Consider the following 56126-nt stretch of genomic DNA (forward strand, 5'->3'; position numbering starts at 1 on the left):
ACACGCTGGAGGTCGACGAGGCTTTCTGGGACGCCTCGATGGCGATCAATCTCAAGTCCTACTTCTTCGCCGCTCAGGCGGTGATCCCGGGGATGCAGGCCGCCGGCGGCGGGTCGATCGTCAACATGTCCTCGATCAGCTACATGATGGCGGACTGCGGCTATGCCCCCTACATCACAGCGAATGCCGGCATCACCGGTTTGACGCGGACGCTCGCGCGCGAATTCGGCCCCGACAACATCCGCGCCAACGCGGTGATGCCGGGCATGGTGGTGACCGACCGGCAACTCGAGAAGTGGTTGACGCCGGAAGGCATGGAGGCACACATCGACCGGCAGTGCCTCAAGCGGACACTTGCGCCCGACGACATGGTCGGGGGCGTTCTTTTTCTCGCATCCAGCGCGTCTGCAGCCATGACGGCGCAGGCGCTGGTGCTCGACGGTGGGGTGGTGACGACAGGATGAGCAGATTGGACTGGATCGCAGTTGACTGGGGCACCTCGTCGCTCCGGGCCTGGGGGATCGGTACGGACGGCTCCGTGCTCTGGGCCGAAAGCTCGCCGACCGGCATGGGCGGCCTCGCACCGGAGCAGTTCGAGCCGACCTTCCTGGCGCTGGTCGCCCCGCATGTCGGCCCCTCGGAGCGGATCGAGGCGATCGCCTGCGGCATGGTCGGCGCGCGGCAGGGCTGGGCCGAGGCAGGCTACCGAGCGGTGCCCTGCACCCCGCTCTCTCCCGATCTGACCGCCGCCCCGACGAGCGACCCGCGCCTGAGCTTCCGGATCATCGGCGGGCTCAGCCAGGCCGATCCGGCCGATGTGATGCGCGGCGAGGAAACCCAGATTGCCGGCTTCCAGGCGCTCAACCCGAAGTTCGACGGCGTGATCTGCCTGCCCGGCACCCATAGCAAGTGGGTCCATGTCAGCGCGGGCGAGGTCGTGAGCTTCCAGACCTTCATGACCGGCGAACTCTTTGCCGCGCTCGCCGGCCACACTGTGCTGCGTCATTCGGTCGGCGGCGAGGACTGGGACGACGACGCCTTTGCCGAGGCCGTGGACGACGCGGTCTCGCGCCCCGAGAAGCTGGCCGCGCGCCTGTTCGGCCTGCGCGCCGAAGGGCTGCTCAATGGCCTGCCCGCGGCCGCCGCGCGGGCGCGGCTCTCGGGCCTGCTGATCGGAGCGGAACTCGCCGCCGCCCGCCCCTACTGGCTGGGCCAGAACATCGCCATCGTCGGCGCCACCGGGATCTCCGGACGCTACGGCGCGGCGCTGTCCGGCCTCGGGGTCACGGCGACGCTGGCCGATGGCGACGCGATGGTCCTGAAGGGCCTGATCGCCGCCCGGTCGAACACCACGGAGATACCCACATGAGCCGCCCCATCATCGCCATCCTGCGTGGCATCTCGCCCTCCGAGGCCGCTCCCGCCGCGCTGTCGCTGCTCGACGCGGGCATCGACAGGATCGAGGTTCCACTCAACTCGCCCGACCCGCTGGAGAGCATCCGCGAAATGGCCGTCGCGGTGGGTGACCGGGCGCTGATCGGCGCGGGCACCGTGCTCACCGTCGCGCAGGTCGAGCAGGTCGCCGAGGCCGGCGGCAAGCTCGTGGTCTCGCCAAACTGTGTGCCCGAGGTGATCCGGGCCACCAAGGCGCTTGGCATGGAATCCTGGCCGGGCATCTTCACCCCGACCGAGGCCTTCGCCGCACTCGAGGCAGGCGCCGACGGACTCAAGCTCTTTCCCGGCAACATGGCCGGACCGGACGGTCTCAAGGCCTTGCGCGCCGTATTGCCGCCGAAGACGGAGGTCTACGCCGTTGGCGGGGCCGGACCGGAGAACTTCCAGACCTGGCTGAGCGCAGGAGCCGACGGGTTCGGCATCGGCTCGGCGCTCTACACCCCGGGCATGGACGCCGGAGACATCTTCGCCCGCGCCACCCGGATCGTGCAGGCCTACGACGCCGCAACCTCATGACACGGATCTTCGACCCCACCCCCTGCCGGCTCGGCGAGGGGCCGCTCTGGCATCCGGCGCTCGGTCAGCTCTTCTGGTTCGACATCCTCGACCGCAAGCTGCTGACGCGCCGGGACGGCGACACCCGGGTTTGGCAATTCGACGACCACGTCTCGGCCGCCGGCTGGCTCGACGAGACGGCGCTTCTGGTGGCCTCCTCGAGCGCCCTGTTCCGGTTCGAGCTCGAGACCGGCGCGCGGGAAGACATCTGCCCGCTCGAAGCCGACAATCCCGATACCCGCTCCAACGATGGCCGGGCCGATCCCTGGGGCGGCTTCTGGATCGGCACGATGGGCTTCAACGCCGAAGACGGCGCCGGGGCGATCTATCGCTACTTCCGCGGCGAATTGCGCAGGATCCTGCCCGGCATCACCATCCCCAACGCGATCTGCTTCGACCCCGATGGCGGGCACGCCTGCTATTGCGACACCCGCGAGCACGTCATCCGACGGCTGCGTCTGAACGAGGCCGACGGCTGGCCGGAGGGCGAGTCCGAGGTCTTCATCGACATGCGGGAGCATGACTGGGGGCCGGATGGCGCCGTGATCGACGCCGACGGCAGGTTCTGGAATGCGCAATGGGGCGCCGCGCGGGTCGCCGTCTACGACCGCGACGGCCGCCTGACCGAAACCGTCCCGCTCGGCGCGCACCAGACCTCCTGCCCCGCCTTTGGCGGCGACGACCTTTCTACCCTCTTCGTGACCTCCGCCCGCGATGGTCTTCCCGAAAGCGCCATCGTCGCGCGGCCCGAAAACGGCATGACCTTCGCCGTCGAAGCTGTCGGCAAGGGCCAGCCCGAACACAAGGTGATCCTGTGAAACCTGCACTCGGCGTCTGCTACTACCCCGAACACTGGCCGGAGGAGATCTGGGCCGAGGACGCGGCCCGCATGGTCGAGGCCGGCCTCACTTGGGTCCGGATCGGCGAATTCGCCTGGTCGCGGCTGGAAGCGCAGCCGGGGCAGTTTACCTTCGACTGGCTCGACCGCGCGATAGAGACGCTCGGCACCGCCGGGCTCAAGGTCGTTCTCGGCACACCCACGGCCACGCCGCCGCGCTGGATGGTCGAGAAGCATCCCGACATGCTCGCCGTCGACGCCGAGGGCCGGCCGCGCAAGTTCGGCTCGCGCCGTCACTATTGCTTCAGCCACCTCGGGTACCGCGAGGAATCCGTCCGCATCGCCCGGATCCTCGGCGAACGCTACGGCCGCAATCCGCATGTGCAGGCCTGGCAGATCGACAACGAATACGCCTGCCACGACACGACCGTCAGCTATTCCGCCGCTGCCATCGCCGGCTTCCGCAACTGGCTGGCGCAGAAATACCAGTCGCCGGATGCGCTGAACCGCGCCTGGGGCAACGTCTTCTGGTCGATGGAATACGCCGATTTCTCGGAGATCGATCCGCCGGCGCTGACCGTGACCGAGCCGAACCCCTCGCATGTGATGGATTGGCGCCGCTATTCGAGCGACCAGGTCGTCGCCTACAACCGGGTCCAGGCGCAGGCGCTGCGTCCGCTGACCGACGCTCCCCTTATCCACAACTACATGGGCCGCGTGCTGGAGTTCGACCATTTCGATACCGGCGCCGATCTCGACATCGCGAGCTGGGACAGCTACCCGATCGGCTTCCTGTCCGACCGGCTCGAGGACACCGCCGAACACAAGCGCCGCTTCCTGCGTCAGGGCGACCCGGACATGCAGGCGTTCCATCACGACCTCTACCGCGCCGTGGGGCGCGGCCGCTGGTGGGTGATGGAGCAGCAGCCCGGCCCCGTGAACTGGGCCCCGCACAACCCCGCCCCGCTGCCCGGCATGGCGCGGCTCTGGGCCTGGGAAGCCATTGCCCACGGCGCGGAAGCGGTCTGCTACTTCCGCTGGCGGCAGGCCCCCTTCGCACAGGAACAGATGCACGCCGGCTTGCTGCGCCCGGACAGCGCCCCCGCTCCGGCGCTTGCAGAGGCCGCTCAGGTCGCCCGCGAGATCGAGGAAATGCCAGACGTCACCCCGGCGCAGGCCCGCGTGGCAATCCTGTTCGACTACCCCTCGTCCTGGGCGTGGGAGACCCAACCGCAAGGCGCCGACTTCGACTATTTCCGCCTTGTCACGGAGGTCTATCGCGGGCTGCGCCGGCTGGGCGTCAACGTCGACATCCTGCCACTCGCCGGCGCCGACCTCTCGGCCTACAAGCTCGTGCTCGGCCCCGGCCTCTTCACCCTTCCCGACGCGCTGCGCGCGGCGCTCGCGACCCACAGCGGGCTTGCCATCCTCGGCCCGCGCACCGGCACCCGCACGCCGAACTTCGCCATCCCTGTGCCGCTGCCTCCGGCGCTCCCGGGCCTCGACACCACGATCGCACTCACCGAGAGCCTGCCCAACGGCGCGGAGGAACCGCTGGAAGCCGGGGGATGCATCGGTCGCTGGCTCGAACGGCTCGAAGGCAGCGCCGAGGTCGTGGAGCGGACAACGGCTGGCCAGCCGGTGCTGGTCCGCTCCGGTGGCCTGCATTACCTCGCCGGCTGGCCGGACCCGGAGGCGATGGTTCGTATCCTGCGCAGCGCCTGCGCCGAGGCCGGCGTCGCCACGACCGACCTGCCGGACGGCCTGCGCATCCGCGACACTGCCACCCATCGCTTCTACATCAACTACGCGCCCGAACCGCTGAACCACGATGGCGTGACCGTGCCCGCGGCAGGCGTCACCTGGACGCCGTTCCGATGACCCGCGCGCCCTTCGGCAGCACCCGGTCCGGCACCCCCGTCGAACGGATCACGCTGAACAACGGCGCGATGCGGGCCAGCGTGCTGACCTACGGCGCGACGCTCCAGAGCCTCTACCTTGACGGGCTTGACCGGTCGCTGACCCTCGGCAGCCCCGACCTCGCCGGCTACGCCTCCGGCGCCTTCGGCTATTTCGGAACCATCGTCGGTCCCGTCGCCAACCGGATCGGCGGCGCAACGACCCGGTTCCGGGGGCGCCGCCTCGACTTCGAACCCAACGATGCCGGCGTGAACCACCTGCACGGCGGCAGCACCGGGCTCGGCGGCAAGGTGTGGCAGGTCGAGGCCGCCACGGACACCCGGCTCCTGCTCAGCTGCACGGCGGCCGATGGCGAAGGCGGCCTGCCCGGCAACCGGCGCTTCGAGGCCGAGTTCACCCTGGGCGACGGCCTGGACCTTACCCTGGCTCTCCGGGCGACGAGCGACGCGGCGACGCTCGCGAACCTCTGCAACCACAGCTACTGGAACCTCTCGGGAAACCCGACCTTCGACGGCCACACGCTCCAGGTCGCCGCCCGCGCCTACCTGCCCACCGACGCCACGGCCCTCCCCACCGGCGAGGTCCGCCCTGTCGACGGAACGCCACTCGATTTCCGCGCGGCCCGTGTCCTCAGCCCTGCAGACGTGTTCGATACCAACCTCTGCCTCGCCGAGGCGCGCCGCACGCTCGCGCCCGCCGCAACCCTGACCGCGCCGGACGGCCTCGCCATGACGCTGGAGACGACCGAGCCCGGCCTCCAGCTCTACGACGCCCGCCACATGCCCGTCTCCGGCGCGGAGGGGCTCGACGGCCGCCCTTGCGGCCCGCGATGCGGTATCGCCCTCGAGGCGCAGGGATGGCCCGACGCGCCCAACAAACCCGGCTTCCCAAGCATCGAGCTCGAGGCGGGCGAAACCTCCGAACAGGTGACGCGCTTCCACTTCTCGCGCCCCTGATCTTCCTGGCTCAAATACCCTCGCCGAAGGCACGCGCGCAGCAGCGCGCGGAACGAAACGGGGCGCCCGGTCTCCCGCGCGCCCCGTCCGAATTTCCACCTGTCAGGCAGGGATCACTCGGCCATGCCGATCGAGAAGAACAGCGTCTCGCCGGAATGGTCGTCGATGCCGTCGTTGTCGGTCGAGACGAAAATCTCGCCGGTCGCGTCGATGGCCAGGCCCTCAACCTTGTCCTGGACGTAGCCGTTGAGCTGCAGCAGGTCAGGGATCAGGTCGCGCACCTCCTCCTTGCTCACCACCGGCAGTTCGCCGCCGAGCGCAGCCGGCACCATCTCGGCAGCCGGCACGCGGTAGACCTTCTTGGTCACCGCCGCATCGCCGATCAGGTTGTCGCGCTCGACGACGTAGACCCAATCGCCATGGGCGACGATCTCGGACAGACCGACCCAGCCGGAGTCCGGCGCGGCCTTCGGGTAGTGCACGGCGCCCCATTCCCCGGTCTCGAGGTTGTAGGCCACGAGCTTCGCGTGATGCATCGGATCACCGCCCCACTCACGCTGAACCGCCATCCAGAGCGTGTCGCCGATCTTGGTGACACCCTCGAAGCCGAAACGGGTCTCGCCGACCAGAAGCTCTGCCGGCAGGCCGATCTCTTCCTCGATCGCGCCTTCGGCGTCCACGCGGTAGAGCGCATGCGGGATCACGTGGTCGGTGCGGCCCTCGGAGGCGAGCCAGAAGCCGCCGTCGCCGTCGAGCGCGATGCCTTCCAGGTCGAGCTTCTGGGCCGGCTGCCCCTCGCGGGTCACGCGGATCGCCTCGACGATCTTTGCCGGATGGCCGGTCGCGTCGATCTTGAAGATCGTCGGCTGCATCCCGTAGAAACTGTCGTTCACGGCGTAGATCATGCCGGGAACCTCGGCGTCCGCGACCATGCCCGAGATCGCGCCCCAGCCGACCGGCGCACCGTTCTCCATGGTGATGCCCCCGGAAGTCAGCATCGGGTAGGCGGCGTCGCCCTCGGCCATCTCGAAGATCATCACATGGGCACGCACGCCGCCGTCCGGGCCAAGGTCGGTCTCGTTGGCGGAGACCAGCAGGTTGCGCTCGGGGATCGCCACGTAGCCCTCGGGCCCGATGCCGGAGGGAAGCAGCTGCTTCAGCACCGGGGCGGACGGGTCGGTCGCGTCGTAGACGCCGACCACCGAGGCACGCTCGGCGCCGATGAAGATGTAGGGCGTGCCGCCGAAGGTCGCGACCTCGACCGACTCGGGCTCGACGCCCTTGTTGCCCGAACGGCCCTCGGGATAGTGGCCGATCTCCGCCACGGCATACTCGAACGACGCGCCGTCCTCGTAGACGACCGAGCCGTCCTTGCTGAAGATCGTCCAGCCACGCGAGCCGCCGTCCATGTCGCCTTCGTTGGCGGTGACGAAATAGTCGTCGTCCAGCCACTTCACGGCATCGGGTTCGCGCAGGCGGCCCATCTGCTCGCCGTCGAAGGTCAGCGCGCCTTCCTCGTCGACATCGATGTTCTCGAGGTCGACCCCACCAGCGGAGAAGTTCGCCAGCAGCGTGCCGTCACGGGCAACCACGGCGATGTGGTTGTTCTCCTGCAGCGTCACCACCGTCTCGCCCAGACCGTTCACGTCGACGAATTCCGGCTCCGGATCTTCCGGGGCGACCTCGGCCAGGCCGGTCAGCTCGACCGTCTTCAGCGTATCGCAGACCGCGGTGTTGTCGGCGGCATCGATCATCGCGAGGAACCCCGCGGGCATCTGGCCCACGCGGCCGTCGCCGGCTTCCTCGTCGCGCTCGTTCTCGATGGCCACGACGACATAGGAGCCGTCCTTGGCCGCGGCCACCGAATCCGGCTGACCGCCCAGATCGCAGGTGCCGACGATCTCCTTGCCCGCAATGTCGATCACCGCGAGGTGGCCCGAGGGGTCGGTGTAGCTCTCGGAGGTGTTGACGCCGACATAGGCGCGGTCGCCGATGATCGCGACCGAGGTTGGCTCACCGTCCAGCGCGATGTTGCCCAGCGGCTTCGGCGCCGCGGCATCGGTGATGTCGATCAGACCGATCACGCCAAGCGGGCTGTCCGTGTAGACCAGCGTCATGCCATCCGGCGTCGCCGCGATGATCTCGGCAGAGGTCTCGCGCGCGGCGTCTTCACCCTCGGCCATGTTCAGCGGCGTTGCGAAGGAGGCGATGCGATTGAAGGTCATCTCCGCATGCGCCGAGCCGGCGACAAGAGCCAGCACCGAGCTGACGGTCAGTAGTCTGTTCATAGGGAACCCCCGTTGGATTTCACGGGGGGATCTGTGGCCACGAACGACGACGCTCAGGTAACGGCTATGTTTCAGTTTGATGAAAGCTGAGGCCTACGGGGCGGTTGGCTATCGATTGTAGGCCTCGATCTCGATGGCGAGCCGCGTCTGCTTGTCCGCCAGCTCCTTCATGATGTCCTTGCGCAGCGCCGGATCATGCTCGCCGTTCAGTCTTTCCCGAAGCGCGGCGATCTCGATGTTGAGCAGAACCGGAACGGGCCTCGCGTCGGACTCGGCCAGCAGCTTGTCGATCACGCTGGGCGCGGGGCCTTCGAGATCCGGGATCGGCTCGCCGGAACCGGAGAGGTCGTCGAACTCGCCCCGCGCCTCCATGCGGCTCAGAAAAAGGTCGATCGTGAGATTGAGTGGATGTGCCATTGAACAGCCTCGCAAGCCGCCGAAATAAGCATTTCCCCAGAAGATTCAATCGCCACGCCCTGCGACGAACCGACCTGCCCCCACCTGGTCACTGCCGAAATGGAGTCGCCTCAGAATGGGCGGACGACATTGCCCGAGTAGAAGAACACCCCGAGCCCCACGAGGAACAGCACGTCTCCGGCCACGGCATGCAGCAGGAACGCCATCGGGAAGGACCGACGCATCTCGTAGGCCCAGGCAAATGCCAACCCGCCCACGAAGGTCATGAAGAGCACCACCCAGGACCAGTACATGAGGTGCGCCAGCGAGAAGATCGCTGCATTGAGCAGCAGCGCCGCCCACCGCTGCCGGGGCAGGATCGACTGGTAGCGGCGGAAGTAGAGCGCCCGGAAGAGCAACTCCTGCGGAAGTGCGGAGAGCAGCGGATAGAGCAGCAGGATCATGATCATCAGCTCCGGCTGCCGCCGCACCAGCGCGAACAGCGCCTCCGGCCGCACCAGCCAGAGCAGCGCGGCTCCGAAAAGCATGACCAGAAGGCCGATCAGCCAGATCCATGCCCAGTCGATCCTGTCGCGCCCTGCGAACAGGTCGCGCCAGCGGAACGCCGCTGTGCGGTGCAGCAGGACCAGCCCGACGGCGGTCATTCCGAACAGCACCGAAAACATCTGGCGCGGCGGCACAAGGATCGCCATGACGAGCGGCGCGAGCACGAAAAGGGCAAGGAACTCGGCGCGGAGCCGTCCCGCACCGCGTTTGCTGCTCGATCCCGCCTCGATCATCGCCTGCTCACCATGCGCGGACCCTGTGCCGAAGCGCAGAGCCACGCAATGGCGGATCGCCTCGGAAGTCATCACTTTCCCTCGCGACGGCCTGTGTACGCCCAATCCGTTTCCACCTCCGGTCATCCCGCCCCTTGCGCCCCCCCGCCCGCTGTCTATAACGCAGGCAATTTGCGCCGACCCTGCTGCCCGGAGACTCACTCATGCCCAAACGCACCGATATCTCGTCCATCATGATCATCGGCGCGGGGCCAATCGTGATCGGCCAGGCCTGCGAGTTCGATTACTCCGGCGCCCAGGCCTGCAAGGCGCTTCGCGAGGAAGGCTACCGGGTCATCCTGGTCAACTCCAACCCGGCGACAATCATGACCGACCCCGGCATGGCCGACGCGACCTACATCGAGCCGATCACTCCCGAGATCGTCGCCAAGATCATCGAGAAGGAGCGCCCCGACGCGCTGCTGCCCACGATGGGCGGGCAGACCGGGCTCAACACCTCGCTGGCGCTGGCCGATATGGGCGTGCTCGAGAAATTCGGGGTGGAGCTGATCGGCGCCAACCGCACCGCCATCGAGATGGCCGAGGACCGCAAGCTTTTCCGCGAGGCGATGGACCGGATCGGTCTTGAAAACCCGCGTGCCACCATCGTCTCCTCGCCCAAGGGCGAAAACGGCAAGTACGACATCAAGGCCGGCCTTGCGCTGGCCATGGAAGCCATCGAGACGGTCGGCCTGCCGGCGATCATCCGCCCCGCCTTCACCCTCGGCGGCACCGGCGGCGGCATCGCCTACAACCGGGACGATTACGAGTATTACTGCCGCTCCGGCCTCGAAGCCTCGCCCGTCAGCCAGATCCTGATCGACGAAAGCCTGCTGGGCTGGAAGGAATTCGAGATGGAGGTCGTCCGCGACAAGGCGGACAACGCGATCATCGTCTGCGCCATCGAGAACGTCGATCCGATGGGCGTGCACACCGGCGATTCCATCACCGTGGCTCCCGCGCTGACGCTGACCGACAAGGAGTACCAGATCATGCGCAACGGCTCGATCGCCGTTCTGCGCGAGATCGGCGTCGAGACCGGCGGCTCCAACGTGCAATGGGCGATCAACCCCGAGGACGGCCGCATGGTCGTGATCGAGATGAACCCCCGCGTCTCCCGCTCCTCGGCGCTGGCCTCCAAGGCGACCGGCTTCCCGATCGCCAAGATCGCGGCCAAGCTCGCCGTGGGTTACACGCTCGACGAACTCGACAACGACATCACCAAGGTGACGCCCGCGAGCTTCGAGCCGACCATCGACTACGTCGTCACCAAGATCCCGCGCTTCGCCTTCGAGAAGTTCCCCGGCTCCAAGCCCGAGCTGACCACCGCGATGAAATCGGTGGGCGAGGCGATGGCGATCGGCCGGACGATCCACGAATCCCTGCAAAAGGCGCTGGCCTCGATGGAAACCGGGCTGACCGGCTTCGACGAGGTCGCGATTGAGGGCCTGCCCGGACCCGAGAACATGGTCTATGCGGAGAGCGACGATCCGGTCGTCCCGCAGATCCTCGTCGGTCGCGAAAAGGGCGACCAGATGGCCATCGACAAGGCGGTGACCCGGGCGCTCGCGCTCAAGACGCCCGACCGGCTGCGGGTGATCGCCCACGCCATGCGCTTCGGCTTCTCGGATGACGAGATCCAGGAGATCACCGCCTTCGATCCGTGGTTCCTCGCCCGGATCCGCGAGATCATCGGCACCGAGGCCCGCATCCGCAAGGAAGGCCTGCCGATGGACGAACACGGGCTTCGCGAGCTCAAGATGATGGGCTTCACCGATGCGCGCCTCGCGGTGCTGACCGGCCGAGACGAGGCCAACGTCCGCCGTGCCCGCGAGAACCTCGGCGTCGTGGCCCAGTTCAAGCGGATCGACACCTGCGCCGCGGAGTTCGAGGCGCAAACGCCCTACATGTACTCGACCTACGAGGTCCCGGCGATGGGCGAGACGGAGTGCGAGGCGCGCCCGTCCAACGCCAGGAAGGTCGTCATCCTCGGCGGCGGCCCGAACCGGATCGGCCAGGGCATCGAGTTCGACTATTGCTGCTGCCACGCCTGTTTCGCGCTGACCGAGGCGGGCTACGAGACCATTATGGTCAACTGCAACCCCGAGACCGTCTCCACCGATTATGACACCTCCGACCGGCTCTACTTCGAGCCGCTCACCTTCGAGCATGTCATGGAGATCCTGCGGGTCGAGCAGGAAAAGGGCACGCTGCACGGCGTGATCGTGCAGTTCGGCGGCCAGACCCCGCTCAAGCTCGCCAACGACCTCGAAGCCGCCGGCATCCCGATCCTCGGCACCACGCCGGACGCGATCGACCTTGCCGAGGACCGCGAGCGGTTCCAGGCGCTGGTGAACAAGCTCGGGCTCAAGCAGCCGAAGAACGGCATCGCCTCCTCCGACGCCGCCGCGATCCGGATCGCCGGCGAGATCGGCTTCCCGCTGGTGATCCGGCCCTCCTACGTGCTCGGTGGCCGGGCGATGGAGATCGTCCGCGATCACGCCCAGCTCGAGCGCTACATCTCCGAGGCCGTCGTGGTCTCCGGCAAGAGCCCGGTCCTGCTCGACAGCTACCTCTCCGGCGCCATCGAGATCGACGTCGACGCGCTCTGCGACGGCAAGCAGGTGCACGTGGCCGGCATCATGCAGCACATCGAGGAAGCCGGCGTCCACTCCGGCGACTCTGCCTGCTCGCTGCCGCCCTATTCGCTGTCGGCCGAGACCATTGCGGAGCTGAAGCGGCAGACCGAGGCGCTGGCGCTGGCGCTGAACGTGGTCGGCCTGATGAACGTGCAGTTCGCGATCAAGGACGGCGAGATCTACCTGATCGAAGTGAACCCGCGCGCCTCGCGCACCGTGCCCTTCGTGGCAAAGGCCGTGGGCTCGCCCATCGCCTCGATCGCCGCGCGGCTGATGGCCGGCGAAAAGCTCGACACCTTCGACCTGATCGATCCGCAGATCGACACCTTCGCGGTCAAGGAGGCGGTCATGCCCTTTGCCCGCTTCCCCGGTGTCGACACCCTGCTCGGACCGGAAATGCGTTCCACCGGCGAGGTCATGGGCTCGGACAAGAACTTCCACCGCGCCTTCCTCAAGGCCCAGATAGGCGCCGGCGCGGACCTGCCCGACGCGGGCTGCGTCTTCCTGTCGATCAAGCCGGAGGACAAGACTCCGCAGCTGGTGGAAACCGCCCGCACGCTCCACGAACTCGGCTTCGAGATCCTCGCGACGCGGGGCACCGCCTCGTTCCTCAAGGAACACGAGATCCCGGCGAAGATCGTCAACAAGGTCTACGAAGGCCGCCCCAACATCGTCGACGTGATGAAGGACGGGCAGGTGAACCTGGTGATGAACACCACCGAGGGTGCTCAGGCCGTGGAAGACAGCCGCTCGATGCGGACCGTCGCGCTGATGGACAAGATCCCCTATTTCACCACCCTCGCCGCCGCCCATGCCGCGGCGCTGGCCATGAAGGCCCGCGAGGAAGGCGAGATCGGGGTCCGCGCGCTTCAGGACGCCTGAGGACCGACGGCCGGAACGGGCCGCCGCGCGCGCAGCGCGCGGCCACGCCCAACCGGGACCGGGGCATCTTCGATGCCTCGGCCCCGGGCGGGAGCAGCCCGTTGACGGCGGCTACAGGATGTCCGGTTTTCGGCGGCGGCTTCGGATGATACCCCTGCCCGGGCAAGACCACATTCCAAGCACCCGAAGCCCGATGAAGCACGTTTTCATAATCACCTATGGCCGGACCGGCTCCACCGCGCTGATGAAGGCGCTCAACTCCATTAAGGGCGCCTGCCTGCGCGGGGAGAACGGCGGCCTGCTGCGTCCGATCGCCGAGGCCTTCATGATTTCGCAGCGCTCCCGGCGGCGCCATGGCGAGGCCAGCGGGCCGGTGTCCCATCCCTGGTACGGCGCCGGGGAGATGCGGCCGCACAGGTTCGGCACGAACCTCGCCCAGGCCTTTACCCGCGACGTGCTCGCGCCGCCCGACGGCACGCGGCTCACCGGCTTCAAGGAGATCCGCTACACCGCCGACGGCCTGACCGATCAGGCCTTCCGGGGCATCCTGCGCTTCATGCTCACCCAGTTCGAGGACTCCCGTGTCATCTTCCTGACCCGGAACCCCGATGAAGTGGCCGATTCCGCCTGGTGGCAGACCCGCGACCGCGACATCGTGATCGACGTTCTGGAAGCCACGATCGAGCGCTTCAGGCACGCCCACGAGGACTTCCCTGAGCAGACCTTTCTCCTCGACCATGCCAGCTTCAATTCCGACCCCGAGGGCCTGCGCCCGCTGCTGCAATGGCTCGGCGAGGAGATTCCGCCCGAGGCGCTGGCCGCGGCACTGGCCGAACGGGTGGCCGAGGCCTCCGGTACCGGCAGCCCGGACGAGGAGGATGCCGACGCCTCCGAAGACACCGAGCCCGAACTCGCGGCGGACCTGTCGCACTGACATCTGACCGGTGCCGACCTGCCCGGAAATGCCGCTGCGACGCGACGGCGTTCACGCCGGATTTGCTTGACCTTCCTTCGCAACCGGGTGCAAGGACGGGCACCCAGAAGGAGGGGCATCGATGCATCAGCCAGCGATAACCGGTGCGGGGGTCTTCACGCCGTCGCAGGCCATTTACAACGACGAACTCGTCGCCGCCTACAACGCCTATGCCGACCGCAGCAACGCCGCCAATGCCGAGGCGATCGCCGCCGGCGAGGCCGAGCCGCTGGCCCATTCCTCCTCCGAATTCATCGTCCACGCCTCCGGCATCGAGAGCCGCTTCGTGCTCGACAAGACCGGCACCCTCGACCCCGAGATCATGCACCCCGTCTTCCGGGCGCGAAGCGACGACGAACCCTCCCTGATGGCCGAGATCGGCGTGGAGGCCTGCAACGCCGCGCTCCGCCAGGCAGGTATCGCCGCCGAGGAGATCGACCTGGTGATCTGCGCCGCGTCGAACCACGAGCGCGCCTACCCGGCCATCGCCATCGAGATCCAGCAGTTGCTGGGCTGCGGCGGCTTCGGATTCGACATGAACGTCGCCTGTTCCTCCGCCACCTTCGGCCTTCAGGCCGCGGCCGACATGATCCGCACGGGGTCCGTCCGCAAGGCGCTGGTGGTGAACCCCGAGATCTGCTCGGCGCATCTCGAATGGCGCGACCGGGATTGCCATTTCATCTTCGGCGACGTCTGCACCGCCACCGTCGTCGAACGGGCCGAGGACGCGAAGGGGGATCACTTCCTGATCCGCTCCACCCGCTGCGCCACCGAGTTCTCGAACAACATCCGCAACAACAACGGCTTCCTGCGTCGCACCCGCGAGGGGCACATGGACGACCGCCGGGACATGCTCTTCATGCAGGAGGGCCGAAAGGTCTTCAAACAGGTGCTGCCGCTGGTCTGCGCCCATATCGCGGATCACATGGAAGCCGAGGGCATCGCGGCCGACCAGCTCAGCCGGCTCTGGCTCCACCAGGCCAACAAGACCATGAACGACTTCATCGGCAGGAAGGTCCTGGGCCGGACGCCGGATGCGGACGAACAGCCCAACATTCTGCAGGACTACGCGAACACCTCCTCGGCGGGCTCGATCATCGCCTTCGCCCAGCATTCCGAGGATCTCGCCGAGGGTGACCTCGGCATCATCTGCTCATTTGGCGCGGGCTATTCGGTGGGCTCCGTCATCGTGGAAAGGAAGACCGCATGATCCGGCGCCTGCTGGCTCTCGCCGCCCTGACAATGCTTGCCGGATGCGGCGTGCCCTTCGTTCCGTTCATCTGACGGCCGGACGCCGCGGTCGGCCCGCTCCATGACTTCCACATAGCCAGTCCACATTTCCGGGATGGGATGCCGGATGGAGAGAACGGCCCGCTTCCTTCACAGGTCGCGGGTCGCTCCATGAGATCCAACATCCGGGAGTGCCTGACTGCATGAAACGAATGGCATTTGCGGCCGCCGTATGCCTGCTGGCCGCCAATTGCTTCGGCCCCTTACCGCGAAATCTGGCACCTGCGGCAGCGCCGCACGTTGCTCCAGTACCAGCCGTGGCCGCACCGGTGGCGGCAGTCCCGGCGAGGGCCGCCCAGGTTCCGGGCTGAGCCCCCGAAGCGGGAGGATGGAGGGCGGGGGAGCTACCCCCGCCCGTCCCGTCAGGCGTGGATCGGACCGTCGCCGCAGGCCATCGCCGCCTCGCGTACCGCTTCCGACGTCGTCGGGTGGGCATGGCAGGTCCGGGCGAGATCCTCGGCAGAGGCGCCGAACTCCATTGCGACACAGATCTCGTGGATCATCTCGCCCGCGACGGGGCCGATGATATGGGCGCCAAGGATCCGGTCGGTCTCCTTGTCGGCCAGGATCTTCACGAAGCCGTCGGACTGCATCATCGCCTTGGCGCGGCCGTTGCCCATGAAGTTGAACTTGCCGACCTTGTAGGCGCGTCCCGCTTCCTTGAGCTGCTCTTCCGTCGCGCCGACCGAAGCGACCTCGGGCGTCGTGTAGACCACGCCGGGGATGATGTTGTAGTCGATATGCGGCTTCTGGCCGGCGATCATCTCCGCCACCGCGCCGCCCTCGTCCTCGGCCTTGTGGGCGAGCATCGGGCCTTCGATCACGTCACCGATGGCGTAGACGCCCGGCACGCTGGTCCGGTAATGCGCATCGACCTCGATCTGGCCGCGCTTGGTCAGCTTCACGCCGAGCGCGTCGAGCCCCAGCCCCTCGGTGTAGGGCACGCGGCCGGTGGAGACGAGGACGACATCGGCATCGATCGTGTTCTCGGCCCCGTCCTTGCGCATCGCATAGGTGACCTTGGCCTTGGTCTTGAGCGTCTCGACCTTGGAAACCGCTGCGCCGGTGATGATCTCCAGCCCCTGCTTCTTGAGGATCTTCTGGAAATTGCGCGCGATCTCCGCATCCATGCCCGGCGTGATGCCGTCCATGAACTCGATGACGGTGACCTCCGAGCCCAGCCGCTTGTAGACCGAGCCCAGCTCCAGCCCGATCACGCCGCCGCCGACAACGACCATCTTCTTCGGGATCTTCGGCAGCTCGAGCGCGCCGGTCGATGTCACGACGATCTTCTCGTCGATGGTCACCTCCGCCCCCGGGATCGACGCGGCGTCGGAGCCCGACGCGATGATGATGTGCTTGGCCTCGTGGACCTCGCCGCCGACCTTCACCTTGCCGGCCTCGGGGATCGAGCCCCAGCCCTTGAGCCAGTCGATCTTGTTCTTCTTGAACAGGAACTCGACACCCTTGGTGTTGGCGCCGATCACGTCGTCCTTGAAGGACAGCATCTTTTCCCAGTCGACCTTCGGCGCCGCGGCCTTGATGCCCATGGCGTCGAAATTGTGCTCCGCCTCGTGGACGAGGTGGGAGGCGTGCAGCAGCGCCTTGGAGGGAATGCAGCCGACGTTGAGGCAGGTGCCCCCGAGGGTCTCGCGGCCCTCGACACAGGCGGTCTTGAGCCCGAGCTGGGCGCAGCGGATGGCGCAGACATAGCCGCCGGGGCCGGCGCCGATTACGATGACGTCATAGGATGCCATGTGATGTTCCTCTGGTTGTTTTGGCGAGGACGCTCTCCCGCGTTCGCCTGAATTCTGTTTCGTCTCGAACTCTGCGACGCAGACCGGTCAGGGCTCATAGCCAAATGCCTCGTAGTCCTTGCCGTAGACGGAAATCAGGCGCGACCTGACTTCGCTTCTGCCGATCCATTCCGGCAGCGACGCCATCTCGTCGTTCACGTTGAGCCGCGCGCTTGCGCCCTTCGGCCGTTTTCCAAGGGCCTCGCATAGGTCCCTTTCGAACTTGTCTGCCTCTTCCAGTCTTCCCACAACGTTGGGCTTGTAGACGTCCGGACGGATGTCCAACCATTGGGGCCGCCAGTGGCTGTTGGGAGCCCGGCCCGCAAAACCGGAAACCGAAAGATGCACGTAATCGAGAAATCGTTCGAAGCCATCCTGCGTGAACGGGTGTTCCTCCCAGTCGAATCCAGTAGCCGCTGTTAGCCGAATGCGCTCCTCGACGAATTGCGGACTGCCGAGCCTGTTCGATTTGCATAGATACCGGAAGGACGACCAGGCGCGCCCCGTGGGGTTGCGGATCGTGGCGATACGAACCGTCTTGTCTAGGTAACCGGCCAGACTCTCGATATCGTGCCGCGCCAGAAGCTCCCGAAAGACCCCTGCCGCCATGGTGAGGTGCAAGGCGGAATCCGACAGGTTGGCCTCACTTGAGACTGTCGCCTTGAGCGGCACACCGAACTCCAGTTCGAACAGGAGTGCCAGGGCCGAGTTGGTACCTGTCTTGCCTGCGGGCGAATAGGCCCAGGCGTTGCTTTTCGGGGTGAAGATGTATTGGAAGAACAAGTGGTGAGCAGCACGACTCTCGAAGCAAGAACCGATCTTTTCATAGGATGCCGCCAGCAAATGCGCCCTTTGCGCGGGTTTCGCCGGCCGGTCGAAGAAGAGCTTTGACCCGGTTTTCTCCATCGCTCAAACCAATTTTGCCCTTCGCTTCCCTGAATTGCCCTGAGCCGAGGTGCGCTGTTCCGTTCGGCTCCAAAGAACCGGCCTCGACACCAAGCCGCCGCGGCATCTGCCCCCCTGGGCAGGCAACCCTGTGACCTGCCCACCCAGACGATCGCCAGGGCCGCTTGGTGCCGCCCCGGCCTGAACCTTACAGATCCATCAGCAGGCGGCGCGGATCCTCGAGGGCCTCTTTGACCTTCACCAGGAAGGTCACGGCGCCCTTGCCGTCGACGATGCGGTGATCGTAGCTGAGCGCCAGGTACATCATCGGGCGGGCGACGATCTCGCCGTTGATGACCATCGGGCGCTGCTGGATCTTGTGCATTCCGAGGATGCCGGACTGCGGGGGGTTGAGGATCGGCGAGGACATCAGCGAGCCGTAGACACCACCGTTGGAGATGGTGAAGGTGCCGCCCTGCATCTCGGCCATCGAGAGCTTGCCGTCGCGGGCGCGCTTGCCCTTCTCGGCGATGGCGGCCTCGATCTCGGCGAAGGACATGCGGTCGGCGTCGCGGATCACCGGGACGACGAGGCCCTGGGGCGTTCCCGCGGCGATGCCCATGTGCACAAAGTTCTTGTAGACGATGCTGTCGCCGTCGATCTCGGCGTTGACCTCGGGCACCTCCTTCAGCGCGGCGCAGCAGGCCTTGGTGAAGAAGGACATGAAGCCGAGGCGGACGCCGTGGCGCTTCTCGAACTCGTCCTTGTACTGGCTGCGCAGCGCCATGGTCTCGGTCATGTCCACCTCGTTGTAGGTGGTCAGGATCGCAGCGGTGTTCTGGGCATCCTTCAGGCGGCGGGCAATGGTCTGGCGCAGGCGGGTCATCTTGATCCGCTCTTCGCGCGCGGCGTCCTCGGCCGGGACCGGCGCACGGGGCGCGGCCGGGGCGGCGGGCTTCTCGGCCGGGGTGGCGAGCGCCTTGAGCACGTCTTCCTTCATCACGCGGCCGTCGCGGCCGGAGCCCTGGACGGCGGCCGGGTCGATGCCCTTCTCGGCCATCAGCTTGCGGGCAGAGGGAGCGTCCGCCACATCCTTCGCCTGGGCTGCGGCGGGCGCCGGAGCAGCGGCCGGGGCGGCTTGCGGTGCCGGCGCGGCTGCGGCGGCTCCCTCACCGGCGGAAATCACCGCGAGCTTCGCGGTGGCGTCGACCGTGGAGCCTTCGGCGGCGACGATCTCGGTCAGGACACCCGCTGCGGGGGCCGGAACCTCGACCGAAACCTTGTCGGTCTCCAGTTCGCAGAGCATCTCGTCCTGCGCGACGGCATCGCCGACCTTCTTGAACCAGGTGGAGACGGTCGCTTCGGTTACGCTTTCGCCCAGCGTCGGGACCATCACGTCGACCGAAGCACCACCGGCGGCAGGCGCGGCCGCGGGGGCTTCGGCGGCGGGCGCGGCAGCAGCGGCGGGGGCGGCGGCGGCTCCCTCGCCTTCGTTCAGGGTGGCCAGCAGCGCATCGACCCCGACGGTTTCGCCCTCGGCGGCGACGATCTCGCCCAGGACGCCCGCTGCGGGGGCCGGCACCTCGACGGTCACCTTGTCGGTTTCAAGCTCGCACAGCATCTCGTCCACCGCCACGGCGTCGCCGGGCTTCTTGAACCATGTGGCGACAGTGGCCTCGGTGACGCTCTCGCCCAGGGTGGGCACGCGGACTTCAATGGTCATGGTCTTACTTTCCTTCGATGGTCAGCGCTTCGTCGATGAGCGCGGCTTGCTGTGCTTTGTGCTGGCTGGCGAGGCCGGTGGCCGGCGAGGCGGAGGCGGCGCGGCCGGCATAGACCGGACGGTTGTGCCGTGCCTTGATCCGGGTCAGGACCCATTCGATATTGGGCTCGATGAAGGTCCAGGCGCCCTGGTTCTTGGGCTCTTCCTGGCACCAGACCATCTCGGCCTCCTTGAACCGCTCCAGTTCCTTGACCAGCGAGATCGCCGGGAAGGGATAGAACTGCTCGACGCGAAGCAGGTAGATGTCGTCGATGCCACGCGCGTCGCGCTCCTCCAGCAGGTCGAAATAGACCTTGCCCGAGCACATCACGACCCGCTTGATCTCGTTGTCCGGCTTCAGCTTGGTCTCGGAATTCCCGTATTGCGCATCATCCCACAGGACGCGGTGGAAGGAGGACCCTTCGATAAAGTCTTCCTTCCGGCTGATGCAGAGCTTGTGGCGCAGCAGCGACTTGGGCGTCATCAGCACCAGCGGCTTGCGGAACGAGCGGTGCAGCTGGCGGCGCAGGATGTGGAAGTAGTTCGCCGGGGTCGAGCAGTTGGCGACGATCCAGTTGTCCTGACCGCAAAGCTGCAGGAAGCGCTCGAGACGGGCGGAGGAGTGCTCCGGGCCCTGCCCTTCGAAGCCGTGCGGCAGCAGCATTACCAGGCCGGACATGCGGAGCCACTTGCTCTCGCCCGAGCTGATGAACTGGTCGAACATGATCTGCGCGCCGTTGGCGAAGTCGCCGAACTGGGCCTCCCACAGGGTCAGCGCGTTGGGTTCGGCCAGCGAGTAACCGTACTCGAACCCGAGCACGGCGTATTCGGAGAGCATCGAGTCGATGACCTCGTACTGCGCCTGCCCCTCGCGGATGTGGTTCAGCGGGTAGTAGCGCTCTTCGTCCTGCTGGTTGATGAAGCCCGAGTGCCGCTGCGAGAAGGTGCCGCGGGTCGAGTCCTGGCCGGCAAGGCGGACCGGGTAGCCCTCGGTCAGCAGCGAGCCGAAGGCCAGCGCCTCGGCCGTCGCCCAGTCGAAGCCCTCGCCGGTCTCGAACATCTGCTTCTTGGCTTCGAGAAGCCGCCCGACAGTCTTGTGCAGCGGGAAGCCTTCGGGACCGGTCACGAGCGACCGGCCGACTTCCTCCAGCGTCTCCGCCGAGATCGCCGTCTGGCCGCGCTGGTACTGATCGCCCTCGCGGTCGAGATGCGACCAGCGGCCGTCGAGCCAGTCCGCCTTGTTCGGCTTGAATTCCTTGCCGGCCTCGAACTCGTCGTTCAGGTGAGCCTGGAAGGCGGCCTTCATGTCCTCGATCTCGCCTTCCGGGATCAGGCCGTCCTTGACCAGTCGCTCGGTGTAGAGCGCCAGCGTGGTCTTATGCTTCTTGATCCGGTTGTACATGATCGGGTTGGTGAACATGGGCTCGTCGCCCTCGTTGTGCCCGAACCGGCGGTAGCAGAAGATGTCGATCACCACGTCCTTGTGGAACTTCTGGCGGAACTCGGTGGCGACCTTGGCGGCGTGCACCACGGCCTCCGGGTCGTCGCCGTTGACGTGGAATATCGGCGCCTCGACCATCAGCGCGATGTCCGTCGGATAGGGCGAGGAGCGCGAGAAGTGCGGCGCGGTGGTGAAGCCGATCTGGTTGTTCACCACGATATGGATCGTGCCGCCGGTGCGGTGGCCCTTCAGCCCCGAAAGACCGAAGCATTCGGCGACCACGCCCTGCCCCGCAAATGCCGCATCGCCGTGCAGCAGGATCGGGATCACGCTGGTGCGCTGCTGGTCGTTCTGCTGGTCCTGCTTGGCGCGGCACTTGCCAAGCACCACCGGGTTCACCGCCTCGAGGTGCGAGGGGTTCGCGGTCAGGCTTAGGTGGACGATGTTGCCGTCGAACTCGCGGTCAGAGGAGGCGCCGAGGTGATATTTCACGTCGCCCGAGCCGTCCACATCATCGGGCTTGAAGCTGCCGCCCTGGAACTCGTTGAAGATCGCGCGGTAGGGCTTGCTCAGCACGTTGGCCAGAACCGAAAGCCGGCCGCGGTGGGGCATGCCGACCACGACCTCGGTGGCGCCGAGCGCACCGCCGCGCTTGATGATCTGCTCCATCGCCGGGATCAGCGCCTCGCCGCCGTCGAGGCCGAAGCGCTTGGTGCCCATGTATTTCACATGCAGGAATTTCTCGAATCCCTCTGCTTCGACCAGCTTGTTGAGGATCGCGCGCCGGCCCTCGCGGGTGAACTGGATCTCCTTGCCGAAGCCCTCGATCCGCTCCTTCAGCCAGGCGGCCTGCTCGGGATCGGAGATGTGCATGTACTGCAGCGCGAAGGTGCCGCAATAGGTGCGCTTCACGATGTCGAGGATCTGGCGCATCGAGGCCATCTGCAGCCCGAGCACGTTGTCGATGAAGATCGGCCGGTCCATGTCGGCCTCGGCAAAGCCGTAGGAGGCCGGGTCGAGTTCCGGATGCGGGGTCTGGTCGCGCATGCCCAGCGGATCGAGATCTGCCACAAGGTGACCGCGGATCCGGTAGGCGCGGATCAGCATCAGCGCCCGGATCGAGTCCAGCACCGCGCGCTTGACTTGATCGTCGGTGACCTCGACGCCCTTTTCCCTGGCCTTCGCCTTGATCTTCTTGCCGGCGTCCTTGACCTCCTCGACCGGCCATTCACCGGTGAGCGCCGCGGTCAGCTCGTCGGCGACAAAGCCGCTCTGACGGGCCCAGGAGGGGCCTTTCGCCTCGGCGCGCACCTCGGCCTCTCCGTCGCCCAGCTGCCGGAAGAACTCCACCCAGGCCTCGTCCACCGATGCCGGATCGGCAGTGTAGCGGGCGTAGAGCTGCTCCACGTATTCGGCGTTGTGCCCCTGCAGGAAGCTGGAGGCGTGGAAGATGTCGTTCTTGCTGTGCTCGGTCATGTTGGCACCTATTGGTTATTTTTGAGACCGCACGGATTGCGGAGGGTCTTGAGATACATGTCGGAGAAGCTAGGCATGGGCGCCCCGCAAATCCAGAAAGGCCCGGTCGTTGGACGACTGCCCCGACAGGGGCTGCGGACCGATCGGCGGGAACACGCCGCGGCCGCCGCGACCATTGCCCTGACACGGAGACAGCGGAACTGCCCCTGTCGCGGATGACAGGAGCCGCCGAATTCCGGCGCGGCCGATCCCCCCGTCGGATGACGGGTGTCCTTGCAGACTGTTCCGGATGGCCGCGCGCTGTCTCATGACGTCAGCCGATGGCCTCGAGCACAGCCTCGCCGAGGCTGGCCGGGCTTTCCGCCACGACGATGCCGGCAGAGCGCATGGCTTCGATCTTGTCCTCGGCGCCGCCCTTGCCGCCGGCGACAATGGCGCCCGCGTGGCCCATGCGGCGGCCCGGAGGCGCCGTGCGGCCGGCGATGAAGCCGGCGCAGGGCTTGGAACGGCCCTTCTTGGCTTCGTCCTTGAGGAACTGGGCGGCCTCTTCCTCGGCGGAGCCGCCGATCTCGCCGATCATGATGATCGAGTGGGTTTCGTCATCGGCCAGGAACCATTCCAGCACGTCGAGGTGCTCGGTGCCCTTGATCGGGTCGCCGCCGATGCCGACGCAGGTGGACTGGCCGAGGCCCGCGGCGGTGGTCTGGGCGACCGCCTCGTAGGTCAGCGTGCCGGAGCGGGACACGACGCCCACCGAACCGCGCTTGTGGATGTGGCCCGGCATGATGCCGATCTTGCAGGCATCCGGCGTGATGACGCCAGGGCAGTTCGGGCCGATCAGGCGGGTCTTGCTGTCGACCAGCGCGCGCTTGACCTTCATCATGTCGAGCACCGGGATGCCCTCGGTGATGCAGACCACCAGCTCCATCTCGGCGTCGATCGCCTCGAGGATGGAGTCGGCGGCGAACGGCGGCGGAACGTAGATCACGGAGGCATTCGCCTCGGTCACGGCCTTGGCCTCGTGGACGGAGTCGAACACCGGCAGGCCGAGGTGTTCCATGCCGCCCTTGCCGGGGGTCACGCCGCCGACCATCTTGGTGCCGTAGGCGATTGCCTGCTCGGAGTGGAACGTGCCCTGGCTACCGGTGAAGCCCTGACAGATAACCTTGGTGTTTTCGTCGACGAGTACGGCCATGATGGTCTCTTCTCAGTTGGAATCGTTTGTAGGCTCAAGTTTGCGGGCCCGCGCGGCGCCGTCCGGCGCCTTCGGGGTTTTCGGCGGAAAGAGCTCTTCCCGGTCGGGAAAGAACCTCTCGCGCAGTTTCTCGTTGCTCGGCCCGAGCTGGCTGCGGATGCGGTTGAGCAGCGGCAAGGGCAGCGTCAGGGCCGGTCCGTCGGCGCCCCAGTACTCGGACGCACGGCACAGTTCGGTACGCAGCGACTGCAGCGTCTCGTCCTTGGTGGTGACCGAGGCGATGTGCCGGTTGATCAGCAGGAAGGCATCGAGCGACTTCTGCGTCAGCGACGGGTTGTAGATGTCCGGCCGGACCAGCCCGGAGGCGTCGGTGCCGAGGACGTCGCAGAAATCCTCGACGAGGTCCCCGCCCTTCAGCGCATCACGCTCCAGCAGGCGGACGACGAGACGTTCCTCGCCCGCGACATTCGCCCATTGCCGGAGGTTCTTCATGTGGTTGCCGTGGCCCTTCTTGAGGAAGGTTTCCACGAAATCCTGGAAGCTCTTGTCCACGCCCCGCCGGACCGCCTCTGAATAGGCGCTCAGGATCAGGTCCTCCTGGCGGCGCAGGTAGACGACGTAGGTCACCTCGTCGAAATGCGACTTCATGAGACGGTCGAAGGTGCCGATGCGCTCCTGGTCGAACAGGTAAGGCCAGGCGTGCTCGCTCGAGCCGACCCAGGTGTGCATGGACTTGGGCGCAGCGGCCAGGTGCTGCGTGACCGCCTGCATCATCTCGTCGGCATAGGCCCTTGCGTCGGCGACATCCTCCAGCCCGAGCATCCGCCGAATGTAGGGATCGGGCGGCAGGTGACCGAGTTCCGCGAGCGCGGCGATGGGAAATTCCCATTGGCTGGAGATGTCCGGCACGATCCGGTCATAGAAGACGCCACGCCGGGCCAGCACCTTGCAGTTCTGTTCCAGGAACACCTGCAGCGTCGTGGACCCGGTCTTGGGTCGGCCGATATGGAAGACGGCCTTCATTGTGCCGCTTCCCTGTTCTGACGGCGCTTCTTGCCGCCCTTGCGACCCTTCTTGCGGCCGCCCTTGCCGTCGCCGCCAGAGGCCGGCGTCGGAATGACGAACTCGAGCCCAGCCTCGCACAATTCGTCGATCGTCGGCTGGTTGACGGCCGGATCGCTTGGCGCGGGCTTCGACTTCGGCGGGAACATTTCGGCCCGCTCGGGGAAGAAATCATCGCGCAGCTTGCGGTTGGTGGTCTCGTTCGCCTCGCGGATGCTGGCGATTTGACCGGCCGTCAGCACCAGCTTTCGCTCGGCGGACGGCAGCTGCATCAGCCGGCTCTCGGCGTCGCGCATCAGATCGGTAACCGCGCGCCGGCCGCCGACCTGCTGCAGCTTGACGTTGGCCTGGCGCAGGAACTCTGCGGCAGCAACGCTCAACGCCTCGTTCTTGCGCGGGGGCACGGTCAGACCGGTATGGTCGATGCCGACCGCATCGGCAAAATCGGCGATCAGGTCGCTGTCTTTCATCGCATCGGGTTCGAGCAGGCGCAGCACGAAGCGATCGGAGCCGACGGCGTCACACCAGAGCTTGCCCATCTCGTGGTAATTGCGCTGCTTCGCGTTCTCGAGGAACTCGTCGAGCGTATGCGTCGCGCCATGCCGCAGGGTCTGGGAGTAGCGGCTCAGCAGCCAGTCTTCCTGCCGGCGGATGTAGCAGACATAGCGAACGTCGGAGAAGAACTGCCCCATCCAGCCGTCAAGCGCCTTTGCCAGCTGCGGCGTGGTGGTCAGGCTGCCGAGATCCTCGCTCGAGAAGATCCACGTCAGGTCCTTGCCGCGCTTCACGGCCTTGCCGAAGACCTCGGTATAGACGCGGGCGACCTCGGCCTGGGCCTCCAGGTCGGTGAGCCCGTAGAACCGGCGCGTCTCCTTGTGCGGCATCAGTTCGCCGGCACGATCCATCTGGCAGATGCCAAGCTCCACATGCGCCCGACGCCGCTTCAGGTCCGGATAGTTGATCCGGTCATAGGCGGCCCCGCGTTCGGGCAGACGGTCGGCGTTCGCCTGCAACCAGCCCTGGATCGAGGTGGTTCCGGTCTTGGGAAGGCCTATGTGGACGACGGCACGCATGGGGTGATCTCTCTTCGAAAGGGGGGCACCGGACAGGCGCCCCCGGTTGCAGGTGTCGGGGGCTTATTGGGCCGCGGACTTGACAGCTGCAACGATCTTTTCGGCACCATCCTTGAGATTGTCGGCCGCGATCACGTTGAGGCCGGAGGTGTTGATGATCTCCTTGCCCTTCTCGACGTTCGTGCCTTCGAGACGGACGACCAGCGGGACCTTCAGGCCCACTTCCTTGACGGCGGTGACAACGCCCTCGGCGATCACGTCGCAGCGCATGATGCCGCCGAAGATGTTCACCAGGATGCCCTTCACGTTCGGGTCGGAGGTGATGATCTTGAAGGCCTCGGTCACCTTCTCCTTGGTCGCGCCGCCGCCCACGTCGAGGAAGTTGGCGGGCTCGGAGCCGTAGAGCTTGATGATATCCATCGTGGCCATCGCGAGGCCGGCGCCGTTGACCATGCAGCCGATCTCGCCGTCGAGCGCGATGTAGTTCAGGTCGAACTTCGAAGCCTCGAGCTCCTTCGGGTCCTCTTCGGTCTCGTCGCGCAGCGCGGCGATGTCCGGGTGGCGGTAGATGGCGTTGCCGTCGAAGCCCATCTTGGCGTCGAGGCACTTGAGGTCGCCGCCGTCGGTCACGATCAGCGGGTTGATCTCGAGCATCTCCATGTCCTTGTCCACGAAGAGCTTGTAGAGCGTGCCCATCAGCTTGACGCACTGCTTCACCTGCTGGCCTTCGAGGCCCAGCATGAAGGCGATGCGGCGGCCGTGGAACGCCTGGTAGCCGGTGGCCGGGTCGACGGAGAAGGACAGGATCTTCTCCGGCGTGGAGGCCGCGACCTCCTCGATGTCCATGCCGCCCTCGGTCGAGCAGACAAAGGAAATGCGCGAGGTGCCGCGGTCGACCAGAAGCGCGAGGTAGAGCTCGCGCTCGATGCCCGAGCCGTCCTCGATGTAAATCCGGTTGACCTGCTTGCCGGCCGGGCCGGTCTGGTGGGTCACCAGCGTGCGGCCGAGCATCTTGCGCGCCTCGTCGGCGGCTTCCTCGACCGACTTGGCAAGACGGACGCCGCCCTTCTCGCCCGCGTCGGCTTCCTTGAAGGACCCTTTGCCGCGGCCGCCGGCGTGGATCTGCGCCTTGACGACCCAGAGCGGCCCGTCCATTTCTCCGGCTGCGGTCTTGGCCTCCTCGGCCTTGAGGACGACGCGGCCATCACTGACCGGGGCGCCGTAGTCGCGAAGCAGAGCTTTCGCCTGGTATTCATGGATGTTCATGAACTTGTCCCGTCTTGCTGCGATTTTTGCCTCACTGGCATGCCGTCGTGTGCAAGTGAACGGTTTTTTCGCTTCGGAGCCCTTTGTTAGCGCAAAAAGCGACATTTGTGATCACAGCCCCAAAAGGTGTGATCACAAAGCGGGAGTCCAGCGCGCCGAGGCGTCCGAGGCCAACAGAATCAGTTGTCGGACACGCGTTGGCCATCGAGCGGTGCCAAAGCGGTGGCTCGATCTTACCCAACGGCACCCTGCCACGGAATCGCCGCCTCGCAAACCAGATTGCACCATCGGGCTGTAGGATGAACGGATCGGGGTGACCCCTTGGCCGGAAACGGGAGGAGCAGCGTGGCGCAGGATTTCAGTTGGGGCGTGGTGGCGACGGTGCGGGAGCCGGCCGATCTCGTTCTGGCCTTCGCCGCGCACCACCTCGGGCTCGGCGCCGCCGAGGTCACGCTGTTCTTCGACGACCCGGAAGATCCCGGCGCCGCTCTGCTGGAGCAGGTCCCCGGCTGCACCGTCCACCGCTGCGGCGAGGACTACTGGCAAGGCACGCGCCGGCGTGAACGCCCGGCGCTTCAATCGCAACGCCAGATGCTGAATGCCACATGGACGTACAACCGAACCTCCGTCGACTGGCTCCTGCACATCGATGCCGACGAGTTCCTCCACCTGCCCACTCCCCTCGGCGAGGAACTGGAGGCGCTGCGCCCCGGCGATGGATGGCTCAAGATCCGCAACTTCGAGCGCGTCTGGCGCCCCGGCACGCAGGGCGACACGATCTTTGACGGGGTGTTCCGCAAACCGGTCAAGGACGCCGACGACGACCTCGCGCGGATCTACGGCTCCAAGGCGCGTTTCCTGTGGAACGGGTTCGCCGGGCATCCGATCGGCAAGGCGCTCTCTGCTACCGGCCGCGACTTCCGCATCAACACCCATTCGCCGCGCGCGGGGCGCGGCACGGAGAACCACCTGCCCCCCTACCGCACCGCCCGTCATGCCGCCTTGCTGCATTTCGACGGGCTGACCCCGCTGCACTGGGCCGCAAAGACCCTGCGCTATGCCGAACAGGGTGACGCAGCGATCGACGCGCTCCTGCATCCACAACGGCAGGCGCAGGTGCGCCATGTGCGGGACGCCTGTCCGGACCTCCGTGCGATCCTCGATTTCCATGGCGACTTGTTTCACCTGTCGGAGCAGGAAGACCTCGCGCTCAGCCTGATCGGCGCACTCAGCAGCGCGAAAATCGACCCGGAGGCCGAGATCGCCCGCCTCCTGCCGGGACACCGACCGCGGTTCGAAACGCGGCATTTCGACGAGATGCTGGGTCCGGAGAACGCCGCACGACTGATGACGCGCGTACCTGGCGCGTCGAGGTAGCGCGCACATGCAGACCGGAACGGCCTGCCGGCTCCTGCAAGCAGGCGCATGGGCAGCGTCGAAACGTTGAAAAGATCAGAGATGTCGGGTGAGTTCGGATGTCGGCGTCGAGCCGGGCTCTCGCCTTGCATGGCCCGCTGCTGCGCCAGTCCTCACGCGGCGCCATTCGCCCGTCAGAAGGGGAAATCGCGCGGCGACCTTGGCCGCCGCGCAAGAAAGATCAGGCCAGGCTCGAGTCGATGGCCTTGCAGGCTTCCACCAGGCCGCGCACGGCGGCGACGGAGCTGTCGAACATCGACTGCTCTTCCTTGGAAAGCTTGATGTCCACGACCTTCTCGACACCGCCGGCGCCGATCACGGTCGGCACACCGACGTAGAGACCGTTGAGGCCGAGCTCGCCGTCGCACCAGGCGGCACAGGGCAGCAGGCGCTTCTGGTCCTTGAGGTAGGCTTCAGCCATCTCGATCGCGGAGGTCGCCGGAGCGTAGTAGGCGGAGCCGGTCTTCAGCAGGCCGACGATCTCGGCGCCACCGTCACGGGTGCGCTGCACGATCGCGTCAAGCTTCTCCTGCGTGGTCCAGCCCATCTCGACCAGGTCCGGCAGCGGGATGCCGCCAACGGTGGAGTAGCGCACCGACGGAACCATCGTGTCGCCGTGGCCGCCGAGCACGAAGGCGGTGACGTCCTTCATGGAGACGTCGAACTCGAGGCTCAGGAAGTGGCGGAAGCGCGCGGAGTCGAGCACGCCGGCCATGCCGCAGACCTTGTTGGTCGGCAGACCCGAGAACTGCTGCAGCGCCCACACCATCGCGTCGAGCGGGTTGGTGATGCAGATGACGAAGGCGTCGGGGGCGTTGTCGCGGATGCCTTCACCCACGGATTTCATGACCTTGAGGTTGATGCCCAGAAGGTCGTCGCGGCTCATGCCCGGCTTGCGCGGCACGCCGGCGGTCACGATGCACACGTCGGCGCCGGCGATGTCGGCGTAGTCCTGCGTGCCCTTGAGCTTGGCGTCGAACCCTTCGGACGGGCCGGACTCGGCGATATCGAGCGCCTTGCCCTCCGGAACGCCCTCGGCAATGTCGAAGAGAACGACGTCGCCGAGTTCCTTCATCGCAGCGAGATGAGCAAGGGTGCCGCCGATCTGCCCGGCACCGATGAGGGCAATCTTGGGTCTGGCCATTGTCTGTATCTTCCCTGGGTTGGTTGTCTGTTCGAGCGCGTGCCTAGCCATTTGCCTGCGCGCGCGCAAGGTCGCGGCGACGCGGCACAAGGTTGCACACCCCCCTCTGGCCTTTCCAATGCCTCCGAATCTGGCGTCCGGGCCGGGTTGAAGGCATTGCGGCGCGCGGTTGCACGCGCCTTGAGCGGCCCGCCTATCCTTCGTCAGACCTCCGTTCGGCACGGCTGCTGGCAGGGGATGCACGGCGATTCCCGTTCGCTGGCCGCCGCTTCCGACCACACCGTCGCCACCACGGCGATCAGCAGGCACACAAGGCGCACCGTCCAGCGCAGGCGCCGCATCCAGCGGCGACGGTTGACCCAATGGAAACGCATGAATCCGATCCTCCCCGTTTCGGAAACAATGCTTGGGCACGGAAGGTTAACATTGGGTCAACTCAGGAACGCCGCGAATCCGGCGCGCACGTTTCTTGCGCAATTCCGCGCTGCGGCATTTCATATCTTGCGCTCGCAGCAAAGGTATGGTCTCAGGCGAAGGCGCAACGACAGGAGAGAGACATGGATCTTGCCGCCCGCCCCTACCGCTCGGTGCTCTACATCCCCGGCTCCAAGAAACGCGCGCTGGAGAAGGCGAAGACGCTGCCGGTGGACGCCATCATCTTCGACCTCGAAGACGCGGTCGCGGTGGAGGAAAAGGCCAACGCCCGCGCCTTGCTGACGGCGACGCTCTCCGCAGGCGGCTATGGCAAACGCAGCCAGATCGTCCGACTGAACGGTGCCGATACCGACTGGGGTGCGGAGGATCTTGCCGCGATCATGGAAATCGGCCCCCAGGCCGTGCTGTTGCCCAAGGTGGAGAGCGCCGAGCAGGTCGCGTCCGTGGCCGCGACGCTCGATGCCCACCCGGCCTGCGCCGAGACCCGGATCTGGGCGATGATCGAAACGCCCCGCGGGGTGCTGAACGCGGAGGACATCGCCGCCGCGCCCCGCATGGGAGGCTTCGTGATGGGGACGAACGACCTTGCCAAGGAGTTGAACTGCCGGTTCAGGGCCGACCGTCTGCCGCTCCAGACCTCGCTGCAGATGGCCCTGCTGGCCGCCCGCGCTGCGGGAATCGTCTGCGTCGACGGCGTCTACAACGCCTTCAAGGACGAGGCCGGCCTGCGCCAGGAATGCGAACAGGGCCGCGATCTCGGCATGGACGGCAAGACGCTGATCCACCCCGCTCAGGTCGAGATCGCGAACGACGTGTTTGCCCCGAGCACGCAGGAAGTCGATCTTGCCCGCCGCCAGATCGCCGCCTTCGAGGAGGCCGAGGCGAAAGGGCTCGGTGTCGCGGTCGTCGATGGAAAGATCGTGGAGAATCTGCATATCGTCACAGCGAAGGCCACGCTGGCGAAGGCGGAGGCCATTGCATCCCTGACGTGAGGAGGCCCCGATGGCCTGGATACTGTTAGTTCTCGGCGTGGCGCTCTGGTGCGGCGCACATCTTCTCAAGCGCCTCGCTCCCGATCTTCGCGCCTCGCTCGGCGACGAAAAGGGCCGCGGGATCGTGGCCGGCGGGCTGCTCCTGTCCATCGTGCTGATGGTCGTCGGCTACCGCATGACCGCCTTCGTGAACGTCTGGTATCCGCCCGCCTTCCTCACCCATCTCAACAACCTGCTGGTGCTGATCGCGATCTTCATGATGAGCCCGGCGCCCAAGAAGGGCCGGCTGCTGAACGGCATGCGGCACCCGATGCTCGCCGGTTTCAGCCTCTGGGCGGTTGCGCACCTGCTGGTCAATGGCGACCTCGCCTCGATCGTTCTGTTCGGCGGCCTTCTGGCCTGGTCGCTGGTCGCCCCCGTTCTCATCAACCGCGCCGAACCCGAGTGGACGCCCCCCGCCCCCGGCACGCTGGCCAAGGACGGAATGTTCTTGGCCGGCAGCGTCGTGCTGCTGGTCGTGATCGGCCTGATCCACAGCTGGCTTGGCTATTACCCGTTTGGATAAGCTCATGAAAGTCTATCGCTTCCTGACCGAGGACGACACCTCGGCCTTCTGCCACAAGGTTACCGCTGCCCTCTCCAAGGGCTGGCACCTGCACGGCGATCCGACCTACGCCTTCGACGCCGCCAAGGGCGTGATGCGCTGCGGCCAGGCGGTGGTGAAGGACGTGCCCGGCACCTACAACCCCGACCTGAAGCTGGGAGAGCTCTGACCATGGCCAAGACCAATCCCGGCCGCTTCTTCGAGGATTACCGGCTGGGAGAGACCATCGTGCACGCGGTGCCACGCACCGTCTCGGGCGGCGAGCGCGCGCTCTACCATGCGCTGTACCCCGCCCGCCACGCGCTGGCCTCCTCCGACGAGTTCGCCCGCGCCTGCGGCCTCGGCGCGGCCCCGATGGACGACCTGATCACCTTCCACACCGTGTTCGGCAAGACCGTCCCGGACATCTCGCTCAATGCGGTGGCCAATCTCGGCTATGCCGAAGGCCACTTCCGGGTTCCGGTCGCCGCCGGCGACACGCTGCGCTCGGAGAGCGAGGTGATCGGCCTGAAGCAGAACTCCAACGGCAAGTCCGGTGTCGTCTACGTCCGCACCACCGGGCGCAACCAGCGCGACGAGGTGGTGCTGGACTATGTCCGCTGGGTGATGGTCCGCAAGGGCGACCTCGACGCGCCGGCCCCCGAGACCGTCGTGCCCGAGCTGGCCGCCGTCGTCCCGGCCTCCGAGCTCGTGGTTCCGACCGGGCTCAACTTCTCCGGCTACGATTTCGCGCTCGCCGGCGAGCCTCACCGTTGGGGCGACTACGAGATCGGCGAGCAGATCGACCACGTCGACGGCGTGACCATCGAGGAAGCCGAGCACATGCTCGCCACACGGCTCTGGCAGAACACCGCCAAGGTGCATTTCGACGCCACCTTCCGTCCCGACGGGCAACGGCTGATCTATGGCGGCCACGTCATCTCGATGGCCCGCGCGCTCAGCTTCAACGGGCTGGCGAATGCTCAGATGATTGTCGGGCTGAACGCCGGTGCCCATGCAAACCCCTGTTTTGCAGGCGATACCGTGAAGGCCTGGTCGGAGGTTTTGGACAAGGCCGAGACATCGGCGCCCGGCGTCGGCGCGATCCGGTTGCGCCTTGTGGCGACAAAGGGCGGCGATCCGTTCCGGCTCAAGGGCGAGGACGGAAAGTACCTGCCCGAGGTGCTCCTTGATCTCGACTACTGGGCGCTGATGCCGCTCTGATCCCGGCGAGCCGGCAACGGACGGGGTCAACCTCGCCCGGGCGGCATATGCGATATCGGTCCCTGGGTTCCGCCGTGACGACCGGCGATCCGACTGAAGCCCGTCGCGAGGTGCGAATCACCGACGCCCTGCCGATAGCCGTATGCTTCCGACACCAGCCAAGACGTTTGCCCGGCTCCGAGACAAAACCCGAACAATGCGCTCCCTCTTGGGCGGTGTTCCAAGGGCAGACCGTGGAACGGCACCGGCGCAACGGGTTCCCGACGGCCACTGCTGTAATGTCGACCTCCTCCCGCCCGTTGGAGGGACGCCTACGGCCGCGGCAGGCGACGCCTGCGGTCTGAATAACCACATCCCGGAAGCCATCGTCCGGGCAGCAAAAGCCTTTCTTTCAAGCCGCCGAGACAGTGCGACCATGCTGGAACGCACCCCGCCCGCCTGCGAGCCGGAACCAGCGCCGGGGGACGGGAAACCGGGCGAGATCAGGCGGCTAGGCCTCGGAAAGCAACCGCCTCTGCGACTGTTTTCTCCGGCTTGCGCCAATAAACCGCGCCGAATCTTGCTGCATCCTCGTGACACGCGCGCCGGAAGTATTACAGAAGGGGTCAAATGCGGGATCCAGCCCGCGCAAACCAAGGGAGCCAGATCTCATGGCAGATGTGAACCGGGGGAACCGTCCCCTGTCGCCCCACCTCCAGATCTACAAGCCGCATATCCTGATGGTCAGCTCGATCCTGATCCGGATTTCCGGCAACGGTCTGACGGTCGGCATCATCTTCGTTCTCTGGTGGCTTCTGGCCGCCGCGGCCGGACCGGAAGCCTACGAGGCGAACATGGCTTGGCTCACCAAGTGGTGGCTGGCCAAGCTGGTCTGGTTCGGCCTCATCTGGGCGCTGTGGTACCACATGCTCGGCGGCATCCGGCACCTGATCTGGGACGAGGCGGTCGGCCTCGAACTCGAGACCGCCGAGAAACTCGGCTGGGCCATCGTCATCGGATCGGTCGTCGGCGCGGTGCTGACCTCGATCATCCTGCTCATCGTCTGATCCGGAGGACGCCATGCAATACCTGACAGATCGCAAGCGTGCCGCCGGCAAGGGCTCCATCGCCCACGGCGCAGAGCATCAGCTTCAAGTCACCTACAGCTCCTACATGATGGCCGCGCTGGTCATCCTGTTCCTGTTCCGCATCGCGCCGCTGGTCGGCGCGCCCTACGAGGTCGTGATCGAAGGTCTGACCCGCCCGTTCAACTTCGTGATCATGGGCCTGTTCATCGTCTCCACGACCTACCACTGGCGCTTCAACATCAAGAAGGTGTTCGAAGACTACGTTCCCCATGGCTGGGACTTCGCCGGCATGATCATCACCACCGCGCTTGGCTGGTTCTTCTGCGGACTGGGCCTGTTTGCCCTCGCCAAGATCCTGTTCGCCTCCATGATCGCTGGCTGAGCCCTGGGAGAGAAGAAAACAATGACCGCTTACGACATTACCCACCACACCTACGACGTCGTCGTCGTGGGGGCCGGCGGCGCCGGTCTCCGGGCCACCCTCGGCATGGCCGAACAAGGGCTCAAGACGGCCTGCGTGACCAAGGTGTTCCCGACCCGCTCGCACACCGTGGCAGCCCAGGGCGGCATTGCCGCGTCGCTCGGCAACATGGGCCCCGACAGCTGGCAGTGGCACATGTATGACACCGTGAAGGGCTCCGACTGGCTCGGGGATACCGACGCGATGGAATACCTCGCCCGCGAGGCGCCCAAGGCCGTCTATGAACTCGAGCATTACGGCGTGCCGTTCTCGCGCACCGAGAGCGGCCGGATCTACCAGCGCCCGTTCGGCGGCCACACCACCGAATTCGGCGAAGGCCCCCCGGTGCAGCGCACCTGCGCCGCCGCCGACCGGACCGGCCACGCCATCCTGCACACGCTTTACGGCCAGTCCGTGAAGCACGACGCGCAGTTCTTCATCGAGTATTTCGCGACCGACCTGATCATGTCGGAAGACGGCCAATGCCAGGGCATCCTGGCGTGGAAACTGGATGACGGCACGCTGCACGCGTTCAACGCCAAGATGGTCGTACTGGCTACCGGCGGCTATGGCCGGGCCTATTTCTCGGCGACCTCGGCCCACACCTGCACCGGCGACGGCAACGCCATGATCGCCCGCCAGGGCCTGCCGCTGCAGGACATGGAGTTCGTGCAGTTCCACCCGACCGGCATCTACGGCTCGGGCTGCCTGATCACCGAGGGCGCCCGCGGCGAAGGCGGCTACCTGACCAACTCCGAGGGCGAGCGCTTCATGGAGCGCTACGCGCCGACCTACAAGGACCTCGCATCGCGCGACGTGGTCAGCCGCTGCATGACCATCGAGATCCGCGAAGGCCGCGGCGTGGGCCCGAACAAGGACCACATCTACCTGCACCTCAACCACATCCCGAAGGAGACGCTCGCCGAGCGCCTGCCGGGGATCACCGAGAGCGCCGAGATCTTCGCCGGCGTGGACCTGACCCGCGAGCCGATCCCGGTTCTGCCGACGGTCCACTACAACATGGGCGGCATCCCGACGAACTACTGGGGCGAGGTGCTGAACCCGGTCGAGGGCGACCCGGACCGCATCGCACCGGGCCTGATGGCTGTGGGCGAAGCGGGCTGCGCCTCGGTCCACGGGGCCAACCGTCTCGGTTCCAACTCGCTGATCGACCTCGTGGTCTTCGGCCGCGCGGCGGCCATCAAGGCCGGCGAAGTGGTCAACCCGAACGAGGCGAACCCGGAACTGAACCAGGCCAGTCTCGATGCGGCGCTCGCCCGCTTCGACAAGATCCGCCACGCCGATGGGGCGGTCCCGACCGCCGACCTGCGCGACGAGATGCAGAAGACCATGCAATCCGACGCAGCCGTCTTCCGCACCGACAAGACCCTCGCCGAGGGCGTCGAGAAGATGAAGGTCGTGGCCGGCAAGCTGGACGACATCAAGGTCACCGACCGCTCCATGATCTGGAACAGCGACCTGATGGAAACGCTCGAGCTGACCAACCTTATGCCGAACGCGATGGCCACCATCGTCTCGGCCGAGGCGCGCAAGGAAAGCCGCGGGGCACATGCCCACGAGGACTACCCGGACCGCGACGACGTCAACTGGCGCAAGCACACCCTCGCCGTGGTGGACGGTCCCGATGTCGCGCTGACCTATCGTCCCGTGCACCTTGACCCGCTGACCACCCCCGACGAAGGTGGAATCGAACTGGCGAGAATTGCACCGAAAGCGAGGGTTTACTGATGTCCAACCGGGTCAAGCTTCTGACTGCCGCACTTGCACTTTGCATTGCCCTTCCCGGGGCTTCATCCGCCCTGACCGCCGTCGAGGAACAACGTACGGCGATTCTGGACTGCAAGCGCATTCGGGGAGTCGGCGGCTCGGCCTACCTGGAGCAACAGAAGCCTTCTGCCGGGACCACGCAGATGTCCGTGCGGATCGTTCCGTACGACCGCGTGACCTACATGGATGCGGACTACATCAATGCCTGCGCCGCAAAGCGCGTCGGCCTCGCACCTGCGGAGGGCCGCCTGACCTCGAAGAAGCGGACGGTCGTCCGCTCGATCCGGGCGCCGGGCGGCTACTACGGCATGGACTGCGGCCGCAGTCCGGCCATCCTCTACAAGGGCGATCTCTATTGCCAGTGGGCGCGGCGCTGACATGCGGCGCACCCCTCGCCACTCCTTCGAACCCAAGCCTTGCAGCGGCCGACCCGCCGCATGCACATTGCTGAGGTGACCCCATGGTTCAATTCACACTTCCCAAGAACTCCAAGATCGTGACGGGCAAGACCTGGCCGAAGCCGGAAGGCGCCAAGAACGTGCGCAAGTTCCAGATCTATCGCTGGAACCCCGACGACGGCCAGAATCCGCGGCTCGACACCTACTTCATCGATCTCGACGACTGCGGCCCGATGATTCTGGACGCCCTGATCAAGATCAAGAACGAGATCGACCCGACGCTGACCTTCCGGCGCTCCTGCCGCGAGGGGATCTGCGGCTCCTGCGCGATGAACGTCAACGGCATCAACCGTCTGGCCTGCATCTGGGGCATCGACGGGCAGGATGGAGACATCAAGATCTACCCGCTGCCGCACATGCCGATCGTCAAGGACCTGATCCCCGACCTGACGCATTTCTATGCCCAGCACGCCTCGATCATGCCCTGGCTGGAAACCAAGACCCCGGCCCCCGAGAAGGAATGGCTGCAGAGCCCCGAGGACCGCGCCAAGCTCGACGGCCTCTATGAATGTGTGCTTTGCGCGTCCTGCTCCACCTCCTGCCCCGCCTATTGGTGGAACGGCGACCGCTACCTCGGCCCGGCCGCGCTGCTGCACGCCTATCGCTGGCTGATCGACAGCCGTGACGAGGCCACCGGCGAGCGGCTCGACGACATCGAGGATCCGTACAAGCTCTATCGCTGTCACGTGATCATGAACTGCACGCAAACCTGCCCGAAGGGTCTGAACCCTGGCAAGGCAATCGCCGAGATCCGGCTGATGGCGCAGGCCCGCCTGCACTGATCACGGGCCCGAAGCCAGAAACACAAAGCCCGGCCAATCGGCCGGGCTTTCTCGTTTCAGGTCGGGCTGGCGTCTCAGAGACGCTGGAGCAGCTCCGCCTTCTTCTCGGAGAATTCGGCGTCGGTCAGGACGCCAGCGGCGTGCAGCGCACCGAGTTTCTCGATCATACCCATGATATCGGCCGAGCTCGCGCTCCCCTGTTCCGGAACCGGCGCCGGGTCCGGCTGGGGCGTCGATTGCATCGGGCCTGGCTCGGCGGGCGCTGCGACCGTCTGGGGTTGTGCGGCCATATTGGGGCCGACCTGCGGCAGTGACGACAACGCGAACTGCCCGAACTGGCTCGAAAACGAGATGCCAACGAAGGGGTCGCCGGGCGCGGATTGCTGCTGGCTGAAGCCACCGATGGAGTGGTTCAGGGTATCGAGCAGGATCACCGGCGCGCCATTGCCGGGGTCGAAGGCGATCCGGCAGGCCTGCGGAAAGTAGGCATAGCGGACGGTGTTCTGCCCGCCGACCGACGCCGGCGCGCCCAGTTCCGCCGGCCACCAGGCGGAACCGGCGATCGTCTGCGGCGCCATGAAGAACGCGCCACTCGCCATGGCCGCCGAGAGCGCCCCGCAGAGCGAGTCGACCTGCGCCTTCAGTCCGTGGTTGAACATGTCCCCGACCATGGTCATGCCGCCGGCCATCCACTGGCCGTTGCCGCCAAGCTCGGGGATGTTGAACTGCGCCATGGTGCCGCCACCGTTGGCGACCGCGCGGGCCATCTGTTCGACCGCGTCGCGCGACAGCCCGAACCGGCCTGAAATATCGTTGATCACGCTGGATCCGTAGTCGGTAATGTCCGACATCTCTCTACTCCTTGAGTCAAATTTGCCGAAGGTATGACATACCGGCCCCATCAATGCGACAGCCGAAGGCGCCGCCGACAGCCCGCGCGCGCCCTTGCGCCGCGTCGCGAACCCGGCCACCCTCGCCCGGTCGAAACGCCACAGGACTCCCATGACAGAACCCGCCGACGCCGAAACCCGCCGCGCCGTCCAGCCGGTGATCTGCTACCCCGACGACACGCTTCCCCGCCCCGACCTCGCGAGGTACCGGCAACACCGCGCCGGCATGCGAAAGGTCTCGGAAAAGCTGGTGCCGCCGCGCGACGCGCGATGCTTCGACGTGCCTGCCGGCGGCGCGTTTCGCATCACCTCGGTCGAAGGGCCGCAGGTCGGCGATCTGAACCTCTGGAACGCGGACAACCTCGACGAGCGCTTCTTTTCCGGCAAGACGCGGGCGCTGCATGGCACTCACGTCAGCACCGGCGACAGGCTCTGGTCCGTCTTTCCGTTCCTGCGGCCGATGGCGACGATCCTGGAGGACACGCTCGACTGGTACGGAATCGACTCCTTCGGCGGCTCGGTGCATGACGTGATCGGCACCCGCTGCGATCCCTACACGAACGCCCTCCTGAGCGGCGGCCAATACCACCATTGCTGCCATTCCAACCTGACGCGGGCGCTGACCAACCGGGGCGGCCTCGCACCGGATGTCGCGGAACGGCATGTCCACGACGTGCTCAACGTTTTCATGTGCACCGGCTTCACGCGCGACACCGGCCAGTATTTCATGAAGGCCAGCCCCGTCCGGCCCGGCGACTACATCGAGTTCCTGGCCGAGATCCCGCTGCTCGGCGCGCTCTCAGCCTGCCCCGGCGGCGATTGCTCGTCCGAACATTCCTCGGACACCGCCGCCTGCTACCCGCTCCTGGTCGAGGTCTTCGCCCCCGAGGACAAGGACGGCTGGAGCCAGCCGCCGGTCAGCAGCTACGACGGGAGCCACGGGATCGGCGGGTGACGGTGTTCAGTGCATCCGGCCGCCGATGGGCACGTCCTGATCCGGCGCCAGCAGCACGACCTCGCCGTCGGCATCCGGAACGCCGAGCACCAGCACTTCGGACATGAACTTGCCGATCTGGCGCGGCGGGAAGTTCACCACCGCCATGACGTGCCGTCCCGGCAGCGTGTCGACATCATAGTGTTTGGTGATCTGGGCCGAGGAGCGCTTCTCCCCGATCTCCGGGCCGAAATCGATCCAGAGCTTGAAGGCCGGCTTGCGCGCCTCGGGATAGGGCTCGGCCCGGACGACCTTGCCGACCCGGATATCGACCTTGAGGAAATCGTCGAAACTGATGCTGCTCATTTCCGCAACTCCCGGCTACGATCCGCGGCGGCGCCCACCGTCCGACACATCAGGACAGGCAGACCGTCTTCCTCGCTCATCAGGACCTCGAGCCCGGCCTGCGTGGTGCCGTTGGGCGAGGTGACGTTGATCCGAAGCTGCGCGGCCGTCTCGTCCGAGGCATCGAGCAGCGCGCCCGCACCGGAAACCGTCGCCCGCGCCAGCTTGAGCGCCAGGTCCGCCGGCAGGCCCTGGGCCTCACCCGCCACTGCAAGCGCCTCGACCATGTGGAAGACATAGGCCGGGCCGGAGCCGGACAGCCCGGTCACCGCATCCATCTGGCCCTCGTTCTCCAGCCGGACAACCTCTCCCACCGCGCCGAGCAACTGGCTCGCCAGGTCCATCTGCGCATCGGAGGCGTGGGCATTGCCGATGATCGCGGTGATTCCCCGGCCGACCGCAGCCGGCGTGTTGGGCATTGCACGGATCACCGTCGCGTCCGAACCGAGCGCCTCCTCGAATCGGGCGATGGGCGTGCCCGCGGCGATGCTCAGGAACAGCGTCTCTCCACCGGCCAGCTCCCGCAGTTCCGGCAGGACCGCGTCCATCATCTGCGGCTTCACCGCGATCAGGACGACTGCCGGCGTCTCCGGCAGTCCGGCATTCAATCGCACGCCCTGTGCCTGCAGCCAGTCGGAAGGTTTCGGGTCCAGCACGGTCACGGCGTCATCCGGCAGGCCATCGGCCAGCCAGCCCTGCAACATGGCCGAGCCCATCTTGCCGCAGCCAATCAGCACCAGCCCGCGGCGGTGCACAGTGTCGATGTCCATGATGTCTCCCTGTCGCCTTTTCGGCGGAGATTAGGCTGGCCGAACGGCCGCCGCAACGCCGCATCTCCCGGCGGCCGGACAGGGAACCGACCCGCCGGGGCTGGTTGGGTCAGGCGCGACCAAAGGCCTCGGCGATCGCGATCTGCATCGCCTGCTCGGGATCCTGGTCGCCCCAGATCACCAACTGGAACGCGGGGTAGTAGCGTTCGGCGGCCATGACGGCGGTGCCGATCAGCCGGTCGATCTGGTCGGGGTTGGCCACTTGCCCTCCCGCCAGCACCAGACCGTAGCGGTAGGTCATGAGCTGCTGCTCGCGCCAGTACGTGAATGCACCCGCCCAACATTGGTCGTTGACCCGGTTCAGCGCCTCGTAAAGCTTGGGCAGCTTGTCCTCGGGCGGCTCCATCTCGAAGGTGCAGATCAGTCGAAGTGTCTCGTCGAAGGCGGACCACGCGAGGGTGATCGAGTAGGTGCGCCACTGGCCCTCGACCGCCATGGCGATCTGGTCATCCGCGACGCGGTCGAAATCCCACTCGTTGCTCTCGGCGAGGGATTCGACAATGTCGATCGGGTGAAGGTCTTCAGTCAGGAACTCTTCGGAGAGTGACATGCCGGGCCTCGTTTGTTGTCGCCCCAGCCTTCTTGGCAGCAACTAGGGCTTGGTGCCTGCTCTAGGTCCGGCGGGGCTTCCCGCCGCCCTTACAACATATGGTGCGTGCAAAGAGACCGCCGTGTAAAGAAGAATTTTTGTGACAGCAAGAGCGGCTCACGCAAGATATTGCGCCGGTGCGGAACTATTGGGAGGCGGTCACATCAGACAGCCAGAGCCATTGCGCGGCCCCCAACAGAAAGCGCCCCCTCGGGGGCGCAGCACGATTCTCCGGCCTTCCCTGGCAGCCCGTCCTGTGTTCGGGCGCCTGTCGGTTCGGTCACTATTTCTTGACGGCGGCTTCCAGCGCTTCGATGCGCGCCTTCAGCGCCTCGTTCTCCTCGCGCGCCTTCTGCGCCATGGCGCGGGCGGCGTCGAATTCCTCGCGCGTGACGAAGTCGCGATCGGCCATCCAGCGGTCGATCATGGATTTGAAAGCGGTCTCGGCCTCTTCCCGCGCGCCCTGGGCCACACCCATCGCGTTGGTCATCAGCTGGGACATGTCGTCGAAAAACCTGTTGCGGCTTTGCATGGGGCACCCGTCCGTTACATCCGTTCCCTATATGGCCCGCATGGCCTCCGGCCTCAAGGTTGACTTCGCCTCGAAACGACGGGCAAGAGCGGTGACGATGCACGCAGTGATCCCTTTCCCCGAACCGAGCCCCGAGCTGTTCTCCATCACCCTCTTCGGCATGGAGTTCGCGCTGCGCTGGTATGCGCTGGCCTATATTGCGGGTCTGCTGCTGGGTTGGCGGCTGATCGTGGCGCTGGTCCGCCGGCCCGCGCTATGGCCGGACAACACGCCGCCGATGAAGCCAGCGCAGGTCGAGGACCTGCTGACCTGGGTCATCCTCGGAGTTGTTCTCGGCGGCCGCCTCGGATTCGTTCTGTTCTACCGGCCCGGTTACTACCTCGCCCACCCGGCCGAGATCTTCGCGGTCTGGCAGGGAGGCATGTCCTTTCATGGTGGCCTTCTGGGGGTGGTGATTGCGGTCTGGCTCTTCACCGGGCGCCACGCGATCCCCAAGCTCAGTGCCGCCGACGCGCTTGCCCTTGCCGCCCCGCCGGGGCTGTTCTTCGGCCGTGTGGCGAATTTCATCAACGGCGAACTCTGGGGCCGGCCGAGCGATATGCCCTGGGCCATGAAGTTCCCCACCATGTGCAGTGCTCCCGAGATGCAGGGCTGCCCGGTGCTCGGCGAATGGTTCTACTACGGCACCGAGCTCGCGCGGCACCCCAGCCAACTCTACGAGGCGGCGCTGGAGGGGCTGGTGCTGGGCCTCTTGCTGCTCTGGATGGCGATGCGCCGCGGCGCGCTCAAGCGGCCCGGCCTGATCGCCGGCACCTTCTTTGCCGGTTACGGCATCGCCCGGTTCATCGTGGAGTACTTCCGCGAAGCCGACGCGCAGTTCGTCACGCCGGACAATCCGATCGGCTTCGTGATCGGCCAGGGCGCTGTCGGGGTGACCATGGGACAGCTCCTGTCGCTGCCAATGGTTCTGCTCGGCCTCGCGCTGGTGGCCCACGCCCTGAGACAGCGCCCCGCTCCGGCATGACCGAGCTGGAGCGGATCCTGATTCGGCGCATCGCCGAGACCGGCCCGATCAGCCTTGCCGACTTCATGGCGGAATGCTTGCTGCATCCGACCGCGGGCTATTACACGAACGCGCGCGTCTTTGGCGCGGCGGGGGATTTCATAACCGCGCCGGAAATCAGCCAGATGTTCGGCGAACTGCTTGGCCTCGCATTGGCCGGCGCGTGGCTTGATCAGGGCCGGCCCGAAGGCGCGTTGCTGGCCGAGATCGGCCCCGGGCGCGGCACGCTGATGGCCGATGCGCTGCGCGCCACCAGATCGGTGCCGGGCTTTGCGGAGAAATCCCGCGTTCACCTGATCGAGGCGAGCCCCCGCCTGCAGCACGAACAACAACGCGCACTGGCGGGACACGACGTAAGCTGGCACCGCGACATCGACAGCCTTCCCACGGGGCCGCTTTTCCTCGTCGCAAACGAGTTCCTCGATGCGCTGCCGATCCGGCAGTTCCAGCGCAGCGGCGACGGCTGGCGGGAGCGCATGCTGGGCCTCGTCGATGGGGCGCTCGCCTTCGGCCTGTCCGATCCGCTCCCCGGCGACGCGCTGGCCCATCGGCTTGCGGATACCGACGAGGGCGACGTGGTCGAAATCTGCCCCGCCCTGTCCGGGATCGTCAGCACCGTCGCGGAGCGGATCGTGGCCCACGGTGGCGCGGCAATCTTCATCGACTACGGGGACTGGCGCTCCCGCGGGGACACCTTTCAGGCGCTGCAAGACCACCGGCCGGTCGACCCACTGGAGGCCCCGGGCTTGGCCGACCTGACCGCCCACGTTGATTTCGAAGCCGTCGCGCGCGCTGCGACAGCCGCGGGCGCGGCAGTGACGCCGATGGTGCCCCAGGGCGTCTTTCTCGAGCGCCTCGGGATCACCGCGCGGGCGCAGGCACTGGCCCGCCATATCGGCGATCCTGCACAAATGGAGAGCCATGTCGCCGCGCATCGGCGCTTGACGCATCCGCAGGAAATGGGTTCGCTCTTCAAGACAATCGCCATTCATCGCCCGGACACGGCACCACCTCCCGGATTTGCCCCATGACGCTGGAAATTCTCACGTCAGACAGCCTGTCGCCCCTCCGCCACGGGTTCTTCACCCGCCGAGGCGGCGCGTCTTCGGGTGTGTTTTCCGGGCTCAACTGCGGTCAGGGCTCCTCGGATCAGGCGAACATCGTGACGATCAACCGGCAGCGGGTCGCGCAGGCCATGGGCGTGCCTGTGGAGAGCCTCGTTACCATGAACCAGGTCCATTCCGCCGATGTCGTCGCGGTGGAGGAACCGCCAAGCGAACGCATGCGCGCCGACGGGATCGTAACCGACCGGCCTGGGTTGGCACTCTCCATCCTGACCGCGGACTGCCAGCCCGTGCTCTTCGCGGACCATGAGGCCGGCGTGATCGGCGCGGCCCATGCCGGCTGGCGCGGCGCCCTGTCCGGCGTGCTGGAGGCGACCATCGACGCGATGGAAAAGCTCGGCGCCCAGCGGGGGCGGATCACGGCGGTCATCGGCCCGACGATCAGCCAGCGCGCCTACGAGGTAGACTGGGATTTCATGGACGAGTTCGTCGCGGACGATCCCGCCAACCAGAGGTTCTTTGCCGGCAACGGCGAGAAGGCCCAGTTCGATCTGCCCGGCTACGGCCTGCAACGGCTTCGGCGCGCCGGCGTCGCCCAGGCTGTCTGGACCAGGCATTGCACCTACTCCGACGAGGAACGGTTCTACTCGTACCGCCGTTCGGTGCATCGGAAAGAGGCGGATTATGGCCGCCTGATCTCGGTCATTCGTCTCTGATCGCTCCGCCCAGGCGCAAGCCCGCGGATTTCCCTGCCTTTGCCGCAGCAATGCCCCAGTCTCCCGCGAAACTGGTCACGAACGGGAAACGACGAGCCGACGCACCGCGCAGCCGTCGACCGCATCAGGAACGAAGGAGAGCCCTATGCAGACGAACAGACGCTGGATCGCCGCGGCGATGGCCTCGGCCCGGACGCTGGATGTGCAGCTTCCCTGGGAGCGCGGCGCACGCCGGGCCGCCTGGATTGTCCATCGCGACGGCCATGGCGATCTGCGGCAGGCCCTGAGCGCCTGACCTCGGGGCGACGCGCGTTGTCACATGCCGGAGTCGGGTGCGCTGTTCGGCGCTCCTGACCGGATCGAAAATGTGGCAATCCCGCCGCCTCCGCCGAAACATATCTCAGCCGGAAATCGGATTGGCCCGGAGGCCTCATCGAACGGGGCAACCTCTTTGACAATCCCTCTGTCCGGCGAACATTATCGAACTCGAAACAGGAACTTCTGCGCACTGGTGGGGGCCGGCAGAAGCGACCGACCGAAAGGATCGATTGCTTGGAACGGCACCAACACGGCGTCGCGATGACCGCGACGGAGCAGGTCGGCCGGAAGGCCGATATCACCACCAGACCTGTCCGATCGGACTGGCAGGCCCGGCGCGTCGCGCCGCTCACGCGCCGCTACGAGGTCGTGTTTCTCAGCCCCGACGGGCTGATCGATTCCTTCACGCGCGTCGCTCCTGCCCTCCCGGTTTTCGAGGAAGCCTTCTCCGCCTTCGGACGCGGCGCCCTGATCGCGACCGAGTTCGGGGCCATTGCCGTCGAAGACCTCCAACCGGGCATCCGGATCGAGACGGCGACCAACGGCCTGATGCCGTTGCAATGGGTCGGATCGATGACGTTGTATCCCTCCAGCAGCGGGGATCGCGGCAGCGAACCGGCGCGCCTGATCCGGATCGCGACGGAAGCCTTCGGCCCGGACCGCCCCCTGCCCGACCTCGTGATCGGCTCGCCGGCGCGTCTGCTCTATCGCAATGCCGGTTGTCTTTCCGCGCTTGGCACCGCACAGGCCTTCGTGCCTGCCGATGCCTTTGTCGACAGCCTCAGCGTGATCGAGGTCACGCCCGTCGCGCCCGTGCGCGTGTTCCACCTGGGCCTCGCCGGACAGCAGATCGTGAAGGCCAATGGCCTGGAGCTGGAGAGCTTCCATCCCGGCCCCCAATTCCAGTCCAGGATGGATCGCAACACGCTTGCGCTCTATCTCAGCCTGTTTCCGCACACCGAGGGTCCGGAAGGGTTCGGGTCGCTGGAAGTGCCGCGCCTGAGCCGCGAAGAGTTCGAGGCGCTGCACGACGGGTAAGGCCGGTCACCCCCTGCCGATATAGGGCATCTTGGTCGCCATCAGCGTCATGAACTGGACGTTGGCGTGAAGCGGCAGCGACGCCATCTGGAGCACCGCGTCAGCGACATGCTCGACCTCGAAGGTCTCGGGCGGCGCCTCGCCCAGCCGCCGCGCCCGCTCGGTCACCTCCTGCATGATGTCGGTGAGCGCGTTGCCAATGTCGATCTGCCCGCAGGCAATATCGAACGGCCGGCCATCGAGCGAGATCTGCCGGGTCAACCCGGTGATCGCGTGTTTCGTCGCCGTGTAAGGTGCAGCCCCCTCGCGCGGCACATAGGCCGAGATCGACCCGTTGTTGATGATCCGCCCGCCCTGCGGATCCTGCCGGCGCATCTGGCCGAAGGCCGCGCGGGCAGCGAGGAACATGCCGGTCAGGTTCACGTCGACGGCGCGTCGCCAATCCTCGATCGGGACTTCGTCGATCGGAGCCTGGGGCGTGAAGAGCCCCGCATTGTTGAACAGCGCGTCGATCCGGCCGGCGGCGGCGGAGAGCTTTTCGAAGGCTTGCGACACCTGCTCCGGCTCGGTGATGTCCCCACACAGGACGTGGGCGCTTGCGTGCCCTTCGGCGACGGCCTCCAACGCCTCCTTACGACGGGCGAAGAGCCCGACCTGCCAACCCTCTTCGAGAAACCGTCGCGCGGTCGCCGCGCCGATTCCGCTCGACGCGCCCGTAATCATGATGGTGCGGCTCATGTCGCCTCCTCCTGCTCCAATGCCAGTGGCCGGGCCGCGACCGTCAGATCGCTCGTCCCGAGCGTCTCCTTCGGGCGGCCAAGCCGGTATCGCGTCACCCAGATCAGCGTTTCCTCGGCCCGCGTGATCGCCACGTAGGCAAGGCGCTTCCAGAGCGGCTGCCCCGCCTCGACCCGGCCCGCCCGCGCCGCGCTGTAAAGATCGGGCGCGAAAACCTGCACCGCGGGCCATTGCGACCCCTGCGCCTTGTGGATCGTTACCGCCGCGCCATGGAGGAATGCCGCCCCCATGTTCGCGGCGAAGGGAATGAAGGGCTCCTCCTCGTCCGGCTTCTCGATCTTGATGATCGAGGCAGCGGACAGGCGCGGATCCTCGGCCCCGAGCACGTGCAGCAGCGAAAAGCCCGGCTTGCGCCCCGGCCCGAGGTAGACGACCTGCGCGCCCTTGATCAGCCCACGCGCCTCGAGGTCGAGCCGGCGCTTGCGGTGCTTCAGCGGCAGCTCGATCCCGTCGCAGATCAGCGGCTCGCCCGGCAGCAGGCTGTTCTCCGGCGCGCCATGGGCGGAGCGAAAGGCCTGGATCAGGCGCACGCGGGTCGCGTTGCGCCAGACGAGGACCGGCGAGCGCGCCATGAGATCCGAGTCGACGCGCTGGCCGATCTGCACCCGCTCGTCGTCCCGGGCGGCATCCTCGACCATACGTTCGAACTGTTCGAAACCGAGTTCCGGGTCGGCCAGCGCATGGGCGAGATCGAGAATCGGGTTGTCGCCCGCCTGCCGGTGGACCCGGTGCAGCACGAGCTTGCGCTCTTCTGGGAGCGTCTCGAAGGCCATCGCGCCCGAGGAATTGACCGGCGCGAGCTGGGCCGGGTCGCCGAAAAGGATCAACGTCGGGAAGATCTCGCGCAGATCGTCGAGCTGGCGGGCATCCAGCATCGAGCTTTCGTCGATGAAGCCGATGTCGAGCGGCTCCTCGCGCCGCTTCCAGCCGGTGATGAAATCCGAGCCGCGCAACCCGGCCGCAGCCATCGCCCCGGGTATCGACTTGTTGGCCTGGTAAAAGGCGAAGGCCCGGTCGAGCGCCGCATCGGTCAGCCCCTCGACCTCCGGCCGTTCGCCCTGCCCGGCCAGCCATTCGGCGATGCGCTCGTATTCCGGGTCGTAGACCGGCGTGTAGAGGATGCGGTGAATCGTGGTCGCCGGCACGCCGCGGCTGCGCAGCACGCTCGCGGCCTTGTTGGTCGGGGCCAGGATCGCCAGCGTGCGCCGGTCCTTGCGTCGGCGTCCTTCCCAGTCGCCGGAGACGATATCCACGCCGGCCGCCTCGAGCTCCTGCGCGAGACGCGCCAGCAGGAGAGTCTTGCCCGATCCCGCCTTGCCGACGATGGCGAGAGCGCCCGTCCCGCTTTCTATACGGGGTGTCAGGCTCTCGTTCAGCAGGTCCACGCCCGCCGAGGCCAGCAGCTCGGCCACGCGGTCCCAGGCTTCGGCCTGGTCGTCGGAAAGTGTGAGATTGGGCACGGACATGGCGCGACCCTACAGGCCGCGCCATGGAGGTTCCAGAGATCGCGAACGCGGGACCGACGGATCCGGCAAGCGCGTCAGGCGATCGCCGCCAGCTCGATCGGCTTCGGCTCGGGACGGTTGAAGGACCGGTTGAACCAGCTCAGGGAGGTGTTCCTGTCGATGCCGAGCCGTCCGAGCGTCGGCGCCCAGGCGTCGGGCTTCATTTCCCAAAGGCCGACGCCGATCCGGTCCTTGCCCTCGCCGGCGCTGCCGATCACGTCGGGATCGACGTGGTACAGGCGATAGATCCTCTCCATGCGCGGGTCGAAGACCCCGCAGAAATGCTCCAGCTTGAAATTGTCCATCAGTTCCCCGCCGCCGAGAACAAGGGCGGCGGCCGCCCGGCGGTCCGCGCGGGGCGAGATGCAGAATCGGGTGCATTCCCAGATCAGCGGCGATTCGATCTTCACGCCGTCCATCAGGTGGGAGAAATGTTCGTTGATCATCGTCCGCCCGACGGTCGGCAGGAAACGCATCGACCCGCCGTGGGTGCCGTCTTCCAGCTCCCAGATCACGTAGAGCGGGTTCAGAACGTCATATTGATCGCGCTCTTCACCGTCTTCGTTAACGTTTACCTCCCATCCAAGCCGGCGGCTGAATTGCTCGGCGCGGTCCTGGAACATGGTCTCGCGGAGGGTGGGGAAGTGATTCAGGGCATTTCCGTAGATGTAACGCAGCATGACGAGTGGCTCCTTTCCGTCTGATAGGGAAAGGATTGTCGAAAGATAGTTAACAGACCCCTACGGCGGGCCCGGTTGTAGCCAACTGATTTCAGGAATCCGGCAAAATAATGGCGATCAGACGACGATCAGCCCGCGGCTAAGGGCTCGGGCGACGGCGTGGGTGGTGTTGAGCGCCCCGAGTTTGTGGCGTGCTGCCTCGATATACACGCGGAGCGTGTGCTCCGAGATCTCCATCTCCTGCGCAGCCTGTGCCCGACTCAGCCCCTTGGCGAGGTAGGTCATGGCCGCGAGTTCGCGCGGCGAGAGGCTTGGCGACGGCGCCGAATCGCCCCCCTGCTCGAACTCGAGCGCCTTTCGGTTGAACTCGTGGGCGATGATGATCAGGTCTCTCATGTTGAGATCGACGAACGCAGCCCAGACATCGTCGTCGCAATTATGAGATGCCGTGAACAGGGCGAACTGCCCCGCCGGCCCTCGGATCGGGATGCTCAGGCCCTGGTTTCCCACCCCGTAATCGATCGCTTCACGAAGGAAGGATCGGGCAGCGCGGCTGGACCAGTCCAGCTCCTTCCAGTCGACCGGATTGAAGCGCTGCAGGCAGCCAAGAATCACCGGATCCATGCGGAGATAGTCCTTCTCCACATAGCGATCGACCCAGAGTTGGCTGTAGGTCCCGGCGCCGAACCGTTCACCGGCCGAGTTGACCCAGTGATAGACGATATGGGCGATTTGGTAGTGGTTGCGCAGCTGTTCTGTCGCAGCCTGAAGGTGACTCACGTCGGCAGCTTCCTGAAGGAATTCACAAAGAGCTTCGAGCTTCTCCTCCATCTTCGACTGACTTCAGCTCCTTCGATTGCCGAGTCGCCGCCCCGGAGGTGAGCGATGCAGATCTCAACTCGGCCTCAGCGACACGCTGAGCCTCGTCCAGTTGCGTGGCCAGCGCCTTCAGGTCGTGAGCGCGGGCATAGGTCCCCAGGTCGGCAAGTACATCCAGTATCCAGGAATGTGTCATATCAGAACCCCTCCCGGGGGCATCACCAAAATGTCCGAACAACCTTAGCACGAGTGCTGCTGTTGCATAATTCACGGCTTTGGCCTCCCCATATCTAGCGAGGATAGGCGCACCAAGACCCTTGTTTCATTGATTTTCTACCAATTCCCGAATGCCTGCGAACTTGAACTCAAGCGGGCCATGCAGCAGGGATGTACCGGCCATGCGTTCGCTCGCGGAAGTTGTCAGCTTCGCGACAGGTTGGGAGCTTTGCGCGGTTTCCCGCCGCATCGGCCGTTGAATATGACCGTCATTTCCGCGTTTTCGCGGCATCAATTCAGACCGATTCCCGGCCTTTCTGCAGCAAATGAAAACTCCCGCCGGCCGGGTCGGGCAGACGGGAGTTCCCGGAATTGTCCCTCTGGATCTAGCGGCGCGCCGCCAGAGCGTCCTCAAAGGTCCGCAGCCCGGTTCGCGGGGCCTGAACCAGGACCGCCATGTTCCCCGGCTTGTGCTCGTTGCGCATCATCTTCATGTGCGCGGCCGGGATCTCCTCCCAGGGGAAGACCTCGGACATGCACGGGTCGAGCCGGCGCTCCACCATCAGCTTGTTCGCCGCGGCGGCCTGCTTGAGATGCGCGAAGTGCGACCCCTGCAGGCGCTTCTGGTGCATCCACATGTATCGGACGTCGAATGTGCAGTTGAAACCGGACGTGCCGGCGCAGATCACGACCATGCCGCCCTTTTTGACGACGAAAGTCGAGACCGGGAAGGTCGCTTCGCCCGGGTGTTCGAACACGATGTCGACGTTGTTGCCCTTGCCGGTGATGTCCCAGATCGCCTTGCCGAACTTGCGCGCCTCCTTGAACCAGGCGGCATATTCCGGCGTGTTGACCGTGGGCAGTTGCCCCCAGCAATCGAAGTCCTTGCGGTTGATGACGCCCTTGGCGCCCTGCGCCATGACGAAGTCGCGCTTGCTCTCGTCGGAGATCACGCCGATCGCGTTCGCACCCGCGGTGTTGGCCAGCTGGATGGCATAGGAGCCAAGACCGCCCGAGGCGCCCCAGACCAGGACGTTCTGGCCCGGCTTCAACTCGTGAGGATGGTGACCGAACAGCATCCGATAGGCGGTGGCGAGCGTCAGCGTGTAGCAGGCGCTTTCCTCCCAGGTCAGGTGCTGCGGGCGCGGCAGAAGCTGCTGGGCCTGCACGTTGGTGAACTGGGCGAAGGAGCCGTCTGGCGTCTCGTACCCCCAGATCCGCTGGGTCGGGGAGTACATCGGATCGCCGCCGTTGCACTCCTCGTCGTCGCCGTCGTCCTGGTTGCAATGGATGACGACCTCGTCGCCGACCTTCCAGGTCTTCACCTTGTCACCGACAGCCCAGACGATGCCCGAAGCATCCGAGCCGGCAATATGATAGGGCGCGCCGTGGCCGTCGAAGGGGCTGATCGGAACCCCGAGGCCGGCCCAGATACCGTTGTAGTTGACCCCGGCCGCCATCACGAGAACCAGAACCTCGTGGCTGTCGAGCTGTGGCGTATCGACGACCTCGACCTGGAAGGACTTGTCGGGCTCCCCGTGACGCTCGCGGCGGATCGCCCAAGCGTACATCTTCGGCGGCACGTAGCCCATCGGGGGCATCTCGCCGATTTCGTAGAGCTCCTTCTCAGGGGCATCGTAGGTTGCGTGGGTCATGTCATCCAGGGCCATCCAAGCCTCCTTGATCCGAGTTGCCGCATTGCAGAATCGCAGCGGATTGAAAGCGTTGATACGAACGAGAAAGCAACATTGCAATGCAATAATGCTTCGTTTTGAAATTTTATGTCCCGCTGAGCGCTGAGCATGGCCCGGACCTTAGCTTTTCCGCAGGATTCACGCGCGCTGCGGCTGCATTGCCTCGACGGGCCGCGCGCCGCGCCGCAGCGAATTGACAGGGGCACATTATTTCGAATATCACCCTTCGAACGGAATTTTGTTGCCCACCCCGAGTCGCGAGGCCCTCCGATGTCCGAGACGAAGAAAGATCGCCCCTGGCTGTTCCGCACCTACGCCGGGCATTCCACCGCAAGCGCCTCGAACGCGCTCTACCGGACCAACCTCGCCAAGGGGCAGACCGGTCTTTCGGTGGCCTTCGACCTGCCGACCCAGACCGGCTACGACAGCGACCACCAGCTCGCGCGCGGCGAGGTCGGCAAGGTTGGCGTGCCGGTGTCTCACCTCGGAGACATGCGGGCGCTGTTCGACCGGATCCCGCTGGAACAGATGAACACCTCGATGACGATCAACGCGACCGCGCCATGGCTCCTCGCGCTCTACGTCGCAGTGGCCGAGGAACAGGGCGCGGACATCGCCCAGCTTCAGGGCACAGTGCAGAACGACATCATCAAGGAATACCTGTCGCGCGGCACCTATATCTGCCCGCCAAAGCCGTCGCTGAAGCTGATCACGGATGTCGCCGAGTATTGCTATCGGGAGATCCCCAAGTGGAACCCGATGAACGTCTGCTCCTATCACCTGCAGGAAGCCGGCGCGACGCCCGAGCAGGAACTGGCCTTTGCGCTCGCAACGGCGCAGGCGGTGCTCGACGGGTTGAAGGACAAGGTGGCGGAGGACGATTTCCCGAAACTGGTCGGGCGCATTTCCTTCTTCGTCAACGCCGGCATCCGCTTCGTGACCGAAATGTGCAAGATGCGCGCCTTCGTCGATCTCTGGGACGAGATCTGCCGCGACCGCTATGGCGTCGAAGAACCGAAATACCGTCGATTCCGCTATGGCGTTCAGGTCAACTCGCTTGGCCTGACCGAACAGCAGCCGGAGAACAACGTCTACCGCATCCTGATCGAGATGCTGGCCGTGACCTTGTCGAAAAAGGCCCGCGCCCGCGCGGTCCAGCTTCCCGCCTGGAACGAGGCGCTCGGCCTGCCCCGCCCCTGGGACCAGCAATGGTCGCTCCGCATGCAGCAGATCATGGCCTATGAAACCGATCTGCTGGAGTACGAAGACCTGTTCGACAACAACCCGGCGGTGGAAGCCAAGGTCGAACAGCTCAAGACCGGCGCCCGCGCCGAACTGGCCAACCTCGAAAGCATGGGCGGCGCGATCGGGGCCATCGAGTACATGAAATCGCAGCTCGTGAACTCCAACGCCGACCGCCTGAACGAGATCGAGAAGGGCGAGACCGTCGTCGTCGGTGTCAACCGCTGGACAGAGGGCGAGCCTTCACCGCTGGTGGACGAGGAAGGCGGCATCATGGTCGTCGACCCTGCGGTGGAGCAGGAACAGATCGACCGGCTCGAGGCTTGGCGCGCCGGGCGCGACCCCGCCGCCGTGCGCAAGGCGCTGGAGGCCCTGACCGCCGCCGCCCGAAACGGCGACAACGTGATGGGACCTTCCATCGCCGCTGCCAAGGCCGGCGTTACCACCGGCGAATGGGCCGGCGTCATGCGCGAGGTCTTCGGCCAGTACCGCGGCCCGACGGGCGTTTCCCGCTCGGTCTCCAACAAGACCGAGGGACTGGATGAGATCCGCGAAGCCGTCGATGCCGCCTCCGATCGCCTGGGCCGCAGGCTCAAGTTCCTGATGGGAAAACCGGGGCTCGACGGTCATTCCAATGGCGCCGAACAGATCGCTTTCCGCGCCCGCGATTGCGGAATGGAAATCGATTACGAGGGCATTCGCCTGACGCCCGATGAAATCGTTTCGGCCGCCAAACGCGAGGCGCCGCATGTTCTTGGCCTTTCGATCCTGTCGGGCAGCCACGTCCCGCTAATGTCCGACCTGATGCAGAAATTGCGGGAGGCTGGCCTCTCCCATATCCCGGTGATCGTCGGCGGAATCATTCCGGAGGAGGATGCCAAACGGCTCAGGGCCATGGGGGTTGCGCGGGTCTATACACCAAAGGACTTCGAGCTCAACGTGATCATGAAGGATATCGTCACTCTCGCGGCGCCTCCCGAAATCGCCGCGCAATAGACTTTTCGACAGTTGACTGCACATAGGTGTTATCACGAATTGAAATCTCCCGATTTCGGTGTAATTGATAAAAAAACAGGAATTGGGAGATACCAATGTCGATCGATCTTTCCAACTTGTCCCGCGCGGAGTTGGAACAGCTGGCCAAGGACGTGCAGACGGCAATCGCCGATCTCGCCAAGCGTGAACGCAAGATGGCGCTCGAGGCGCTTGAGAAGACGGCAAGCGAACACGGGTTCAAACTCGAGGAACTGACCGGCGCCGCCGGGAAGGCACTTGCCGCGGCCGGTGCGAAGGGCAAATCGAAAAATCCGCCGAAATACCGCAATCCCGAAGATCCCTCCCAGACATGGACCGGGCGGGGCCGCAAACCCGCTTGGATCAAGGACGCCGAGGATGCCGGCGTCGATCTCGCGACATTCGAGATCTGATTGATCAATCAGGAAAACAAGGAATAACGGGTCGCTTCGGGCGGCCCGTTTCGACTGGAGACGAGGATGACGATTCATATCGGGGCGAAGCCGGGAGAGATTGCCGAAACGGTCCTGCTTCCGGGAGATCCCTATCGAGCGAAATGGGCGGCCGAGACATTTCTCGACGATCCGATTTGCGTAAACCAGGTCCGCGGAATGCTGGGCTTCACCGGCACCTGGAAAGGTAACCGGGTCACCATTCACGGGTCCGGTATGGGAATGCCGTCGCTTTCCATCTACGCCAACGAACTGATTCGCGACTACGGCGCCCAGACCCTGATCCGGATCGGCTCTGCCGGTGCCATGCAGGAGCGAATCAACGTGCGCGATGTCGTTCTGGCAATGACGTCGACGACGCTTTCGACGCCGTCGTCCGGAATGTTCCGCGAACTGAACTTCGCGCCCTGCGCCGATTGGTCCCTGCTGTCGGCGGCGGCGGCGGCTGCCGAGGCCAAAGGTGTGACGACCCATGTCGGTGGCATCTATTCCTCTGACTGCTTCTATGACGAGCGGCCTGACCTGAACGAACAGATGACCCGGCATGGTGTCCTCGCCGTCGAGATGGAGGCGGCCGAGCTCTACACGGTCGCGGCGCGCTACAACCGGCGCGCGCTGGCCGTGCTCACGATCAGCGATCACCTGCTGACCGGCGCGGCCCTTCCGAGCGAGGATCGCGAGCGCAGCTTCGGCGACATGGTCGAGATCGCGCTGCAGGCGGCCTTCGCCTGATCCAGCCCCTTCCGCCCGGACCAGCTTGTCCGGGCGGCCATCGCGGGGTAATCGCTGCGCATGGCCAAGCTCTACTTCCACTACTCCACGATGAACGCCGGCAAGTCGACGATCCTGCTCCAGGCGTCGTACAACTACCGCGAACGCGGCATGGAGACCTTTCTGCTGACCGCCGGGGTAGACACCCGGGCAGGCGTTGGCCGGATCGGGTCCCGCATCGGGATCGACGCCGAGGCGGATGTCTTCGGCCCGGAGGACGATCTCTTCGAGATCATCTCGCGCCGCCTCGACGCCGGCCCCGTCGCCTGCGTCTTTCTCGACGAGGCGCAGTTCCTGTCAGAGACCCAGGTATGGCAACTTACCCGAACCGTCGATGACCTGCGCGTACCGGTGATGTGTTACGGCCTGCGTGTGGATTTCATGGGCAAGCTCTTCCCCGGCTCCGCCGCGTTGCTGGCTTTGGCCGACGAGATGCGCGAAGTCCGCACGATCTGCCATTGCGGAAAGAAGGCGACGATGGTCGCCCGCATGGGGCCTGACGGGCGTGCCCTGCGCGATGGCGCCCAGGTGCAGATCGGCGGCAACGAGACCTACGTGTCGCTGTGCCGACGCCACTGGCGCGAAGCCGTGGGCGGCATCCCCGTCACTGCACCAGGAACCGCAGACCCTGCGTGACATCCGTGCGCACGGCCAGCCGCAGCGAGGGTTCGTCGCCCGCGCGCAGCGCCGCGATGATCAACTTGTGGTGGTAGGGCGCTTCCTGTCTTTTGAGCTTGTCATAGAACATGCCCATCGTCGGGCCGAGCTGCAGCCAGACCGTCTCTGCCATCGCCAGCATCGCCGGCGCCTGTGCGCGCAGGTAGAGGGTGCGATGGAATTCCAGGTTGGTCCGGATATAGGCCGACGCCGACCTCAGGACACCGGAATCCTCGATCGAGTTGTTGATCGTCTGCAAACGCTCGATCAGGGCCATGTGGGCACGCGGCAGGGCGCGCGAGGACAGCTCCGGCTCCAGCAGCGCCCGCAGCGCCGCCAATTCCTCGATCCGTTCGTTTGTCAGTTCCGGCGTGGACACCCGTCCGGAGGCGGACAGGGTCAGCGCACCTTCGGCCACCAGCCGTCGCAGCGCCTCCCGAACCGGGGTCATCGAGACCCCGAACTCCTTCGCGATCCCGCGCAGGGTAAGCGCCTGCCCCGGAAGCATCTCGCCGTGCATGATCCGCGTCCGCATGATCCGATACAGCCGATCATGCGCAGCC

The 56126-nt window shown here is 66.0% G+C and carries 53 protein-coding genes (2 of these 53 cut by a window edge); 29 read left to right on the forward strand and 24 right to left on the reverse strand.

The genetic code is table 11. The annotated features are described in order from the left end of the window. The 6 genes in view from CHB86_RS21670 to CHB86_RS21695 are tightly spaced (each overlapping or abutting the next) and all read left to right on the forward strand, a layout consistent with a single transcriptional unit that may run on beyond the window. Window positions 1-464: the 3' portion of an SDR family NAD(P)-dependent oxidoreductase gene (locus tag CHB86_RS21670; protein ID WP_089235212.1), read on the forward strand. 307 nt of this gene lie to the left of the window's left edge; 464 of the gene's 771 nt are visible here — the last part of the coding sequence; the start codon falls outside the window, past its left edge; the stop codon is at window positions 462-464. Next, window positions 461-1369 carry a 2-dehydro-3-deoxygalactonokinase gene (locus CHB86_RS21675; RefSeq protein ID WP_089235213.1) on the forward strand — a complete coding sequence of 303 codons (909 nt, stop codon included), beginning with the start codon at window positions 461-463 and terminating at the stop codon, window positions 1367-1369. Before CHB86_RS21670 ends, CHB86_RS21675 begins: the two co-directional genes overlap by 4 nt. Then, window positions 1366-1971 (forward strand): 2-dehydro-3-deoxy-6-phosphogalactonate aldolase, encoded by a 606-nt coding sequence (locus CHB86_RS21680; RefSeq protein ID WP_089235214.1) that lies wholly within the window; start codon window positions 1366-1368, stop codon window positions 1969-1971. Before CHB86_RS21675 ends, CHB86_RS21680 begins: the two co-directional genes overlap by 4 nt. Further along, window positions 1968-2828: an SMP-30/gluconolactonase/LRE family protein gene (locus tag CHB86_RS21685; protein ID WP_089235215.1), complete on the forward strand. Its 861-nt coding sequence runs from the start codon at window positions 1968-1970 to the stop codon at window positions 2826-2828. Before CHB86_RS21680 ends, CHB86_RS21685 begins: the two co-directional genes overlap by 4 nt. After that, the gene (locus tag CHB86_RS21690; protein WP_089235216.1) at window positions 2825-4729 is read left to right on the forward strand and encodes a beta-galactosidase; all 1905 of its coding nucleotides are present in this window, start codon (window positions 2825-2827) and stop codon (window positions 4727-4729) included. Before CHB86_RS21685 ends, CHB86_RS21690 begins: the two co-directional genes overlap by 4 nt. After that, window positions 4726-5724, forward strand: coding sequence for an aldose epimerase family protein (locus CHB86_RS21695; RefSeq protein WP_089235217.1), 999 nt, complete (start codon window positions 4726-4728; stop codon window positions 5722-5724). Before CHB86_RS21690 ends, CHB86_RS21695 begins: the two co-directional genes overlap by 4 nt. A 113-nt stretch (window positions 5725-5837) precedes the next feature. Here the strand turns inward: CHB86_RS21695 and CHB86_RS21700 are convergent, their stop codons facing one another. The 3 genes from CHB86_RS21700 to CHB86_RS21710 all read right to left on the reverse strand — a co-directional run bounded on the left by CHB86_RS21700 (window position 5838) and on the right by CHB86_RS21710 (window position 9280). Next, window positions 5838-8012: an esterase-like activity of phytase family protein gene (locus CHB86_RS21700; RefSeq protein WP_089235218.1), complete on the reverse strand. Its 2175-nt coding sequence runs from the start codon at window positions 8010-8012 to the stop codon at window positions 5838-5840. Between the two features lie 108 nt (window positions 8013-8120). Further along, window positions 8121-8429 (reverse strand): DnaJ family domain-containing protein, encoded by a 309-nt coding sequence (locus tag CHB86_RS21705; RefSeq protein WP_089235219.1) that lies wholly within the window; start codon window positions 8427-8429, stop codon window positions 8121-8123. Between the two features lie 110 nt (window positions 8430-8539). Further along, window positions 8540-9280, reverse strand: a complete 741-nt coding sequence (locus CHB86_RS21710) for a CPBP family intramembrane glutamic endopeptidase (RefSeq protein ID WP_245838268.1) — start codon at window positions 9278-9280, stop codon at window positions 8540-8542. A gap of 131 nt (window positions 9281-9411) precedes the next feature. On the opposite strand from CHB86_RS21710, the gene carB reads away from it, so the two are divergent. From carB to CHB86_RS21725, 3 genes are all read left to right on the forward strand, one after another. Continuing rightward, complete coding sequence (carB, locus tag CHB86_RS21715) at window positions 9412-12768, forward strand: carbamoyl-phosphate synthase large subunit (RefSeq protein ID WP_089235220.1); 3357 nt, start codon at window positions 9412-9414, stop codon at window positions 12766-12768. A 193-nt stretch (window positions 12769-12961) separates the two neighbouring features. After that, window positions 12962-13702, forward strand: a complete 741-nt coding sequence (locus CHB86_RS21720) for a sulfotransferase family protein (protein ID WP_089235221.1) — start codon at window positions 12962-12964, stop codon at window positions 13700-13702. Window positions 13703-13823: 121 nt separating this feature from the next. Next, window positions 13824-14951, forward strand: a complete 1128-nt coding sequence (locus tag CHB86_RS21725; RefSeq protein WP_089235222.1) for a beta-ketoacyl-ACP synthase III — start codon at window positions 13824-13826, stop codon at window positions 14949-14951. A gap of 442 nt (window positions 14952-15393) precedes the next feature. Here the strand turns inward: CHB86_RS21725 and lpdA are convergent, their stop codons facing one another. The 8 genes from lpdA to sucC form a co-directional block, all read right to left on the reverse strand. Beyond that, window positions 15394-16788 carry a dihydrolipoyl dehydrogenase gene (gene lpdA, locus CHB86_RS21730; protein WP_089235223.1) on the reverse strand — a complete coding sequence of 465 codons (1395 nt, stop codon included), beginning with the start codon at window positions 16786-16788 and terminating at the stop codon, window positions 15394-15396. 87 nt (window positions 16789-16875) lie between these two features. Continuing rightward, entirely contained in the window at window positions 16876-17733 is an 858-nt protein-coding gene (locus CHB86_RS21735; RefSeq protein WP_089235224.1) for a sulfotransferase family 2 domain-containing protein, read from the reverse strand. A gap of 187 nt (window positions 17734-17920) precedes the next feature. After that, a complete protein-coding gene (gene odhB / locus CHB86_RS21740; protein ID WP_089235225.1) occupies window positions 17921-19435 on the reverse strand; it encodes a 2-oxoglutarate dehydrogenase complex dihydrolipoyllysine-residue succinyltransferase in 1515 nt (504 codons plus the stop codon). A 4-nt stretch (window positions 19436-19439) separates the two neighbouring features. Then, window positions 19440-22391: a 2-oxoglutarate dehydrogenase E1 component gene (locus CHB86_RS21745; RefSeq protein WP_089235226.1), complete on the reverse strand. Its 2952-nt coding sequence runs from the start codon at window positions 22389-22391 to the stop codon at window positions 19440-19442. A 313-nt stretch (window positions 22392-22704) separates the two neighbouring features. Continuing rightward, window positions 22705-23586: a succinate--CoA ligase subunit alpha gene (sucD, locus tag CHB86_RS21750; protein ID WP_089235227.1), complete on the reverse strand. Its 882-nt coding sequence runs from the start codon at window positions 23584-23586 to the stop codon at window positions 22705-22707. Between the two features lie 12 nt (window positions 23587-23598). After that, a complete protein-coding gene (locus tag CHB86_RS21755) occupies window positions 23599-24609 on the reverse strand; it encodes a carboxylesterase family protein (RefSeq protein WP_089235228.1) in 1011 nt (336 codons plus the stop codon). After that, the gene (locus CHB86_RS21760) at window positions 24606-25721 is read right to left on the reverse strand and encodes a hypothetical protein (RefSeq protein WP_089235229.1); all 1116 of its coding nucleotides are present in this window, start codon (window positions 25719-25721) and stop codon (window positions 24606-24608) included. The genes CHB86_RS21755 and CHB86_RS21760 overlap by 4 nt, the downstream gene beginning before the upstream one ends. 63 nt (window positions 25722-25784) lie before the next feature. Next, window positions 25785-26987, reverse strand: a complete 1203-nt coding sequence (gene sucC, locus CHB86_RS21765) for an ADP-forming succinate--CoA ligase subunit beta (RefSeq protein WP_089235230.1) — start codon at window positions 26985-26987, stop codon at window positions 25785-25787. 345 nt (window positions 26988-27332) lie between these two features. Between sucC and CHB86_RS21770 the strand changes: the two genes are divergently transcribed. Beyond that, on the forward strand, window positions 27333-28364 hold the full coding sequence (locus tag CHB86_RS21770; RefSeq protein WP_176442973.1) for a glycosyltransferase family 2 protein: 1032 nt from the start codon (window positions 27333-27335) through the stop codon (window positions 28362-28364). Window positions 28365-28584: 220 nt separating this feature from the next. On the opposite strand, the gene mdh is transcribed toward CHB86_RS21770, so the two are convergent. Both mdh and CHB86_RS24760 read right to left on the reverse strand, forming a co-directional pair. Further along, complete coding sequence (gene mdh / locus CHB86_RS21775; protein WP_089235232.1) at window positions 28585-29547, reverse strand: malate dehydrogenase; 963 nt, start codon at window positions 29545-29547, stop codon at window positions 28585-28587. A 203-nt stretch (window positions 29548-29750) separates the two neighbouring features. Beyond that, window positions 29751-29921 (reverse strand): hypothetical protein, encoded by a 171-nt coding sequence (locus CHB86_RS24760; protein ID WP_176442974.1) that lies wholly within the window; start codon window positions 29919-29921, stop codon window positions 29751-29753. Between the two features lie 183 nt (window positions 29922-30104). On the opposite strand from CHB86_RS24760, the gene CHB86_RS21780 reads away from it, so the two are divergent. From CHB86_RS21780 to CHB86_RS21820, 9 genes are all read left to right on the forward strand, one after another. Continuing rightward, a complete protein-coding gene (locus tag CHB86_RS21780; protein WP_089235233.1) occupies window positions 30105-30974 on the forward strand; it encodes an HpcH/HpaI aldolase/citrate lyase family protein in 870 nt (289 codons plus the stop codon). Between the two features lie 10 nt (window positions 30975-30984). Then, window positions 30985-31539, forward strand: coding sequence for an NnrU family protein (locus CHB86_RS21785; RefSeq protein WP_089235234.1), 555 nt, complete (start codon window positions 30985-30987; stop codon window positions 31537-31539). A gap of 4 nt (window positions 31540-31543) precedes the next feature. Continuing rightward, window positions 31544-31747, forward strand: a complete 204-nt coding sequence (locus tag CHB86_RS21790) for a DUF1737 domain-containing protein (RefSeq protein WP_089235235.1) — start codon at window positions 31544-31546, stop codon at window positions 31745-31747. 2 nt (window positions 31748-31749) lie between these two features. Further along, on the forward strand, window positions 31750-32781 hold the full coding sequence (locus CHB86_RS21795) for a MaoC family dehydratase (protein WP_089235236.1): 1032 nt from the start codon (window positions 31750-31752) through the stop codon (window positions 32779-32781). A 650-nt stretch (window positions 32782-33431) separates the two neighbouring features. Continuing rightward, window positions 33432-33827, forward strand: coding sequence for a succinate dehydrogenase, cytochrome b556 subunit (gene sdhC, locus CHB86_RS21800; protein ID WP_089235237.1), 396 nt, complete (start codon window positions 33432-33434; stop codon window positions 33825-33827). A gap of 13 nt (window positions 33828-33840) precedes the next feature. Continuing rightward, the gene (locus CHB86_RS21805) at window positions 33841-34230 is read left to right on the forward strand and encodes a succinate dehydrogenase, hydrophobic membrane anchor protein (RefSeq protein WP_089235238.1); all 390 of its coding nucleotides are present in this window, start codon (window positions 33841-33843) and stop codon (window positions 34228-34230) included. A 21-nt stretch (window positions 34231-34251) separates the two neighbouring features. After that, a complete protein-coding gene (gene sdhA, locus CHB86_RS21810) occupies window positions 34252-36057 on the forward strand; it encodes a succinate dehydrogenase flavoprotein subunit (RefSeq protein WP_089235239.1) in 1806 nt (601 codons plus the stop codon). Continuing rightward, window positions 36057-36473 (forward strand): hypothetical protein, encoded by a 417-nt coding sequence (locus CHB86_RS21815; RefSeq protein WP_089235240.1) that lies wholly within the window; start codon window positions 36057-36059, stop codon window positions 36471-36473. Before sdhA ends, CHB86_RS21815 begins: the two co-directional genes overlap by 1 nt. An 83-nt stretch (window positions 36474-36556) precedes the next feature. Further along, a complete protein-coding gene (locus tag CHB86_RS21820) occupies window positions 36557-37336 on the forward strand; it encodes a succinate dehydrogenase iron-sulfur subunit (protein WP_089235241.1) in 780 nt (259 codons plus the stop codon). A 74-nt stretch (window positions 37337-37410) separates the two neighbouring features. Here the strand turns inward: CHB86_RS21820 and CHB86_RS21825 are convergent, their stop codons facing one another. After that, entirely contained in the window at window positions 37411-38187 is a 777-nt protein-coding gene (locus CHB86_RS21825; protein ID WP_089235242.1) for an SHOCT domain-containing protein, read from the reverse strand. A 151-nt stretch (window positions 38188-38338) separates the two neighbouring features. Between CHB86_RS21825 and CHB86_RS21830 the strand changes: the two genes are divergently transcribed. Further along, a complete protein-coding gene (locus CHB86_RS21830) occupies window positions 38339-39181 on the forward strand; it encodes an urea carboxylase-associated family protein (RefSeq protein WP_089235243.1) in 843 nt (280 codons plus the stop codon). Window positions 39182-39187: 6 nt separating this feature from the next. Here the strand turns inward: CHB86_RS21830 and CHB86_RS21835 are convergent, their stop codons facing one another. The 4 genes from CHB86_RS21835 to CHB86_RS21850 all read right to left on the reverse strand — a co-directional run bounded on the left by CHB86_RS21835 (window position 39188) and on the right by CHB86_RS21850 (window position 41516). Further along, complete coding sequence (locus tag CHB86_RS21835) at window positions 39188-39526, reverse strand: tRNA-binding protein (RefSeq protein ID WP_089235244.1); 339 nt, start codon at window positions 39524-39526, stop codon at window positions 39188-39190. Further along, a complete protein-coding gene (gene proC, locus CHB86_RS21840; protein ID WP_089235245.1) occupies window positions 39523-40335 on the reverse strand; it encodes a pyrroline-5-carboxylate reductase in 813 nt (270 codons plus the stop codon). Before proC ends, CHB86_RS21835 begins: the two co-directional genes overlap by 4 nt. A gap of 109 nt (window positions 40336-40444) precedes the next feature. Continuing rightward, window positions 40445-40945, reverse strand: a complete 501-nt coding sequence (locus CHB86_RS21845; RefSeq protein WP_089235246.1) for a type III secretion system chaperone family protein — start codon at window positions 40943-40945, stop codon at window positions 40445-40447. 322 nt (window positions 40946-41267) lie between these two features. Further along, window positions 41268-41516 carry an accessory factor UbiK family protein gene (locus tag CHB86_RS21850; protein WP_089235247.1) on the reverse strand — a complete coding sequence of 83 codons (249 nt, stop codon included), beginning with the start codon at window positions 41514-41516 and terminating at the stop codon, window positions 41268-41270. A gap of 97 nt (window positions 41517-41613) precedes the next feature. On the opposite strand from CHB86_RS21850, the gene lgt reads away from it, so the two are divergent. The 5 genes from lgt to CHB86_RS21870 all read left to right on the forward strand — a co-directional run bounded on the left by lgt (window position 41614) and on the right by CHB86_RS21870 (window position 45715). Further along, complete coding sequence (gene lgt / locus CHB86_RS21855) at window positions 41614-42540, forward strand: prolipoprotein diacylglyceryl transferase (RefSeq protein WP_089235248.1); 927 nt, start codon at window positions 41614-41616, stop codon at window positions 42538-42540. Beyond that, complete coding sequence (locus tag CHB86_RS21860) at window positions 42537-43610, forward strand: class I SAM-dependent methyltransferase (protein WP_089235249.1); 1074 nt, start codon at window positions 42537-42539, stop codon at window positions 43608-43610. Before lgt ends, CHB86_RS21860 begins: the two co-directional genes overlap by 4 nt. Beyond that, entirely contained in the window at window positions 43607-44359 is a 753-nt protein-coding gene (gene pgeF / locus CHB86_RS21865) for a peptidoglycan editing factor PgeF (protein WP_089235250.1), read from the forward strand. The genes CHB86_RS21860 and pgeF overlap by 4 nt, the downstream gene beginning before the upstream one ends. A 145-nt stretch (window positions 44360-44504) precedes the next feature. Then, window positions 44505-44654 (forward strand): hypothetical protein, encoded by a 150-nt coding sequence (locus CHB86_RS24765; protein ID WP_176442975.1) that lies wholly within the window; start codon window positions 44505-44507, stop codon window positions 44652-44654. 257 nt (window positions 44655-44911) lie between these two features. Beyond that, a complete protein-coding gene (locus tag CHB86_RS21870) occupies window positions 44912-45715 on the forward strand; it encodes a Hint domain-containing protein (RefSeq protein ID WP_141134956.1) in 804 nt (267 codons plus the stop codon). 6 nt (window positions 45716-45721) lie between these two features. On the opposite strand, the gene CHB86_RS21875 is transcribed toward CHB86_RS21870, so the two are convergent. The 5 genes from CHB86_RS21875 to ccrA form a co-directional block, all read right to left on the reverse strand. Next, entirely contained in the window at window positions 45722-46453 is a 732-nt protein-coding gene (locus tag CHB86_RS21875) for an SDR family oxidoreductase (protein ID WP_089235252.1), read from the reverse strand. Further along, entirely contained in the window at window positions 46450-47979 is a 1530-nt protein-coding gene (locus CHB86_RS21880; protein WP_089235253.1) for an ATP-dependent DNA helicase, read from the reverse strand. The genes CHB86_RS21875 and CHB86_RS21880 overlap by 4 nt, the downstream gene beginning before the upstream one ends. Window positions 47980-48053: 74 nt before the next feature. After that, window positions 48054-48698 (reverse strand): acyl-homoserine-lactone synthase, encoded by a 645-nt coding sequence (locus CHB86_RS21885; RefSeq protein ID WP_089235254.1) that lies wholly within the window; start codon window positions 48696-48698, stop codon window positions 48054-48056. 117 nt (window positions 48699-48815) lie between these two features. After that, window positions 48816-49529, reverse strand: coding sequence for a helix-turn-helix transcriptional regulator (locus CHB86_RS21890; RefSeq protein ID WP_089235255.1), 714 nt, complete (start codon window positions 49527-49529; stop codon window positions 48816-48818). 590 nt (window positions 49530-50119) lie between these two features. Then, a complete protein-coding gene (ccrA, locus tag CHB86_RS21900; protein ID WP_089235257.1) occupies window positions 50120-51403 on the reverse strand; it encodes a crotonyl-CoA carboxylase/reductase in 1284 nt (427 codons plus the stop codon). A gap of 294 nt (window positions 51404-51697) precedes the next feature. Here ccrA and CHB86_RS21905 point away from each other — a divergent pair, with 294 nt between their 5' ends. The 4 genes from CHB86_RS21905 (at window position 51698) to CHB86_RS21920 (ending at window position 55542) form a co-directional block, all read left to right on the forward strand. Next, window positions 51698-53665 carry a protein meaA gene (locus tag CHB86_RS21905; RefSeq protein WP_089235258.1) on the forward strand — a complete coding sequence of 656 codons (1968 nt, stop codon included), beginning with the start codon at window positions 51698-51700 and terminating at the stop codon, window positions 53663-53665. 95 nt (window positions 53666-53760) lie between these two features. Beyond that, window positions 53761-54096: an H-NS histone family protein gene (locus tag CHB86_RS21910; protein ID WP_089235259.1), complete on the forward strand. Its 336-nt coding sequence runs from the start codon at window positions 53761-53763 to the stop codon at window positions 54094-54096. A 66-nt stretch (window positions 54097-54162) separates the two neighbouring features. After that, on the forward strand, window positions 54163-54867 hold the full coding sequence (gene deoD / locus CHB86_RS21915; protein WP_089235260.1) for a purine-nucleoside phosphorylase: 705 nt from the start codon (window positions 54163-54165) through the stop codon (window positions 54865-54867). Window positions 54868-54927: 60 nt separating this feature from the next. Further along, entirely contained in the window at window positions 54928-55542 is a 615-nt protein-coding gene (locus tag CHB86_RS21920; protein WP_089235261.1) for a thymidine kinase, read from the forward strand. On the opposite strand, the gene CHB86_RS21925 is transcribed toward CHB86_RS21920, so the two are convergent. Beyond that, window positions 55511-56126: the 3' portion of a GntR family transcriptional regulator gene (locus CHB86_RS21925; RefSeq protein ID WP_245838270.1), read on the reverse strand. Its footprint extends 53 nt past the window's final position; only the last 616 of its 669 coding nucleotides appear in the window; the start codon falls outside the window, past its right edge; the stop codon is at window positions 55511-55513. The two genes, CHB86_RS21920 and CHB86_RS21925, sit on opposite strands and share 32 nt — an antisense overlap.

Source organism: Tropicimonas sediminicola, assembly GCF_900188335.1.
Taxonomy (GTDB): Bacteria; Pseudomonadota; Alphaproteobacteria; order Rhodobacterales; family Rhodobacteraceae; genus Tropicimonas; species Tropicimonas sediminicola.

Coding starts and splice junctions, on each gene's coding strand:
- CHB86_RS21675 (WP_089235213.1), top strand. CDS start 461: ATGAGCAGATTGGACTGGATCGCAGTTGACTGGGGCACCTCGTCGCTC.
- CHB86_RS21680 (WP_089235214.1), top strand. CDS start 1,366: ATGAGCCGCCCCATCATCGCCATCCTGCGTGGCATCTCGCCCTCCGAG.
- CHB86_RS21685 (WP_089235215.1), top strand. CDS start 1,968: ATGACACGGATCTTCGACCCCACCCCCTGCCGGCTCGGCGAGGGGCCG.
- CHB86_RS21695 (WP_089235217.1), top strand. CDS start 4,726: ATGACCCGCGCGCCCTTCGGCAGCACCCGGTCCGGCACCCCCGTCGAA.
- CHB86_RS21700 (WP_089235218.1), bottom strand. CDS start 8,012: ATGAACAGACTACTGACCGTCAGCTCGGTGCTGGCTCTTGTCGCCGGC.
- CHB86_RS21705 (WP_089235219.1), bottom strand. CDS start 8,429: ATGGCACATCCACTCAATCTCACGATCGACCTTTTTCTGAGCCGCATG.
- CHB86_RS21710 (WP_245838268.1), bottom strand. CDS start 9,280: ATGACTTCCGAGGCGATCCGCCATTGCGTGGCTCTGCGCTTCGGCACA.
- carB (WP_089235220.1), top strand. CDS start 9,412: ATGCCCAAACGCACCGATATCTCGTCCATCATGATCATCGGCGCGGGG.
- CHB86_RS21720 (WP_089235221.1), top strand. CDS start 12,962: ATGAAGCACGTTTTCATAATCACCTATGGCCGGACCGGCTCCACCGCG.
- CHB86_RS21725 (WP_089235222.1), top strand. CDS start 13,824: ATGCATCAGCCAGCGATAACCGGTGCGGGGGTCTTCACGCCGTCGCAG.
- lpdA (WP_089235223.1), bottom strand. CDS start 16,788: ATGGCATCCTATGACGTCATCGTAATCGGCGCCGGCCCCGGCGGCTAT.
- CHB86_RS21735 (WP_089235224.1), bottom strand. CDS start 17,733: ATGGAGAAAACCGGGTCAAAGCTCTTCTTCGACCGGCCGGCGAAACCC.
- odhB (WP_089235225.1), bottom strand. CDS start 19,435: ATGACCATTGAAGTCCGCGTGCCCACCCTGGGCGAGAGCGTCACCGAG.
- CHB86_RS21745 (WP_089235226.1), bottom strand. CDS start 22,391: ATGACCGAGCACAGCAAGAACGACATCTTCCACGCCTCCAGCTTCCTG.
- sucD (WP_089235227.1), bottom strand. CDS start 23,586: ATGGCCGTACTCGTCGACGAAAACACCAAGGTTATCTGTCAGGGCTTC.
- CHB86_RS21755 (WP_089235228.1), bottom strand. CDS start 24,609: ATGAAGGCCGTCTTCCATATCGGCCGACCCAAGACCGGGTCCACGACG.
- CHB86_RS21760 (WP_089235229.1), bottom strand. CDS start 25,721: ATGCGTGCCGTCGTCCACATAGGCCTTCCCAAGACCGGAACCACCTCG.
- sucC (WP_089235230.1), bottom strand. CDS start 26,987: ATGAACATCCATGAATACCAGGCGAAAGCTCTGCTTCGCGACTACGGC.
- mdh (WP_089235232.1), bottom strand. CDS start 29,547: ATGGCCAGACCCAAGATTGCCCTCATCGGTGCCGGGCAGATCGGCGGC.
- CHB86_RS24760 (WP_176442974.1), bottom strand. CDS start 29,921: ATGCGTTTCCATTGGGTCAACCGTCGCCGCTGGATGCGGCGCCTGCGC.
- CHB86_RS21780 (WP_089235233.1), top strand. CDS start 30,105: ATGGATCTTGCCGCCCGCCCCTACCGCTCGGTGCTCTACATCCCCGGC.
- CHB86_RS21785 (WP_089235234.1), top strand. CDS start 30,985: ATGGCCTGGATACTGTTAGTTCTCGGCGTGGCGCTCTGGTGCGGCGCA.
- CHB86_RS21790 (WP_089235235.1), top strand. CDS start 31,544: ATGAAAGTCTATCGCTTCCTGACCGAGGACGACACCTCGGCCTTCTGC.
- CHB86_RS21795 (WP_089235236.1), top strand. CDS start 31,750: ATGGCCAAGACCAATCCCGGCCGCTTCTTCGAGGATTACCGGCTGGGA.
- sdhC (WP_089235237.1), top strand. CDS start 33,432: ATGGCAGATGTGAACCGGGGGAACCGTCCCCTGTCGCCCCACCTCCAG.
- CHB86_RS21805 (WP_089235238.1), top strand. CDS start 33,841: ATGCAATACCTGACAGATCGCAAGCGTGCCGCCGGCAAGGGCTCCATC.
- sdhA (WP_089235239.1), top strand. CDS start 34,252: ATGACCGCTTACGACATTACCCACCACACCTACGACGTCGTCGTCGTG.
- CHB86_RS21815 (WP_089235240.1), top strand. CDS start 36,057: ATGTCCAACCGGGTCAAGCTTCTGACTGCCGCACTTGCACTTTGCATT.
- CHB86_RS21820 (WP_089235241.1), top strand. CDS start 36,557: ATGGTTCAATTCACACTTCCCAAGAACTCCAAGATCGTGACGGGCAAG.
- CHB86_RS21825 (WP_089235242.1), bottom strand. CDS start 38,187: ATGTCGGACATTACCGACTACGGATCCAGCGTGATCAACGATATTTCA.
- CHB86_RS21830 (WP_089235243.1), top strand. CDS start 38,339: ATGACAGAACCCGCCGACGCCGAAACCCGCCGCGCCGTCCAGCCGGTG.
- CHB86_RS21835 (WP_089235244.1), bottom strand. CDS start 39,526: ATGAGCAGCATCAGTTTCGACGATTTCCTCAAGGTCGATATCCGGGTC.
- proC (WP_089235245.1), bottom strand. CDS start 40,335: ATGGACATCGACACTGTGCACCGCCGCGGGCTGGTGCTGATTGGCTGC.
- CHB86_RS21845 (WP_089235246.1), bottom strand. CDS start 40,945: ATGTCACTCTCCGAAGAGTTCCTGACTGAAGACCTTCACCCGATCGAC.
- CHB86_RS21850 (WP_089235247.1), bottom strand. CDS start 41,516: ATGCAAAGCCGCAACAGGTTTTTCGACGACATGTCCCAGCTGATGACC.
- lgt (WP_089235248.1), top strand. CDS start 41,614: ATGCACGCAGTGATCCCTTTCCCCGAACCGAGCCCCGAGCTGTTCTCC.
- CHB86_RS21860 (WP_089235249.1), top strand. CDS start 42,537: ATGACCGAGCTGGAGCGGATCCTGATTCGGCGCATCGCCGAGACCGGC.
- pgeF (WP_089235250.1), top strand. CDS start 43,607: ATGACGCTGGAAATTCTCACGTCAGACAGCCTGTCGCCCCTCCGCCAC.
- CHB86_RS24765 (WP_176442975.1), top strand. CDS start 44,505: ATGCAGACGAACAGACGCTGGATCGCCGCGGCGATGGCCTCGGCCCGG.
- CHB86_RS21875 (WP_089235252.1), bottom strand. CDS start 46,453: ATGAGCCGCACCATCATGATTACGGGCGCGTCGAGCGGAATCGGCGCG.
- CHB86_RS21880 (WP_089235253.1), bottom strand. CDS start 47,979: ATGTCCGTGCCCAATCTCACACTTTCCGACGACCAGGCCGAAGCCTGG.
- CHB86_RS21885 (WP_089235254.1), bottom strand. CDS start 48,698: ATGCTGCGTTACATCTACGGAAATGCCCTGAATCACTTCCCCACCCTC.
- CHB86_RS21890 (WP_089235255.1), bottom strand. CDS start 49,529: ATGGAGGAGAAGCTCGAAGCTCTTTGTGAATTCCTTCAGGAAGCTGCC.
- ccrA (WP_089235257.1), bottom strand. CDS start 51,403: ATGGCCCTGGATGACATGACCCACGCAACCTACGATGCCCCTGAGAAG.
- CHB86_RS21905 (WP_089235258.1), top strand. CDS start 51,698: ATGTCCGAGACGAAGAAAGATCGCCCCTGGCTGTTCCGCACCTACGCC.
- CHB86_RS21910 (WP_089235259.1), top strand. CDS start 53,761: ATGTCGATCGATCTTTCCAACTTGTCCCGCGCGGAGTTGGAACAGCTG.
- deoD (WP_089235260.1), top strand. CDS start 54,163: ATGACGATTCATATCGGGGCGAAGCCGGGAGAGATTGCCGAAACGGTC.
- CHB86_RS21920 (WP_089235261.1), top strand. CDS start 54,928: ATGGCCAAGCTCTACTTCCACTACTCCACGATGAACGCCGGCAAGTCG.